This is a genomic window from Flavicella sp. IMCC45537, assembly GCF_057197705.1.
On the sequence record NZ_CM170067.1, the window covers coordinates 230,687 to 288,357 of the forward strand.

Sequence of the window (57,671 nt, forward strand, 5' to 3'; positions counted from 1 at the left end):
GAAACTGGGGGAATATCCTGACTGGAGACCGCGCCGCAGCATCAAGGTATATTGAGGCAAGATTATCGAAATTTGCTTTAGAAGTTCTCTTTAATCCAAAAACTACGCATTGGCAAGCTTCTTATGATGGTCGAAGAAAAGAACCCATCCATCTGCCTGTAAAGTTTCCGTTATTGTTGGCTCAAGGAGCAGAAGGAATTGCAGTAGGGTTGTCTACAAAGGTATTGCCTCATAACTTTCTAGAGTTGATAGATGCATCGATTAAATACTTGAAGGGTAGAAGTTTTAAAATTGTGCCCGATTTTTTAACGGGAGGTATCGCTGATTTCACAAACTATAATGATGGAAAAAGAGGAGGTAAGGTTAGGGTTAGAGCGAGGATTGCTCAGGTAGATAAAAAAACACTAGCTATAACAGAAATTCCATTTGCAACTACTACTTCGTCTTTGATCGATTCTATTTTGAAAGCGAATGACAAAGGAAAGATAAAAATTAAACGGATTGAGGATAATACAGCGGCTAAGGTTGAGATTTTAATTCACTTGCCGCCAAACGTTTCTCCGGATAAAACAATTGATGCTTTGTATGCTTTTACAAACTGTGAAACTTCGATTTCGCCTTTGAGTTGTATTATAGAAGATCATAAGCCTTTATTTATCGGAGTATCAGAGCAATTGAAGCGCTCAACGGATAGAACGGTTGCGTTGCTGAAAAAAGAGCTCGAAATTCAGTTAGGGGAATTGAATGAGCAATGGCATTTTGCTTCCTTAGAAAGAATATTTATTGAAAACAGAATATATCGTGATATTGAAGAAGTGGCTACCTGGGATGGAGTAATTGAGGCCATTGACTTAGGATTGAAACCTTATACAACTCATTTAAAACGTGCGGTTACTACTGAGGATATTCTTAGGCTTACAGAGATTCGAATTAAAAAGATATCTAAATTTGATATAGATAAGGCGAAACAGTTTATTGAAGCTTTGGAGGATAAAATAGCCGAAGTAAAAAATAAGCTTGAGAATTTGGTAGATTTTGCCATTGATTATTTTAAACATTTAAAAGATACATACGGAAAAGGTAAAGAACGTAAAACTGAGATTAGAATTTTTGATGATATTGTAGCATCTAAAGTTGCGTTGAGCAACACAAAGATATATGTAAATAAAGAAGAGGGGTTTATTGGGACTTCGTTGCGTAAAGATGAATTCGTAGCGGACTGTTCTGATATTGATGATATTATCGTTTTTCGAAATAACGGGACAATGATGATTACCAAAGTAGCCTCCAAAACTTTTGTGGGTAAAGGGATTATTCATTTAGCGGTATTTAAAAAAGGAGATAAAAGAACAGTTTATAACTTGATGTATAGGGATGGAAGGTCTGGTCCTAGCTATATGAAACGTTTTAACGTCACGAGTATTACTAGAGATAAGGAGTATGATTTAACAAACGGGAACAAAGGTTCTATGTTGCATTATTTTTCTGCAAATCCTAATGGTGAAGCTGAGGTGGTTTCGGTAAACCTCAGAGCTGTAGGAAGTGTTAAAAAATTGAAATGGGATATTGACTTTTCGGATTTGTTAATCAAAGGTCGTTCGTCAAAGGGTAATTTGATAACAAAATTACCTATCAGAAAAATTGAGTTTAAATCGGCGGGTAAATCTACTTTGAAACCTAGAAAAATATGGTTTGATGATACGGTACAAAGATTAAATGTTGATGATAGAGGAGAATTGTTGGGAGAATTTACAGCAGAGGATAAGTTGTTGATAGTGACACAATCAGGAATTGCTAAAACAATTGCTCCAGCTTTAAATTATCATTTTGAAGAGGATATGATTGTTCTGGAAAAATGGGAGCCGAACAAGCCGGTATCCGCTATTTATTTCGATGGGGAGAAGGAAAAGTACTTTGTGAAAAGGTTTATGATTGATCATCCTGAAAGAGAAGATAGGTTTATAACAGATCACCCTAAATCACAATTAGAAATCGTAGCAACAGATCATAGACCCAATGCAGAGGTTGTGTTTTCTAAACGAAGTCTAGATCCGATTATCGTAGATTTTGAGGAGTTTATTGCAGTTAAAGGAATCAAGGCTATTGGAAATCAATTATCAACGGATAAGATAAAAACGGTGAATTTATTGGAGCCAAAACCATATACGCCGCCTGTGTTGGATGATCTTGAGGTGACGGAAGATACGGATACAGATAAAGGAGATGCACAACCTACATTGTTTTGATATGAAATACATTTTTTTCTCAATCGTTATTTTGATTTTTTTGAACGCGTGTTCAGAAGGTTCAAAAAGTAAATCTGACCCTAATAAAGAAGAGTGGATTTCTTTATTTAATGGGGTTGATTTAGAGAATTGGGATGTGAAATTCACGAAAAGGAATTTGAATGAAAATTATAAAAACACCTTTGTTGTTGAAGATGGGATGATTCGGGTGAGTTATGATAATTACAAAGTTTTTGACAAAGACTTTGGTCATATGTATTACAAAACACCTTATTCTTATTATAGATTACGATTTGATTACCGCTTTGTTGGAGATCAAATAGAAGGAGGTTCTATTGGGAATGTAAGAAATAGTGGTGTGATGCTTCATTCTCAATCAGCAAAAAGTAATGAGAAAAATCAAACATTTCCTTTTTCAGTTGAATTTCAGTTATTGGGGGGCTTAGGGAATGAGGATAGAACAACAGGGAATGTTTGTACGCCAGGAACTGTTGTTATGATGCAAGATACTTTGAATTACGATCATTGTATTAAATCTGTTTCTAAAACGTATCACGGGGATCAATGGGTGCATGTTGAGGCTATTGTTTTAGGAGGAGAATCAATGATTTTTAAAATAAATGATGAAGTTGTTTTAGAGTTTGATTTGCCTCAGATAGAGGATTTTTCAAAAAGAAAACCAAATTACTGGGAGAAGTTCGGAATTGAAAACTCCATAAAGTACTGGACTAATAGAGAAGGAGAAGTTTTAAATTCTGGTTATATTGCCTTACAAGCGGAAAGTAGTCCTGTAGATTTTAAAAATATCGAGCTTCTTGATCTTTGTGGTTGTATGGATAGAAATGCTAAGAATTACAAAACTTATTATGTAAAAAATATCCCTTCTGGTTGTGAGTATTGATCTTACAATTTGCCATTTTTTTTATTTATTTTATAATTGATAAAATTTGTTTATTTTTGTTTAAATAAATCAATTTTTTGATGAACAAAATTAAAGATTCCTTTTTGATTCAAGACCTAGAAACCCTGAGTGGTATCAAGGCTCATACGATTCGTATTTGGGAAAAAAGGTATAACTTATTAAACCCAGAGAGACTTAATAGGAATATTAGAAAGTATAGTTTAACAGATTTACAAAAACTTTTAAACGTTAGTATTTTATATAGTAATGGGCATAAAATATCTAAATTGTCTGTTTTGTCTGAAACGGAGCTGCATGAGACTGCCAGAAAAATAAGTTTAGAATCGGTTAAGCCTGATTATAATGTTAATGAACTGATTCTTGCAATGTATGCTTTTGATAGTCTGAAATTTGATGAAGTTTATGATGAGTTGTCAAAGTCGATGGATTTTGAAGAGTTGTTTGTGAAAGTTTACATTCCTTTGTTAGATCATATTGGTGTTTTGTGGCAAACGGATGCTATCAAGCCAGCTCATGAGCATTTTATATCAAACCTAATTATTGGGAAGATTGTTTTAAATACTGCAAAAATAGATTTAAAAAGTTCTGATGATGATTTCACCTATGTTTTGTTTTTACCAGTAGGAGAGTTACATAGTTTAGGTTTGTTGTTTTTAAATTATTGTTTGAAAAAAAGAGGTAAAAAAACAGTTTACTTAGGAGGTGGAATTCCGTTTTCTAATCTAGAGACTCTAAACACAAAATTTTTGTCTATTAAATGGATATGTTCTTTTGTTGTTGAAAGAACGAGAGAAGAAAAAGAAGCTTTTTTGTTAGAGTATTCAGAATTTTTGAAATCCTCTAACAGCTCTAGTTTACTTGTTGGAAGGGTGATGGAAGAAGTTTCTGGAAAAGAGGATTTCAAGGAGAGAATTCATTTCTTTAATAGTTTTAAAGAATTACCATTTTTTGAATAAATATTTTTATTTGTTTAATTAATTTATATATTTGTTAAACATGAAGAAAAAAGTAAAAATATTAGGATCTGGTTTTTCATCATTGTCAGCAGCTTGTTATTTGGCTAAAGACGGATATGATGTTGAGGTTTACGAAAAAAACAGTCAAATAGGAGGTAGAGCTCGGCAGTATAAAAAAGATGGTTTTCTTTTTGATATGGGGCCTACTTGGTACTGGATGCCAGATGTTTTTGAGCGGTTTTTTAATGATTTTAACCGAGTTCCGGAGAAGTATTATACCCTAGAAAAACTAAACCCGGCCTATGAGGTGTATTTTGGAATTGGAGACAGTGTTAAAATTGGAGATGATTTAGAAAAGATATATTCATTATTTGAAAAGGAGGAGAAAGGAAGTTCTAAATATCTAAAAGAATTTTTAAAATTAGCTGAGAGTAATTACAATGTTGCAGTAAAAGATTTGGTATATCGTCCGGGAGTTTCGCCTTTGGAGTTGATAAGTCCGAAAACTGTAACGAAGTTAAATCAGTTGTTTTTTGATATTAGAAAATTAATTCAAAAAAGATTTAACAACCCTAGACTTATAAAGATCCTTGAATTTCCAGTATTATTTTTAGGAGCCAAGCCAGGTAATACGCCTGCTATGTATAATTTTATGAATTGGGCCGACTTTGGATTGGGAACTTGGCATCCTAAAGGAGGGATGTTTGAGGTTGCAGATGGGATGGCTCAACTGGCCATAGAGTTAGGGGTAAGTTTTAAATTAAATGCTGCGGTTGATAAGATAGCAGTAAATTCTGCGGGAATAGCTGAAGGTATTGTAGTGAATGATACTTTTGTTCAAGCGGATATTGTTTTGAGTGGTGCTGATTATCATCATACTGAAAAATTAGTAAGCAAAGAGTATAGACAGTACTCAGAAAAATACTGGGACAAAAAGACCTTTGCTCCATCTTCGTTGTTGTTTTATGTTGGTTTTGATAAAAAAATCGAAAATGTTTCACATCATACTTTGTTTTTTGATGAAGAGTTTGACTCACATGCAGAGTATATATATGATACACCAGCTTGGCCAAAGGATCCACTTTTTTACGCGAGTTTTCCTAGTATAAGTGACGATGCTTTTGCTCCAGAAGGAAAAGAGGCCGCAACTTTTTTAATACCAATAGCTGCGGGATTAGAGGATACTGAGGAACACAGAGAGGAGTATTTTGATATAATAATTGAAAGATTAGAGAAATTAACAGGTCAAAAAGTGAAAGATTCTGTATTGTTCAAGCAGTCGTATTGTGTAAAAGATTTTGTGAAAGATTATAATTCCTATAAAGGTAATGCCTACGGATTAGCAAATACTTTAACACAAACTGCATTTTTAAGACCAAAAATTAAAAGTAGTAAAGTAAAAAATTTGTATTTTACAGGACAGTTAACGGTTCCAGGACCAGGAGTACCACCGGCTTTAATATCTGGTAAAATAGCGGCAGAATTGATTTTTAAAAAGGAAGGTAAATGAAAGAATTATTCGATAAAGTATCCGATACTACAGCAGTAATGATTACGAAAAAGTACAGCACTTCTTTTTCAATAGCGGTTAGGTTACTTGCTCCAAGTATAAGGCAAGCTGTCTATAACGTCTATGGTTTTGTGCGGGTAGCAGATGAAATAGTAGATAGTTTTGATGGATATCAACAAAAACAGTTGTTAGATAGGTTTGAGGATGAGTATCACTATGCTAGAGTATATGGCATCAGTTCAAATCCGGTAATAAATGCTTTTCAAAGGACAGTTGAGGAATATGATATTGATCGTGATCTGGTAGACGCTTTTTTAAAAAGTATGAGAGCAGATCTATCCAAACAAGTGTATACAACAGATCAAGAGATAAAAGATTATATCTATGGCTCTGCGGATGTGGTTGGTTTGATGTGTTTGAAAATTTTTGTTCAAGGAAATCAAGAAAAATACTTGAAACTAGTTGAGCCAGCAATGAAACTTGGATCGGCATTTCAAAAAGTGAATTTTTTAAGAGATTTTAAGGCGGATTATGATGGATTAAGCAGGACTTATTTTCCTAATGTAGATCCAAATAAACTGACACAGCAAGATAAAGAAAATATAATTCGAGATATTGAAATTGAATTTGAAGAGGCTTTAAGTGGGATAAAGAAATTACCAAAGGAAGCAAGATTAGGGGTTTATGTTGCATATCGTTACTATCTAAGATTATTAAAAAAAATAGACAATACACCTGCCACGGCATTACTTGAAAGTAGAATTAGAGTTTCCAATGGTTTGAAAACTTATTTGTTATTTAAATCTTATGTAAGATATCAGTTTAATATTGTTTAAGAATGAAAGTTTTTTTTATGTGTTTGTTTTTTATGGCATTTTTTTCGGAAGATCAGGTTATTGTTAAAAACTTTCATGAACTAAGAACAAAACAAGAGGAACAATCTTTTTTAAAAAAGTTCTCTAATAATTCTAGTGTCATGGTTCAAGCTTATGTTTGTGCTGTTGAAATGAAGCAAGCTGAATATGCAATGAATCCAATTACAAAACTGAAAATTTTTAACAAAACGAAAAAGAAGTTAGCTTTGTTGATTAAAGATAATCCTGAAAATGTTCATTTAAGATACGTTCGTTTATTGTTGCAAGAAAAAACACCTTCTATTTTGGGGTATAAAGATGATATTGAACAGGATAAATTATATCTTCAGAAACAAATACAGAATAATAATATAACAAAAGAATTTCAAGCTTTTATTGAAAACAACACTTCCATATGATTTACATTTTTTATTTTTTGATTACCGTTTTTACATATCTAACAATGGAAGTTGTAACTTGGTTAACGCATAAGTATGTGATGCATGGTTTTTTATGGGTATTGCATGAAGATCATCATCAGCCAAGGTATCAACATGCTTTTGAGAAAAATGATGCGTTTTTTGTAATTGGTGCAATTCCAAGTATCACCTTATTTTATTTTGGAGTGCATCCAGAATTGAATTATAAGTTTTTTATTGGTCTGGGGGTTTTGTTCTATGGGATCACCTACTTTTTGGTGCATGATGTTTTGATTCATCAACGTTTTAAATGGTTTAAAAAAACTAAAAACAAATATCTGATTGGTTTAAGGAAAGCTCATAAAGTACATCATAAACACCTAGGGAAAGAAGATGGTGAGTGTTTCGGTATGCTCAATGTACCAAATAAATATTTCAAAATATAAGTGCCATGACTCCATTGTATTTTTATTTGTTGATGGGGTCTTTAAGTGTCCCTTTATTGTTTTCCGTTTTTGTAATTGACTTTATTAAAAGATGGAGGCATTTTGTAATATCGACTTCGATAATTGCCGTTGTTTTTTTAATTTGGGATGTCATATTTACAGAAAATGCTATATGGGGGTTTGAGGAAAATTATTGTTTAGGAATTAAATTTCTTAAAATGCCCATAGAGGAATGGTTGTTCTTTTTTGTAATTCCTTTTTGTAGTTTATTTACGCATTTTGCATTTTTTTATAAATTTCCAGAGGTTAAACTGTCATTAAAATTTACAAGGTGGTTCACTATATTTCTAAAATTGTTGTGTTTGTTTTTGGTGTACAGTTATCCTCATAAGGCTTACACATCTGTCAATTACTCATTTTTGTTTGTTGTGTTGGCTATTGGTTTGTTCTTTAATATCCAATTATTGCAAAAATTTTATATTTCGTTTTTGATAATTTTAGTTCCGTTTTTCCTAGTAAATGGAGCTCTTACAGGTATGTTTACGGAAATACCCGTGGTGTGGTATGACAATTCAGAAAATCTAGGTATAAGATTGATAAGTATTCCGGTAGAAGATATTGGTTATGCTTTTTCTATGCTGTTTGGAAATTTATTTTTATTTGAAAAATTAAACGCTTTTAATAAATGAGTATTACATTTAAAAAACATTCTGGGATTTTTACGTTAGAGTCAAGGCAAAAGGCACCAATTTCTGTTGATAAGGCATGGGAGTTTTTTAGTTCACCAGACAATTTAGAGAAGCTAACTCCTAAAGAAATGAATTTTCAAGTAACGTCAGGAAAACCTAAAAAGGCGTATCCAGGTCAGATTATTTCTTATAAAGTGAGTGTTTTACCAGGAGTTAGATTGAATTGGGTAACCGAGATTACACAGGTGAAAAAAGGGATGTTTTTCATAGATGAGCAAAGGTTTGGACCGTACAAAATGTGGCATCATGAACATTTTTTTGAGAAAATTGATGAAAATTCATGTTGGTTAGGAGATAAAGTCTCTTATAAATTGCCTTTAGGTTTTTTAGGAAACATTGCCCATGTACTATTTGTAAAGAAGCAATTGAAAGGGATTTTTGAATTTAGATCTAAGCAAATTATTGCACTTTTCAAGTAACCTATTCTTCATATCATACTTACAATTATTTAACTCTATTGATACTTTATTTTCGAGAGATTGAAATAGTTTCGCGTAGCACTTAAAATAAGTCAATATTATTTTGAGCTGTATCTTATGGCTAAAAAAGAATTAAATAAATCTGATTTCTCTGATGATTTTGTATGGGGTGTTGCTACGGCGGCTTATCAAACAGAAGGGGCTTATAATGTGGATGGAAAAGGAATTTCTATTTGGGATACCTTTACGGATGATAAAAAATTTAAAAATGGAAATGCCAATAAAGCTATTGATTTTTATAATAACTATGAGGCTGATATAAATAGGATTAAAGATTTAAATTTGGATTCTTTTCGATTCTCGTTATCTTGGTCAAGGTTGTTTCCAAAAGGAACTGGTGAGGTAAATTTGAAAGGTGTTGCTTTTTATCACAAAGTGATTGACACATGTCTAGACAATGGAATCACTCCTTGGGTTACTTTATATCATTGGGATTTACCTCAAACGCTAGAGGACAAAGGTGGCTGGACGAGTCGTTCTATTTTAGATTGGTTTTCGTATTATGTGGATTTTTGCACGAAAGAATATGGCGATAAGGTTACTAATTGGATGGTTGTGAATGAACCGATGAGTTTTATCGGTTTGGGCTATTTTACAGGAGAGCACGCTCCAGGCAAAAAAGGGTTGAAAAGCTTTTTGCCGGCGGCACATCATGTCACACTCTGTCAAGCTATTGGAGGTCGTATTGTTAGGGAAAATGTTGAAGGGGCTTATGTGGGGACTACTTTTTCTTGTTCTCATGTAACACCCAAAAATTATTTATGGAGTAATATAAAAGCTGCAAAAAGGGTAGATGCCTTGCTCAATAGGTTTTTTATTGAACCATTGCTGGGTTTGGGGTATCCATATAAGGAGTTCATTGGGTTGAAAAAAATCAAAAAGTATTTTAAGCCAGGAGACGAAAAATTAATGAAGTTTGATTTTGACTTTATCGGACTTCAGTATTATTTTAGAATTGTTGCTAAGTATAATTTATTACCTCCCATTTTATTTGCGAAAGAAGTGCCGGCAAGTAAAAGAAATGTGAAAATGAATTCCATGGGGATGGAAATTTATCATAAAGGATTGTACAAAACCATTAAAAAATTCAGCAAATATAAGGGAGTAGATGCTATATTTATAACTGAGGCTGGAGTCTGTTTGAATGATGAAAAAATTGATGGTAAAATTAAAGACCCAAAACGAATTAAGTACATGAAAAAAACATTCGCTAAAATTCATAAGGCGATTAAAAAGGGAATCAACGTGAAAGGCGTTTTTTTATGGACTTTAGTTGATAATTTTGAATGGGCTGAGGGATATAAGCCTCGGTTTGGTTTGATTTTTAATGATTTTGAAACACAAAAAAGAACCTATAAAAAATCTGCTTTTTGGTTGCAAAATTTTTTAAAGAGAAAAGAGAAGATATACCCTGATGCTTAAGTGATAATCCTCTTAAAATGCAATGATAAAATAAAAAAAATAATTACTTTCGAGTATGAAAAAATTGATCTTCATACTTTGGGTAATTTTACTTGGTTGCAATCCTATGGTTGGTCAAGAAGATTCTAAGTTTATTGATCTTTCTAAAACCACAAAATTCATAGATACCTTATTGATTGATAGGGATCTGAATAACTGGTCTGTACGTGCTCTGAGTAGTTTTAAGCAACAGCAATTTATTTTAAGACCTGCCGGGAACAGGTATACTTACCGTCCTAATAATCCTTATGGAGTTGGTTTGGGGGTTGGTACTAAAAAGTTGATTCTAGACTTCTCTTTTAATCTAAAGGCTTCTGAAGAAAATCCTACAGAGCGCTACGATATTTTATGGTCATTTTTTAAAAAGAATCATTTGGTTGATTTTTATTTTCAACACTATAGAGGTTTTGAAGTAAACGATGCATCAACGGGTGAAACTTTGTTTAGAGAGGATATCAGGTCTTTGTCAACTGCTATTAGATATATGTATATGTTTCATGAAGCGGAATATTCTATTGCATCTATGAAAACTGGATTAGTAACCGCGGAAAAATCTTCATTCTCATTAGGATTGGGTGGTTTTCTTTTATATAATAATCAAAGTGCTGATGAGTCAATTATTCCTATTCCAACTGATGGTGCTATTTTAACGGAGCCAGTGGAGAAGTTTCAAGGAACTGGATTGGGAGTAATGGTAGGATTTTCATCACTAATTGTTTTGCCTCATAATTTCTTTTTGTCCTTAAATGCAGCACCTGGTATTGGTTTGATGAGTAAATATGTGACTACCAATGATGCTGGGTATCAGCCAAAACAACCCGTTATTCATCAATTAGGTTTGTCTATGATGTTAGGTTATAATGCGGATCAATATTATGTTAACTTAGCCATTTCCAATGGTTATTATACTACTGACTATAATATTGGGGATGATGTAATCTTTGGGTATCTAAATGCTAAGTTGGCTTTTGGTTATAAGTTAAAGGGGAAAATTAAAAAGAATTGGAAAAAATAATATTTATGTTGAAGCTTAATAAGATTAGCTTGTTACTAGTGATGTGTATGATGCAAATAGGAAACTTATCAAGTCAAGAAAATATAATTGCATTATGGAATGACGGAATCCCTAATTCAAAAAAATCAGATGAGGTTGAAACCTATCCGACTGCTAAATCCGGTATTTTTAAGATTTCTCAAATTCAAAATCCGACCCTTGAGGTATTTGAACCTGCGAAACCAAATAAAAAAGGAAAAGCTGTTATTATTTGTCCTGGTGGGGGGTATCATAGTGTAGCTTATGATTGGGAAGGAACAGATGTTGCGAAATGGTTAAATTCTATTGGTATAACTGCCTTTGTTCTGAAATATAGAATGCCAAATTCTGCATCTGTAAAAGTATCGTATGAAGCTCCGTTGCAAGATGCTCAAAGAGCAATGCGATTGGTGCGTAGAAATGCTGAAAAATACGGTATACAGAAAGATCAAATTGGAATTATGGGATTTTCTGCTGGAGGACATTTAGCTTCTACTTTGGGAACTCAATTCAACGCACCCAATAATTTTAAGGAATCAGTTTTAGAGAGTGTTTCTGCAAGACCCGATTTTATGATTTTAGTGTATCCAGTAGTTACCATGCAGGATGATTATACTCATAAGGGATCAAGAAGTTCTTTGCTTGGTAAAATGCCAAGTAAAAAATTGATGACACAATTTTCAAACGAGCTGCAAGTAACCACCGAAACGCCTCAGACATTTATAGTGCACTCATCAGATGATAAGGCAGTTCCTGTTGAGAATAGTTTACAGTTGTATCAGAGTTTAAAGCAGCATCATGTCAAAACAGAGATGCATATTTACCCATATGGAGGACATGGTTTTGCTATGGCGATAGACAAAGGTAGGTTAGAAACTTGGAAAGATAGATTGGAAGACTGGTTGTCTGAATTAAATTAAGATTTTTTCTGTTTGTGATATGCTTCCAAAACAGTTTTTCTACCAATTGTTTTCGTAATAATATCGTTTTCAAGATTCCATCCACGAGCAGGAGAGTAGTCTCGTCCGTACCAAATGATTTGTAAATGTAAGTCGTTCCAAAGTTCTTTTGGAAATAATCTTTTTGCATCCTTTTCGGTTTGAACAACATTTTTTCCATTGCTTAGATTCCAGCGGTACATCAAGCGATGAATATGGGTGTCTACCGCAAAAGCTGGAATGTTAAAAGCTTGACTAAGTACCACACTTGCCGTTTTGTGGCCAACAGCAGGTAGTTCTTCCAAATCTTTAAAATTAGATGGAACTTCTCCGTTATGCTTTTCAATTAATATTTTCGAGAGGCCATGTATTCCTTTAGATTTCATTGGAGATAAGCCGCAAGGTCTGATAATCTCTTTAATTTCATCAACAGACATTTTAACCATGTCATACGGATTGTCTGCTTTTGCAAAAAGAAGCGGCGTGATTTTATTTACCCTTACATCCGTACATTGTGCCGAGAGTAAAACAGCAACTAGCAAAGTATAAGGGTCTTTATGATCTAATGGAATAGGAATTTCGGGATATAATTCTTCAAGTTTATCTATTACAAATTGAACTTTTTCTTGCTTTGTCATGTGATTGATTTGAGAGGATAAAAATACAAAACATACTTGTATGATGCATGTTTTAGCGCTTTAGAATTTAGAGTAAGTTTAGGGTTTTAAGTTTTGTATTTGTGCCTATTACTTTATAACTTCGGTACTTTAAAACAAAGACAAATAAGATTATGACAACATTAAAAATAGGGGATAAGGCCCCAAGTTTTGAGGCTTTAGATAATGCAGGAAACACTGTTAAATTAGAGGATTACTCTGGTAAAAAGTTAGTGTTGTTCTTTTATCCTAAAGCGAGTACTCCGGGATGCACTGCTGAAGCTTGTGATTTGAGAGATAACTATCAAACATTTTTAGCCAAAGGTTATGATGTGTTAGGTGTAAGCGCAGATTCGGCAAAAAGGCAGCAAAATTGGATCAATAAGCATGAATTGCCATTTCCTTTATTGGCTGATGAAGATAAATCAGTGATTGAGGCTTTTGGGGTTTGGGGACCTAAAAAGTTTATGGGGCGTGAATATGATGGGATTCACAGAACTACTTTTGTAATTGATGAAAATGGAATTATAGAAGATGTTATCTTAAAAGTAAAAACAAAAGCTCATGCAGAGCAAATTTTATCTGAATGATATTAAAACTTCATGGCCAGTCGAGCATTTATTACTCTGCTGGTCATGTAATTAGGGACACCATATGCTTGCTTAGTATAAGCGTCTCTAACCCAGGTGTTGGTATTGGAATTCTGAATATCAAAAATATTAAAGATTTCAATTCCTACGTTTAAATCTTCGAAACTACTTAGAAAACCAGTTTTATAAGTTTTCTTTTGGTCTACAATAATATAAGAGAAGCCAACATCAGCACGTTTGTACGAAGGCAATCTAGATTGATATTCATAAGGATCACTGTAAGAAGGTGATCCTCCAGGAAGACCTGAATTGTACACCATGTTTAGATATACTTTTAAATCTGGTACACTTGGTACATAGTCTTGAAATAAAATTCCGAGTTTGAATCGTTGATCTGTTGGTCTCGCAATTTCACCTCTACCATCAATATTTTCTTTGGTACTTAATATCCCCATGCTAATCCAACTTTCATTTCCTGGCACAAATTCACCATTTAATCTAAAGTCAATTCCAATAGCATTTGCTGTAGTTACGTTGTCTGCTCTATATCTAATTCTTACATTGTCAACAGAGTAGGCGTTAACATCACTTAGTCTTTTGGTGTATGCCTCTGTGGTAAATTTAAAGGGTCTGTTCCACATTAAAAAGCTGTATTCGTTTCCTACTACAAAATGAATAGATTGCTGTGCCTTTACATTTTTTACAATTTGTCCTTCATAGTTTTTAAGTTCCTTGTACATTGGGGGTTGATGATACCATCCTCCGGAAACTCTAAATAGCATATCTTTTTCCCAATTAGGTTTGATAGAAAATTGTCCTCTTGGACTAAAAGTAAATTGTGTTTCGGATGTGAAATTATCCGAGTTTACATTCCAAAATTGACTACGTACCCCAAAATTATACCATACTTGATTTTCTTTCCATTCAGATTGTTTACTCCATTGCGCGTATGCAAATAATCTATTAATAGTAACATTGTTTAAAGCTCTTATGGATCTATATGGTTCAATCGGACCTGTATAAGGTTCTGCAGGTTGATTGTTAGGTACCTGATTTTCTAGTGGTCTGATAGAGAAACCAGTAGAGTCAATAATTTCCCACTCGTTAATACTTTCTCTTATATTTTCCTTTTGAAGCTTCATTCCCAATTCATAGTAATTGTCATCTTCTCTGGTAGAAAGTTTTAATTGAATGTTCTGGATTAAGGCATCTAATTCATTTCTGGAGTGGTTTATTTGTCCACCAATTCCTTCACTGTATTCTGTTTCACCAAAATTAGGAGAATCTATATCTCCATTTGTTTGATTAAGAGAATAGGCTCCTATAATATCAAAATACTCTTCTTCTTGTGTATTGTATATAGATGAGGTAATTGTTAATTTTAGGTCGTCGGCATGTCTATAAGTAGCATTTAAAGCACCAAAATAGGTTCTGAAGGTATCGTTTTCATTACCTTGGTAAACGACTACTAATTCCAAAGGGTTGGTGATGGTACCAAAAGTTGTCCTTCTTGTCAACGGTTGGTAGTTGTATTTATTTACCGATATATTACCAAGAAAATCTAAGGTCCATTTTTTTGATAATTTATAAGATAAAAAGGTTTGCACATCAGCAAATTGTGGTTTGTAATTTGTTTCTGTGTCCTTTGTATTAACTAGAAGTGAATTATCTCTGTATCTAAAGCTTGTAATGGTTGAAAGTTTATTTTCAGCAAATCTACCTTCAAATGTAGCACTTCCGCCCATCATATCAAGTTCAATGGTGGTGGCTGTTTTAGTTGGTTTTCTGTAGGTAATATCTAAAACCGACGATAGTCTATCACCGTATTTAGCCTGAAATCCACCTGCAGAGAAATTAATGTTTTGGATCATTTCCGTATTTACAAAACTTAGACCTTCTTGTTGCCCGGATCGAACGAGAAAAGGTCTGTATATTTCAATTCCATTAACATAAACAAGATTTTCATCAAAGTTACCTCCTCGCACATTGTATTGTGTACTCAATTCGTTGTTATTACTAACACCAGCGAAGGTCATTAAAAGATTTTCCACACCTGGATTAGCACCAGGTAGTTTTTTTACTTTTTCTTTTTTGATCGTTGTAAAACCTTCAACGGCTTTTCTTTTGTCTTGAATAGTTACCTCGTTAATTTCTTCTGTTTTTAAGGTAAGGATAGGAGAAAAACGATATGTTTTGTTTTTAGGGATTTTTACACGTTTGTAGAAATCATTATAACTAATATGGCTAAATTCTAAAATTATTTCAGCTTTTGCAGGGATGGTAATTATGTATTCACCTTTGCTATTAGAAGTTGTTCCACTTGTGGAATTCGTAAAAGTAATATTTACGCCTTCAATAGGCTTTCTTTTAGTGTCACGTATATATCCCTTTACAGTTGCCGTTTGGGCAAACATTGGCATGCTACATAATAGAAATTTTATTAAATATGTAAATTTTGTATTCAAGTAAAGCGTCTCGTTATTTTATTTGAAATGTGGAGGTAAATGTACGGGTATTTCCAACGTTATCCATAGCGATTAAATTAAATGTATGGCTCCCATTTGTTAGATTTAAATCATTAAAGTCAAAAGTAAGTTTATTTGTCTTAACATTCAACTCCATGCGTATCCATTTACCATCTATTTCACCTCGATATTTTTTTAAGCCAGATTCTTTGTCATAAACCTTTATACTAAAATAATGATATTTTGATAAATTTTGGTTTTTGTAAAAACTACATTTTTCAATAGTTGGTGGTATTTTGTCGGAATGAAGCGTAAATGAACCAAGTGATCTAGTACTTGTGGAGAATACGCTGTCATTTTTTGTTGTATTACAATAATTATAGTATTTGTTTTTTACAACACTGGCAATATACATTTTGTCTTTTTCTTCTTTTGAAAAATTACGAACATCAAAAGAGATGTAATAATTTTTATGTAACGGAACAACAGGTTTATGGATAGAAATGACAGAGTCTTTTTCTTTGATATCTAAATACATGTTGTCATAGAAAACATTCTTAGGGAACTTAAGTTTTACGTCATTTATTTGAAATACATTCTCTTGATTTTTATGGATGTAATAATTTGTATTTGCCGTTTTATCTGTTAGGGTAGGAGCAGATTTGATACCTTTTATTGGAATCGTAAGTTCACTGATGTTACCAACAAAATCAGATACACGTATTTGAACCTGATAACTTTTACCATTTTCAATATTTATTTTTCCAGTACCTAGTTTTCTATTATAAGTGCTTAATTTGTTTTCATGATGAATGTGTGTACGCTGGTATTTTCTTTTGTGTTCACCGTAATATGGGTAGTCGATAAGAAGATTTATGTATTTAGACTCATCAAAGGAAAAAGTTTCAACTTTGTGTTCGAAATTTTTGATTCCGTTTACATACATTTCAAGTTTATAGATACCATTTTTATTAAGAGCACCATCTTGTTGGTCATAGGTGTTTAGAGAAAAGCCTATGGTACCATAAGCTTTGACTTCACTTGCTATGTATGTGCCGGATGCCATATGTTTAAAATTTATGGGGATGGCTAGGTTACTAGCGTTTACTGAGGAAGAATCTGTAAAGGAATAAGCTCTTAAATGGTTTATTCTTGGTCTTTTGGTGTCTTTCGGGACTAGCCCAAAATGCATTGGGTTGATTATTTTTTCAGTTTTAGTATTTCGAATTTCAAAATGTAAATGAGGAGCAATAAAACCGCCGGTACTTCCAGAATATGCTATGATTTCATCTTTTAGGATTGGTAATTTATCCTTTTTTGGGAATAATTGAATTTCTTCTTTTTCAAGACGGTATTGGTTTTTTCTCACATAATCTTCAATATTTTTATTGAATTTTTTTAGATGTGCATAGACCGTTGTATAGCCATTAGGATGTGTTATATAGAGTGCTTTTCCATAGCCCCAATTAGAAACTTTAATTCTTGAAACATAGCCAGGAGCAGAGGTGTGAATTTTTAATCCTTCTTTTTGTTGTGTTTTTAGGTCCATTCCAGAGTGGAAATGAGCCGTTCTTAATTCACCAAAGGTACCAGCTAATATAATTGGTATTTCTAAAGGGTTTCTGAAATAATCCTGTGGGTATTGCGTTTGAGCGATTGTCTTGTATATCGATAAAACTAAAATAAGAGTAAATAAAATGTTGTTTTTCAAGGGTGTTTTTTTTAGAGCTAAAATACCGTTTTACTAGAAAATATAAGAATGAAAAATTATAAAAAACACATGTAATGCAGTTCTGTTTACTCTCTGTATTTGAGTGTTTTATATGTGTAATCTAAAAATCTGTATGAAAATACGTAGAAATTGTTGCGTTTTAACTTTGGAATGTTAACTTTGTAGAGATAGTTTTCGTAATTCGCACTTATGAGTATAAATTTGGAATCTGTTGATTTATTGGAAAGTAAGTTAACTACATTAGTAGAAAGATATACTTTTTTAAAAGAAGAAAATGATATTCTAATTTCCAATATTAACAAATTACAAAATTTGGTTTCTCAATTAGAAGATAAGTATAATGAGGAGCAGGAAAAATATAGGTTGCTAAAAATTGCAAAAACTATTGAAGGTAGTAGAACCGATAGCAGAGAAACAAAAAACAAAATAAATACTTTGATTCGTGAAATTGACAAGTGTATTGTTAAATTGAATCAATGAGTTCATTAAAATGGCGGAAAAAGTTAAAATCAATGTTGTGATTGGCGGTAGAACTTATCCTTTGCATGTAAACACTGCAAAAGAGGAAGAGGGTACTAGAAAAGCTGCTGATAAAATAAACAACTTAATTTTAAAATTTGAAGAAAATTATGCCGTTAGTGATAAGCAAGACGTATTAGCCATGTGTGCTTTACAATTTGCTTCTCAACTTGAGATAACAAATATTGTAGATCAAGAAAATGAACAAAAAGCTAAAGAGAAAATTGAAAAAATGCATGATATTTTAGATGCAAATTTGAGATGATCTCTTGAATAAGAGAATACTACCTACATTAGTTAATGTTTGATAAACTCAACGCAATTCCATTAAAAAGGATGAGTCTTAGTTGTAAAAGCGTGTCGATTCGATCGAATACTTGAGCCTCTAGTTAGTCCTAAACTTGTTATTTGGGAGTTTATATAAACCAACTGATGTAGGTTTTTTTATATATATAATTAAATTAAATGGAAACAACAACGATAGTAGTAGTAGCGATAGGAGCTGGTGTTGGTCTGGTAATTGGGCTTTTGATAAGCAATATCTTGCAAAAGCGAAAAGGATCATCAATAATAAAATCGGCGAAAAGAACCGCTTCAAATAGAGTAAAATCAGCACATAAAGAGGCTGAGGCTATTAAAAAAGATAAAATTTTACAAGCGAAAGAACGATTTATTGAATTGAAGGCTGAACACGAGAAAGTGGTTCAGGCAAGAGAAAAGAAAGTTGTTGATGTAGAAAAAAGAATTAGAGATAAGGAATCTCAGTTGGCATCGGAAATTGATAAAAATCGAAGATCTAACAAAGAATTAGATGCCAAACAAAAAGATTATGATTACAAACTTGAGTTTTTAGACAAAAAACAGCTCGAGGTTGAAAAGATTCACAAGAGGCAGGTAGAACAATTAGAAGTAATGTCTGGTTTGTCTGCAGAGGATGCGAAGGCTGAGCTGATCAAATCGTTGAAAGATGAGGCTAAGTCTGATGCTATGTCTTACGTTCAAGATATTCTAGAGGAAGCAAAGCTTACTGCAGAGCAAGATGCTAGAAAAATTATTTTAAATACCATTCAACGAGTAGGGGTAGAGCAATCTATTGAAAATTGTGTGTCTGTTTTTAATTTAGAATCAGACGATGTTAAAGGTAGAATTATTGGTAGAGAAGGTAGAAATATTAGAGCTATTGAGGCAGCTACTGGAGTAGAGATTATTGTTGACGATACACCTGAGGCAATTATTTTATCTTGTTTCGATCCGGTAAGGAGAGAGGTAGCAAGATTGTCATTACATAATTTAGTGACGGATGGTAGAATTCATCCAGCTAGGATTGAAGAAGTTGTTAAGAAAACAGAGAAACAAATAAATCAAGAAATTGTTGAGGTTGGAAAACGTACGGTAATAGATTTAGGAATTCATGGTTTACATCCAGAATTGATAAAAACGGTGGGTAGAATGAAATTCCGTTCTTCTTATGGGCAGAACTTATTACAGCACTCTAGAGAGGTAGCAAACCTATGTGCCTTGATGGCAACAGAGTTGGGGTTAAATCCAAAGATAGCCAAGAGAGCAGGATTGTTGCATGATATAGGTAAAGTGCCTGATACGGAGACAGAATTGCCACATGCTTTGTTAGGTATGCAATGGGCTGAAAAATATGGAGAGAAACCGGACGTTTGTAATGCAATTGGAGCTCACCATGATGAGATTGAAATGAAAACATTATACGCACCAATTGTTCAGGTCTGTGATGCAATTTCTGGAGCAAGACCAGGAGCGAGAAGACAGGTGCTAGACTCGTATATTCAAAGGTTAAAGGATTTAGAAGATCTTGCCTTTGGTTTTTCAGGTGTTCAAAAAGCCTATGCCATTCAGGCTGGTAGAGAATTGCGTGTGTTGGTAGAAAGTTCAAAAGTGAATGACGAGAAAGCAGCGGAGCTTTCGTTTGGGATTTCACAGAAAATTCAGAATGATATGACTTATCCTGGACAAGTTAAAGTAACTGTAATTCGTGAAACAAGAGCAGTCAATGTAGCTAAATAATTAGGTTTACAAAAGCATAAAAAAACTCCTTAATTTAATTAAGGAGTTTTTTTATGCTTTATATATTATTTGTCTATTACTTTCGTATGTTTCTTACTCCATATACCAATGCAGATGCAGCTAAAAACAGAATACCACCATCTATAGGTAGACCTGGAGGAGGAGGAGGTGGTGGTGGCCCACCAGCAAACAACTCACCTGAATTTATAAGTACTAAACTTATAAATAATATGAATGGGGTATAGTTTTTCAAGTTATTTAATTTAAACAAAACGTATGCAATTTAGATTTATCTCTTTTCCTTAGTACAAAATTATCGTATTTCCTTACGAAATACTATTATTAAGTCTCAAATTACGAGGGAATGTCTAAATACTTAACATTTGTATACTGTAAATAACGTAATTTTATTTGAAATATTATAATGTTCGTAAAAAAATCATTTCATTATTTCAATAAAATCAGCTAACGTTTCGAAATTATTTCAGCAAGTAATTTTTTTGCTCTTAATAATTTCACTTTAATGTTGTTTAAAGGTTCATCTAATTCTTGAGAAATTTCTTTATATGATAACTCTTGGAAATATCTCAAATTTATGATTTGCTGATAATGTGGTTTTAGTTGTTTGATATATCTTAAAAGTTGTGCCAGATTTTGTTCAATAATTAATTGATCTTCAGGAGAGGGAGCTTCATCAGTGATATCATAAGAATCCTTTAAACCTGTATTGAGTGAGATTGTAGGAGTTTTAGATTTTCGATATTCGTCTATTTGAATATTTCTAGAAATGGTTATAATCCATGATTTAAAGCTATATTTTTCGTCAAACAGCTCTAGCTTGTCAAAGGCTTTGGAAAAGGTTTGAATGGTGATATCTTCAGCTTCATTTTCATTGCTCGTTTTGGCAAGTTGAAATCTATAGATATCATTCCAATAATGATTTAAAAGTGCTTTGTAGGAAGATTGTTCTCCATTTTTAGCTCTTTTAATATGAGTTAAAATATCGTTTTCCATATAACCTAGTTCATTTCCAGTTCTTTGGAGTAGAGATTGTGTTTTTTAAATATATGTATAATTGGGTGAAAATTAATGAGATTTCTAAAAAAGGAATCCAAAGAATGATATCGTGTTGTTTTAGTTTTTTTGAAAAGTAACCGAAAGAGACATATAAAATAATATATCGAAAAAGTAGAGGAATTAAGAGTAGTCTTATATCGGATACAAACGGAATTAGAATAAATGGTGATACTATTGTAAGGATTTGGGTAAGATAAAAGATACCTAATAACATTTTGTTCGAAGTTTTATAGAAACTTGCTGTTGAGATATGCCTTCTTTTTTGCAAAATCCAATCTTTAAAATTAGTTTTTGGTATGGAGACTGTGCTGCTGTCTATGGATAAAGAAATTCCAGTGTTTATATGATTAGCAACTTCATTAATAAATAAATCATCATCTCCTGATTTGATTTTAATATGTTTTATAAAACCGTTGACTTTGAAAAATTCTTTTTTGGTATAAGCTAGATTTCTGCCTACTCCCATGTATGGAATTCCTAGTTTAGCATAAGAGAAGTATTGTAAAGCGGTAAGTAGGGTTTCATATCTAATGATTTTGTTTAAAAAAGATGAATTAGTTTTTTCATATCCTCCATAGCCAAGAACAATAGATTTTTTTTCGGAAAATTTAGAAGCCATCTGTTCAATCCAATTTTCACTAGCAGGATAACAGTCGGCATCAGTAAATAATAAATGTTCGTATTTGGCAGCCTTAATACCTAATGTTAATGCGTATTTTTTATTTCCCCAAAAATTTTCACATTCTTCAACGTTTACAATTTTAATATTTAAATTTTCTTGTGAAAGTTCATGAATGACTTCGCCTGTGTTATCTGTAGAACGGTCATTTATAAGAACTAATTCAAACGATGCATTATATTTTTGATTAAGTATAAGCGGAACAAATTTCTTTAAATTGTCGGCTTCGTTTTTTGCACAAACAACAACAGAAATAGGAGGACTATTTCTGTTGTTATTCTGCTTAGCCTCCGATAGAGGAGTTAAAAATATAAGGTAATACAAACACTGTAAAACGATGACCACATAAAAAGCAATCAATAAATAATCAAGCATATTTATTTGTTTTCACAATCCTCTGGCATTTTACCACAAAATCCACAAGGTTCTCCTTTTTCATTAAAATTGGAGTTTTGACTAGCACAAGTTCCAGCAAATTTACCATCCTTTTTAGCCCATATTTTAATTGCAATTCCAGCAAAGGCAAGTGCAAGTAAAATAAATGTTATTATTGCTAATTTCATATAAAAAATATTTGTTGCAAAGATAATTAAATCTTCTTTAAGCAACTATTTTAGGGTTAAAAAGAGTACTGGTTTTCTTCAATCATTTTTTTTGCGATTCGCCTTCTTAGTTCAACAATATTTGGAAAATTACTGTATTTGGTAAAACGTTTTAATCCCATTAATAACATTTTTTGTTCATCTCCAGATGTAAACGAAATAATAGCTTCTTTTCCCTGCTTATTTATTTTTTCAACTGCATTATATAAGTTTAATTGAGCCATTGCTATTTGGGATTCGCATTCAGATTCTGATGTTTTTGATACTAGTTTTTCTGCTTTGAGAATTGTTGATTCTGCCATATATATATCAATCATAATATCTGAAGCAGCAGAAATAATTTGTTGTTGTGACTCTAGTTCCATACCAAATGTTTCAACTGCCTTACCTGCAATCATCAAAAAGGTTTTCTTTAACTTTTCAATAATTTCTTTTTCTTCTGAGAAAAGTATTGAATAATCAGGAGTATCAAAAGAAGGTATAGCCATTAAATCATTGGCAACAGCCATGGCAGGAGTAATTAAATCTAATTCTCCTTTGAACGCTTTTTTTAAGAGCATCCCTACACTTAATAGACGGTTAATTTCATTTGTTCCTTCGTATATTCTTCCAATTCTAGCATCCCTCCAGGCAGATTCCATAGGAGTGTCTTGTGAGAATCCCATACCTCCAAATACCTGTATTCCTTCATCCGTTACATATTGTGCAGTTTCGGAAGCATATACTTTTAGTAAGGCACATTCTATTGCATATTCTTCTACACCCTTAAGTTCTGCTTCTTGGTGCGTACTTCCTGATGCGATATATTCATCTATTTTATTTTGAATGTCCTTTGCAGCACGATAACTTCCAGATTCAGTGACAAAAGTTTTAGTAGCCATTTCAGCTAATTTATACTGGATGGCACCAAAACTAGAGATTGGGGTTTTAAATTGTTGTCTTTCATTTGCGTATTTAACAGCTTCGGTAGTTACCCTTCTACAAGCATCTAAGCAGGCTGCAGCTAATTTTATTCTTCCAACATTTAATGAGTTTAAGGCAATCTTAAAACCTTTGCCTCTTTCTGAAAGCATATTTTCTACTGGTACCATAGTATCATTGTAAAATACCTGACGGGTAGAGGAGGCCTTGATTCCTAATTTGTGTTCTTCTTCACCTAAGGTGATACCATTAGGGTTTTCTGAATCATATTCAACAATAAAAGCGGTAATGTTTTTGTCGTCTTCAATTCGAGCGAAAACAATCATTAAGCTACAGAAACCGGCATTGGAAATCCACATTTTTTGCCCATTTATTTTATAGTGCTTACCATCTTCGGATAAAACAGCCTTCGTTTTTCCGGAGTTTGCATCACTACCAGCACCAGGTTCTGTTAAACAATAGGATCCAAACCATTCTCCACTAGCCAGCTTGGGTACATATTTTTGTTTTTGTTCTTCAGTTCCATAAAGTAATATGGGCATTGTCCCAATCCCAGTATGTGCGCCATAAGCAGTTGCTAATGAACCACTAGATCCAGAAATATAATCACAAACTAACATAGTAGAAATAAAGCCCATTCCCATTCCTCCATATTGCTCAGGCACTGAAATACTTAAAAGGCCCATTTCAGCAGCTTTTTTCATTATTTCTTCCGTAAAAGCATAGTCGGATTTTTCAAACCTTTCTTTATGTGGCCAAACTTCCTTGTCAATAAATTCTTTGACAGATTCTTTCATCATTTGTTGTTCCTCAGAAAAATCCTCAGTGATAAATATATCTGCTGCTTTTGTTGTTTTTAATAAAAACTCTCCTCCTTTTATTGTACCCATGGTTTATGTTTTGTTTAGTTTGTAATTCAGTTTATTTTAAGAACTCATATACTCCAGCAGCTCCTTGTCCTGTTCCAACACACATGGTAACCATACCATATTTGTTTTTCCTTCTTCTCATTTCATTAAAAAGCTGCACAGATAATTTGGCTCCTGTACATCCTAATGGATGTCCAAGTGAAATGGCACCTCCATTTACATTCACGATATCCTGGTTTAGTCCAAGTTCTCTAATAACTGCCAATGACTGTGAAGCAAAAGCTTCATTTAATTCAATAAGGTCAATATCATTCAAATTTAAACCAGCTCTATCCAAAGCCTTAGGAATAGCCTTAACAGGACCAATTCCCATTATTTTCGGAGGAACTCCAGCTACTGCAAAAGAAACCATTCTTGCAATAGGTTCTAAATTCAGTTCTTTAACCATTGCTTCACTCATTACTAAAACAAAGGCTGCTCCATCACTCATTTGTGAGGAGTTTCCTGCGGTAACACTTCCATCCGCAGCAAAAACAGGTCTTAATTTAGAGAGGGCTTCCTTTGAGGTACCTCGTCTAGGGCCTTCATCTGTTTTGACTTCATAACTCTTGGTTTGTTTTTTTCCGGATTCATCAATGAATATTTCTTCTATATTTATAGGAACAATATCATCCTCAAAGATGTTGTTATCCAAGGCATTTAATGCTTTTTGATGAGAATTGAATGCAAATTCATCTTGATCTTCACGTGAGACTTTAAATTGATGAGCGACAGCTTCTGCTGTTAAACCCATTCCCCAATAATAATCTTCATGCCCTTCTGCCGCTGCTTTGTAGTTGGGTACCGGTCTATATCCTCCCATCGGTATGTAACTCATACTTTCTACACCTCCAGCTATTATGCAGTCTGCCATTCCAGATTGGATTTTTGCAGCAGCAATACTAATAGTTTCTAAACCAGAGGCACAGTATCTATTTACTGTCATTCCTGCAACGGTATCAATTTTTAAACCCATTAAGGAAACTAAACGTCCCATATTAAGGCCTTGTTCTGCTTCTGGCATTGCATTTCCTACAATTACATCATCAATTCTAGATTTATCGAGTTCCGGTGTGTTTTTTAATAGATGTTCTATGGTTTCAGCAGCCAATTCATCTGGTCTTTTAAAACGGAAAAGTCCTTTTGGTGCTTTTCCCACGGCCGTTCTGTATCCTTGTACTATATATGCTGTTTTCATTTTTTTTAGTTTTTTAATGATTGGAAGGTTCCGTGAATTAGTTTCTTAATGGTTTTCCTGTTTTTAAAGTATGTTGGATTCTTTCTAAAGTTTTTCTTTCGCCTAGAAGGGACAGAATTGCTTCTCGTTCTAAATCCAATAAATATTGTTCACTTACGTAATTCGGTTCAGATAAATCTCCACCTGCCATGATGTACCCAAGTTTATTTGCGATTTTTTTATCATGCTCTGAGGCATAATGCCCTTTTTCTAAACTATCGGTTCCAACTCTGAACATTCCCAAAACTTGTTGTCCTAAAACTTTCACCTTTTTAGGAGTCGGTTGCGTATAACCATCTTCTAACATTTGAAGAGCATATCTTTTTGCTGTTGCGATTTGTCTTTGTTCATTCACTACCACCATATCTTTGCCTTTTTGATAAAATCCGAGATCAAAAGCTTCATGTGCAGAAGTAGCCACTTTAGCCATTGCTATATTTATGAAACTATCTCTGAGGCGGTTTAACTTCACATCATCTTTTAAAAACTCTTCAGATGCTCTTAAAGTCATTTCTTTGGTACCGGCTCCTGCCGGAATAATTCCTACACCAAACTCGACAAGTCCAGTATATGTTTCCGCAGCTGCAATTACCTTGTCTACATGCATGCTCATTTCACAGGCTCCTCCAAAGGTCATCCCTCTCGGCGTTAATAAGGTAGGAACGGAAGAGTATCTTAGTCTCATTACAGTATCTTGGAATAGTTTAGTTGCCATGTTTAATTCATCATACTCTTGTTCTATGGCTAATAAAAATGCCATTGCTAGATTTGCTCCAACAGAAAAATTGGCAGCTTGATTTCCTAAAATAACAGCTTCATACTCTTGTTCAGCAAGATCAATTCCTTTGTTGATGGCTTGTAAAACACCACCTCCGATCGTGTTCATTTTAGATTGGAATTCTACATTCAGAATTCCATCGCCTAAATGCTGGATGGAAGCTTCTTTATTAGACCATATAGTACTGTTTTCTCTAATATGATTTAAAATGATAAATGAATCTTGTCCGGGTTTCTTTTTGTTTTGTTGGGATGGAATATCATAATAATTCTCGATTCCATTAGTCACAGAATAGAAAGATTTTTGTCCTCCTTTGAGCATTTCTGCTACCCAATTATTTAATTGTAGTCCTTCCTTTTCAATTAATTCGATCCCTTTTTCGACACCGATAGCATCCCAAATTTGAAAAGGACCATGTTCCCAACCGAATCCAGCTTTCATGGCATCGTCAATTCTAAATAGCTCATCTGAAATTTCAGGAATTCTATTAGCACTGTAAGCAAACAAAGCGGCAAATGTTTTTCTATAAAACTCAGCAGCCTTATCCTTTCCTTTTATCAATACAGCAAAACGATCAATCACATTGGAAATAGATTTTGTAGAATCTAAAGTGTTGAATTTAATTTTCTGTGCAAGCGAATATTCAAAGGTATCTAAGTTTAATGCATGAATTTCTTTTTTGCCTTTTTCAGAAATCACTTTTTTGTAAAAACCTTGTTTGCTTTTATTTCCTAGCCATTGGTTTTCCATTAATTTCTTTACAAAATCAGGTAATTCAAATAGATCATGAGCTTCATCTGTTGGGCAATTTTTATGTAGACCTTCTGCTACATGAACAAGGGTGTCTAAACCGACTACATCCACAGTTCTAAAGGTAGCAGACTTTGGACGTCCAATAACGGGACCAGTTAATTTGTCTACTTCTTCTACAGTCAATCCAAGTTCTTTTACAATGTGAAAAAGACTCATAATTCCAAATATTCCTATTCGGTTTCCAATGAAGGCTGGAGTATCTTTGGCTAAAACAGAGGTTTTCCCTAAAAATTGTTCTCCATATCCCATTAAAAAATCAATAATTTCTGGTTTGCAGGATGGCCCTGGTACCACTTCAAACAATTTTAAATATCTAGGTGGATTGAAGAAATGAGTGACCGCAAAATGATTCTGAAAATCTTCGCTACGACCCTCATTCATAAAACTGATGGGAATCCCAGACGTGTTTGAACTTATAATTGTACCAGGTGTCCTGTGCTTTTCAATTAATTCAAATACCTTTTGCTTGATATCCAAACGCTCAACAACAACTTCTATGATCCAATCCACAGAGGCTATTTTTGAAATATCATCTTGCAAGTTTCCTGTTTTTATTCTTGAGGCGAACTCTTTTTTATAAATAGGAGAGGGTTTTGATTTTAATGAGGTTGATAGGCTATGATTAACAATTCGGTTTCTAACAACTTTAGACTCAAGCGTAAGCCCTTGCGACTTTTCTTTTTCGTTCAATTCTTTTGGAACAATGTCTAATAAAAGTACTTCTACCCCTATATTGGCAAAGTGGCATGCGATTCCAGACCCCATGATTCCTGAGCCAATAACGGCAATCTTTTTAATGTGCTTTTTCATTTGATTGAGTTTACTTGCTTATTGTTTAGTATTGAATATTAATTTTTTGGAAACTAATTCTTGAATTGTTTCAGTGACTTCAAAAAAGTGCTTTAGTTTGAAATCTGAAATATTGTCTTTAATCATATCATTAAATTGTAGAACACTTTGCTTAGAGGTTTCCCTTTTTTCTATGCCAAATTCAGTGAGTTTAATCAAAACACCTCGTCCGTCTTCTGGATTTTTTTCTCGGTAGATCAATCCTTTTTCTTCCATTTTTTTTATGAGTCGGGAAAGGCTCGTGGGTTCCATGCCCATTTTTGGACCAAGAGATGTAGAGGGGGTTCCTTTGTCAAAATCAATATTTAGTAATAGAAATCCAGTAGCCATAGTGCTTCCATAAGTGGCTGCTTCTTCGTTATACATCTTAGCTACGGTTTGCCAAGTTGCTCTTAATTGATGATCTATGGATTTATTTTTTGTTGGCATTTAAAAATATTTAATAAATTATATTATGCATGCACAGTAAATATATGAATTTATTTCGATAGAAAACAAAATTATCTGTTAAATAAAAAGGGCTTTTAATTTTTGATATATTTGAATCCTATCTTTAAAATACAAAAAATTGCTACAAATAAATAATGTGAGTAAATTTTATGGTAGTTATACTGCCTTAGATGATATTTCTTTTTCTATACCGAAAGGTTCGGTTTTTGGTCTATTGGGGCCAAACGGAGCAGGAAAAACTTCTTTGATTAGAATATTGAATCAAATTGTTCTTGCAGATAAAGGAACCGTATTATTGGATGGTGAAGAGTTAAATCAAAGCCATATTTCGCAAATAGGTTATTTGCCGGAAGAAAGAGGTTTGTATAAATCGATGAAGGTAGGTGAGCAAGCCATGTACTTGGCGCGATTGAAAGGGATGTCTAAGCAAGATGCTAAAGAAAAGCTTTTGATTTGGTTTGAAAAATTTGGAATTACTGATTGGTGGGATAAAAAAATTCAAGAATTATCAAAAGGTATGGCCCAAAAGGTACAGTTTATTGTTACTGTTTTACATGAACCTAAACTTTTGATATTTGACGAACCCTTTAGTGGATTTGACCCTGTAAATGCAGAATTGATTGCGAATGAGATTTTAGAACTAAAAGAGAAAGGAACGACCATTATTTTTTCGACGCACAGAATGGAGTCTGTAGAGAAAATGTGTGATTATATTGTATTGATTCATAAATCGAAGAAAATTTTGGAAGGAAAACTGCTCGATTTACAGAAGAAATATAGATCCAATCTTTTTGAAATTGCTGTAAAAACCGATCATGAGGAAGATATAATGTTTGCTATGTCTAAAGAATATAATGTTCAACCTGCAAATTTTCAAACGTTGTATGAGGATACCAGGTTGATAGTGAAATTGGAGGAGGGACAATCAAGGGATGTCCTATTTGATAAAATTAAGACGTATGGAACAGTGACACATTTTTTAGAACAAATCCCCACAATGAATTCAATTTTTATGAAGGCTGTGTCAAATAAAAAGATAAATGTATAGTGGTATGGAAAAACTGAAACTGATCATTTATCGAGAGTTTCTGACTAAAGTGAGAAATAAGTCTTTTATCATTCTTACTTTTTTGAGTCCTTTTTTAGTTATTGGTATGGGATTGTTGATTGCTTATTTGACAAAAGTAAACGAATCTAATATTAAGGAGATTGTTATTGTTGATAATTCGGAGCTTGGAATAAGTAAAGATTTCAATAATACTGAAACAGTGTATTATATAGATCTTACCAAAGTAGGAATAGAGAAATGTAAGACATTGGTTGAAGAAGCTAAATATGATGGATTGTTATTTTTACCATCAGACTACACTAATTTAAAAGATTTATCTGAAAGTATTGAGTTTTATTCAATAGATGCTCCCAATTTGATGTTCATAAAAGGCATTGAAGAAAAGATAGCGAATAGATTAAAATTTTCTCACTTGAAAGCTATTGGTATTCAACCAAAGACTATAAAAAATGCGAGTTATCAGGTGAGTATGCATCAAATAAACTTTTCAGGTGGTGAGTCTTCAAAATTGGGAAGTGGCATAAAAATCGGACTCGGAATGGCTGCAGGTTATTTAATAATGATGTTTATAGTGGTCTACGGGAACTCAGTGATGAGATCTGTAATTGAAGAGAAAACAAGTAGAATTATTGAAGTAATAATTTCTTCGGTACAACCGTTTCAACTTTTAATGGGAAAAATAATAGGGAATGCTTCGGCAGGTTTATTACAGTTTCTTATCTGGGGAGTATTGCTGATAACCTTTAGTTTCGGCGCTTCGTTTTTTATTGGAATTGATTTAATGGCAGTGCAATCAAATGAAATAATGAATTCTAATATTTCTATGCCATCTGGTCAAATAAATGATATTGTTAAAGTGGTCCGTGAAGTGTTGGATTTACCGTTGATTAGCATGTTTTTTCTGTTTATATTTTATTTTATTGCAGGTTTCTTTTTATACAGTTCAATCTATGCGGCAATAGGAGCGGCTGTAGATAGTGAAACAGATACACAACAATTTATGTTACCCGTTATTATTCCATTGATTTTAGGAGTCTATGTTGGTTTTGCAGCCGTTATTAGTGACCCACACGGACCTGTTGCGACAACATTTTCAATGATACCATTTACCTCTCCTATAGTAATGATGATGCGTATTCCTTTTGAAGTGGCATGGTACGAGATAATCCTATCAATGTTTATTTTAGTAATTACATTTGTTGGGATAGTATATGTGGCCGCAAAAATTTACAAAATAGGAATATTGATGTATGGTAAAAAACCTAGCTATAAAGATTTATACAAATGGCTTAAATATTAATAATAATTGAGAAAGTTTTGTTAGGTTTGAGTTTGAAAACTATTAAAAGAAATCCATTTAAATGAGTAATATATTAATAATTGAAGATGAAGCAGCAATACGTAGAGTATTGACTAAGATTATCAGTGAAGAAAATGATGCTTACCATGTTGAAGAGGCTGAGAATGGATTGATAGGACTTGAAAAAGTAATGGAAAAAGAGTATGATTTGATTCTTTGTGATATTAAAATGCCTAAAATGGATGGTGTTGAGGTGTTAGAGAAATTAAAGAAAATTAAATCTCAAGTTCCGGTTATTATGATTTCTGGGCATGGAGATTTGGATACTGCTGTGGAAACGATGAGACTAGGTGCATTTGATTATATCTCAAAACCGCCAGATTTAAATCGTTTGTTAACAACGGTTAGAAATGCATTAATGAGTAATAATCTTATAGTTGAAAATACTCGTCTTAAGAAAAAGGTTAGTAAAAAGTACGAAATGATTGGTGAAAGCGAGGCTATTTCACATATCAAAACAATGATAGAAAAAGTAGCCGCCACGGATGCAAGAGTCTTGGTTACTGGTCCTAATGGAACAGGAAAAGAATTAGTGGCTCATTGGTTGCATGAGAAAAGTGATCGATCTAAGGCTCCAATGGTTGAGGTAAATTGCGCCGCTATTCCTTCTGAATTAATAGAAAGTGAATTGTTTGGTCATGTAAAAGGATCTTTTACAGGAGCAAATAAAGATAGAGCAGGGAAATTTGAAGCAGCGAATAATGGAACAATTTTTCTAGATGAGATAGGGGATATGAGTTTGTCTGCTCAAGCAAAAGTTCTTAGAGCTTTACAAGAAAGTAGAATTAGTAGAGTTGGAAGCGACAAGGATATAAAAGTTAATGTGAGAGTGGTAGCGGCAACAAATAAAGATTTAAAAAAAGAGATTGCTGAAGGAAGGTTTAGAGAGGATCTTTACCATAGGTTAGCTGTTATTTTAATAAAAGTTCCTGCATTAAATGATAGGAGGGATGATATCCCTCTTTTGGTTAATTATTTTGCCAAAATATTGGCAGGGGAACAAGGCTTACCCGTAAAGAGTTTTTCAGCGAAGGCAATAGATTTGCTCAAGGCTTATGATTGGACTGGAAATATACGTGAATTACGTAATGTTGTGGAACGTTTGATGATTCTTGGAGCTTCTGAGGTTTCTGAAGAAGATGTAAAATTGTTTGCAAGTAAATAAAATTAAAAACCCCATTTCTAAATAGAAATGGGGTTTTTAATTTAAGAAGCTTCTTCTGTTTTACTAGAATTCCCAACCAATTTATTGATGGTTAAAAGTTCATCTCTAGTAAAAGCTCTGTATTTACCAGGTTTGATATTATTCAAACGGATATTCATGATTCTTACCCGTTTCAGTTTCTTGACTTCATATCCAAGGTACTCGCACATACGTCTAATTTGACGATTCAAACCTTGTGTTAGAATAATTTTGAAGGTATAATCATTGATTTTCTCAACGAAACATTTATCGGTAATCGTATCTAAAACAGGTATTCCGTTTCCCATTTTTTTTATAAAGCTTTCTGTGATTTTTTTGTCTACAGTCACAATATATTCTTTTTCATGGTTGTTTTTAGAACGTAAAATTTTATTTACGATATCACCATCATTGGTCATGAAAATTAAACCTTCACTAGGTTTGTCGAGTCTACCCACAGGGAATATCCTTTCAGGATAATTCATGTAGGTAATAATATTTCCTCTAATTTTTGTGTCTGTTGTGCAAGTAATCCCAACAGGTTTATTAAATGCTAAATAAATATTTTCTACTTCTTTGGTGATCATTTGGCCGTGAACCATAATAGTATCCTTTGAAGTTACCTTTACACCAAGACCAACAGTTTCACCATTCACTTTAACGTGTCCGTCTTCAATTAATTTATCAGCGGCACGTCTTGAACAATATCCAGTTTCAGAAATAGCTTTGTTAAGTCTTTTGGTTTCCATGGGCTCTAGATCTTGAATTTATCGAAAATGGCACCTTTAATTTTTTCACCAATTCTTGCTTTTATATCCGTTGGATATGATCTTTCTCCCATAAAAACATCCGTCATAGCTTCACAAAAACGAGGTCCATACATCTTCATTAAAAAGTGACGTGCTTTTTCATTTTCATAGAATAATTTAGCTAAGTATACTCCTGTTTTCAGTTCAGGAAGTAATACTTTACTAAGTTTTGCCTCGAACAATTCTTCCGTTTTACTGCTGTCTAATTTTGCTTCAATAATAGATTCAGCAGCCATTACACCTGTCAAAATTGCATTAGAGATACCTTCTGCAGTTACTGGATCTGCAAAACCGGCAGCATCACCTACAAGTAATACGTTTTTTCTAAAATACCCATCCTCTCTCGGGGTAACAGGGATTTGGAAACCATGAAATTGTTCGTTTACAATTTTTTCGATTCCCAGTGTTTTTAAATATTCTTGGTAGTGCTTTTTTAGATCTATTTTTGTTCTACGTGCTGAAGCCACTCCAATAGATAAATGGTTTTTCTTAGGGAAAGACCATCCGTATCCTAAGGGAACAGCATCAAAATCAAAACGAACTTCTTTAGAGAGTCTTTCGAAGTCTTCAGGAGAAACTTCCACCTCGTATTCTAAGGCGGGAATAAGATATCTTGTTTCTTCCCAACCTGTTAATTTTGCTGTCGGACTCAATGCTCCGTCTGCTGCGATTACAAATTTAGATTGAAGGTCACCTTTGGATGTGTGCAATGTAATAACATCTCCAAAAGTCATGTCTTTTAATTTATGGTCTTCCAAAAGAGTGATCCCTGCTTTTTTAGCCTTTTCAACAATTAAATTATCAAAATCATCACGCATGATCATGCTAATTATTGGCTCTTCTCTTTCTGAGGTTAAATGAATTCCAGCTTTGTCAAAATAAATATCAATTTTATTGAACTCTCTTTCAACTACAGAACTTACGTCAAACGGCATGTTTCTTCTACCTCTATAGACAAAACCACCTCCACAGGTTTTATACCTAGGGAGTGTTTCTTTTTCAATAAGTACCACAGAAATTCCGTTTTCTGCCAGTTTTAATGCAGCTGAAGCACCTGAAGGTCCACTTCCTATAACTGCAACATCAAATGTTTTCATAATTCGGTTTTTTGCAAATGTATTAATTTCAAAGAGTTATTCTAGTCATTATTGGGTAATGATCAGAATAATTTACTTTGTATGTGTTAAAATCATGTATGTCTATGCTGGGATCTGTTAAGATAAAGTCGATACGAAATGGAAATATATAATCAAATGATTTTCCAAAGCCATTACCAGCTTCAATAAATGCATCTTTTTTGTTTTTACTAAGTTCTTTATAGATCCATGAAAAAGCGGTATTGTTAAAATCTCCCATAAAAATATTTTTATGAGGAGAATTTTTTGCATGGTTTAGTATTTTTTCAACTTGCGTTTGTTGTTTGACAAATCTAGTCGTAAATTTTTTCAATAATTTTTCAGAGTCCTTTTCACCGAAATTCTCTTTGTTTTTATCGATGCTAAATGATTGTAAGTGTATGTTGTAAATTCTAAGGGTATCATGTTTTACAATGATATCAGCAAAAATAGCATTGTTGCCAGAGCGTGCAAACTCTAAGGAGCCTTTCTTGATTATTCTGTATTTGGAATAAATAGCTTGACTTGCTTTCGAGCCTTTGTTGTTAAGAATGTATTTATATGGAAAATCAAGTTGAATGTCCTTCTTTTGAAAATATTCTTGAAAGGAAATAATATCAGGAGATTTGATATTGATGAACTCATAGATGTTTTTGTCAAGGTCATTCTTCTTAGACCATTTGTAAGCATTAAAAAGCCGAACATTATAAGACATTATTTTGATATTCTCCTTATCGGTAGCTGGCTTAGAATTTCCAAACTGTACAAAAGCATTGATATGCTGAAAACCGATACCTAAAATTAACAGAGACAAGAAAAATTGCTTTTTCATTGTTACCATCCAGTAAATAAAATATGCAGCATTAATTATGATAAGCACAGGCATTCCTAAGCTAAATACAGAGATTGTGGCTGTTACTTTTGGAGGGACATAGGGGATTATATAGGAAGCAAGTAAAAAAAATGCTGCTAGAGAATTTAAAAAAAACAGTATTTTATCTAAGAAGGAAAGGTTTTTCATGAATTCTTTTTTCCTTGTTTGAACAACAAATTTTTTTCTTCCTGATTTAAAGAATCATAACCAGATTTACTAATCTTGTCTAAAATGGCATCGATTTGCTGTTGATTCGTTTTAACAGGTTTTGCAGAAGGTTTCGCCTTCGCTTTTTTTCGTTTCGCTTTGTAAACAGTTCTTAAAGTACTTTTTCTTGTAAATAAAGAACTAAAAGGATTGTTGATTTTGAAAGATAAAGCACCTTTTCTAATCTGGCTCATATAAATTAAACCAAATAAAGCTCCACCTAAATGTGCTAAATGACCACCTGCATTGCCGCTTGGAATTTGAATTAAATCCAGTCCGACAAAAAAGGCTGCGAGCTTCCATAGTTTGACAAAACCAATAAATCTAATGTTGATTTCATAATTGGGAATGTAAGTAGCAATTCCGATAAATATCGCCATTACTGCGGCACTGGCTCCAACTAGGGTGGCATTTGTGTTTTGTAATGCAGGGAAAATAGTATAACTAACTAAATAAAGCAATCCACCAAAAACGGTTCCAAATAAATAAAAACTCAATAGTTGTTTTTGAGTAAAATAATCAATAAACAGATTTCCTATGTAATATAAAACCAATAAATTGGAAAGGATGTGAAAGAACCCTGCATGAAGAAATCCATAAGAAACAATACTCCAAGGTCTCAATAAAAAGGAATCGATATCTGAAGGCATGGAAAACCAATCCATCACAATATTCGAGTTGGATTGAAACAAAAAGCCAAAGGAATTTAATAGAAATGTCAATAGAAATACTACAACATTTATATAGATGAGTTTTTCTACAATAGTTCCTTGATTGTATTTGTTTAGATACTTATTCATATGATTAATCCCAGCGTTTGAATTGATTGTTTTTCCAGTACCAAGCAATAATAAAACCGATTAAGGCACCTCCAATATGAGCAAAATGCGCTACGTTTCCAATAGAATATTTGGTAACCCCAAAGAATAAATCTCCAAGGATCATCACGGGTATAAAATATTTTGCAGCGATGGGTACGGGAAAGAATATCAAAGCTAATTTAGATTCAGGGAAAGATAATCCAAATGCAACTAACACTCCATAAATGGCTCCAGAAGCCCCAACGGCAGGTGTGTGATATAAACTGAAAAATTCACTTAAAGCTTCATTTGATAAACTAACCATATTGGCATTATATTTACCAGTGTCTAAAAGATTCTGGATATCACCACTACTTAAGCCATCAGAAATTAATTGTTCGTAGAATCCATTGAATTGATAATAATTGACAGCTGTATAAATCAATCCAGCTCCAATTCCTGCTGAGAAATAGAAAAATAAAAATTTATTTCTACCCCACATTTGTTCCAAAGGTGTCCCAAATGCCCAAAGTCCATACATATTAAACAAGATATGTGAAAAACTTCCGTGCATAAATATATGCGTAAGATATTGCCAAACCCCAAACTCAGGATTTCCTGGAAAGTGCAGTGCGAAAAGAGTTTGCAAATCAATTCCTTTGAAAAATTGAGGTGCTATGAATAAAATGACATTGATAATAATCAAATGCTTTATGCTTTCTGTAATTCTACCCATGTTAATTATAGTTTTGAATTAAAAATTTTATCTAATTCTCCAATGGTTAAGGTTTCAAAAACTTTTTTTCCGTAAGGAGAAATAGAGGGTTCTTTGCAAGCGAATAGATTAAAAACCAAACTCTCTTGTTCTTTTTCAGTCAGTTTACTTCCTGTTTTGATAGCAAGTGATTTAGCTAAAGATTTAGAAATAATATCCAATTGACTAAAACTGCTTTCAGGAACTTCTTCTTTTATATCATCTAGCAACTGTTCTATGATAATTGTAATCTGACTTTCTGTGATAGAGGTCGGAATACCTTTTACAATGATGCTTTCGTTGGTGATTTTATCAAAAAGAAAGCCAGTGTTTTCTAGGTCTAATTTTAATTCTCTTAAAATTTCAATTTCTTCTTTTGTGAATGAAATTTCTACAGGGAATAATAATTGTTGACTAGCAGCTTCTTTTACTGTAATGTTTTCTAAAAATTCTTCATACAAAATTCTCTGATGAGCTAAGTTTTGATGAATTAAAACGACACCTGACTTAATTGTGCTCAACAGGTATTTATTGTGAATTTGAAATGTTTTACCAGTTGCTTTTTCTTCCTCTTGTAAATCCAAACCTAATTCCGTTTGAACAGGTTCTGATTGGATTTCAAAAGTTTCATTTTCAGCACTATCTGTATACAAGGATTCCCAAGCCGGAAGTTCTGATTTTGATGCAAAACTTGGCGCTGTGTAAGTATTTGTGTTCGATTGTGTAGAAGTGCTATAAGAATTTGAAGCCGCCTCCGTTTTAAAAGGGTTGAAATTAGGATCAATTTCTATTTTCGGTTCAGAAGAATATTCTTTTCCTTCTAATGCATACGGTGTATCCATAGAAGAGTCTCTATTAAAATCTAAAACAGGTGATACGTTGTATTGACCTAAACCATGTTTTACCGTTGCTCGGATAATAGCATACAGAATCTTTTCGTTATCAAATTTAATCTCAGTTTTAGTTGGATGTATGTTAATATCGATACTTTCTGGTGGTACGTTTAAATAGAGAAAATACGATGGATGGTACCCATTTCCTAACAAACCATCAAAGGCGCTAGAAACTGCATGGTGTAAATAGGAACTTTTGATATATCTATCGTTGACAAAAAAGAATTGCTCTCCGCGTTTTTTCTTAGCAAACTCTGGTTTAGCAACAAAACCATCCACTCTAATAACATCGGTATCCTCTGTGATCGGAACTAATTTTTCATTCGTTTTACCACCAAAAACCCCAACGATTCGTTGTTTTAAGTTTCCTGCTTTTAAATTATAAACTTCAGAGTTATTGTGGTTTAATGAAAACCCAATATCATTGTGCGCCAAGGCAACTCGTTGAAACTCATTTACGATGTGTCGAGTTTCAATGGTATCAGATTTTAAAAAATTTCTTCGAGCAGGAATATTGTAGAATAAATTTTTTACAGCTACGCTAGTTCCTTTGGCAGGGCAATCTGGTTCTTGTGACGTTATTTTGCTGCCTTCTATTTTTAAACAGGTTCCAATGTCTTGTCCTTCTTGTTTGGTTTTTAATTCAACATGGGCAATAGCAGCTATAGAGGCCATTGCTTCTCCTCTAAAACCTTTAGTGTTTAAGTTGAATAAATCTTGCGCTTCCTTAATTTTAGAAGTCGCATGTCTTTCAAAGCACAATCTAGCATCAGTCATGGTCATTCCACTTCCGTTGTCAATAACTTGAATTAATGTTTTTCCAGCATCTTTTATGATCAGCTTGATGTTGGTAGCTCCTGCATCAATGGCATTTTCTAATAATTCTTTTACAACAGAAGCAGGACGTTGTACAACTTCCCCTGCAGCAATTTGATTTGCTACGTGATCTGGTAACAATTGTATAATGTCTGTCATTAAATAAGTGTGTGTAATTCAAAAAGATAGGCGCAGATTCCTACTAAAAGAGCAATGATTATTGCCAAGCGTTTGCTCGAACCACCGTCATTGGGACCTTTTTTTGATTTTGCCCAATCATTTTTTAAGTTGTTTTTTACTAAGGAAACTCTGTAATCTTTGTTTTCTGAGTTTTCAGAATCTTCCGCATATTTTCCTTTTAAATTTTCCAAACGTTCTTTACGCTCACTATAATAGCGAGGCTTGTAGTTAAAAACGTAATGAGCTCTTTGTTTAAAAGGAGTTCCGAACATATAATTTCATTTTGATTGTATCCTCAAAATTAAAGAAATTAATGAAGGAATAAAAGTCAATTCCTTGAAAACTTTGTTAAAGAAATTAACAAAGTATTTCAAGGAAATAAGAGTTTGTAATAAGGATTAAATATTTTTAATCACAGCCATCTTAATCGCTGCGATAGCACATTCTACTCCTTTGTTTCCGTGCTTACCTCCAGATCTTTCAATAGATTGTTGCATGGTATCGTCGGTTAAAACGCAAAAGATAACAGGAATGTCTTGTATTATGTTTAAGTCTTTGATTCCTTGTGTTACTCCATCGCAAACAAAATCAAAGTGTTTGGTTTCTCCTTTGATCACGTTTCCTATTGCGATTACCGCATCGAGATCTTGAGAATTAACCATTTTTTTTGCTCCATAAATCAATTCATAACTCCCGGGAACGTCCCATTTTATTATGTTTTCTTCAAGAGCTCCGTTTTCTAAAAGAGCCTTTACAGCTCCTTTGTATAAGCCATCTGTAATAGATTCATTCCATTCAGAAACAACAATTCCAAACCGAAAATTTTTCGCGTTTGGAACTGTATTTTTGTCATATGCTGATAAGTCAGTAGTAGCCATGAATGCTAATTTTATATTGAGTAGGTAACTACTAATTAATTTTGTGCGTACTTAGCTTTATTGATGTGCATTTCAATATTGTTAGCTAAAGCAGATTCAGGGTATTTGTTTTTGATTTCAGAAAAGAAACCTTCTGCTTTCTTTGCATCACCTAAATCTAAAGCAGTATTACCAGCTTTTAATAAGTACAATGGAGTAGTAGATGCATTCGGTTTGGTATTTGCTGCTTTTTCGTAGTAAGATAAAGCATCGTTGTTTTGATCTAAATCAGCAAAAGCATCACCAATAGCACCTAAGGCTGCAGGACTTAACAAAGCATCGCTTGAAGAAAATTTCTCTAAGTAAGCAATAGCGTTTTTGTAGTCATTTGTTTTTAAGTAAGAAAGACCTGCGTAGTAATTGGCAAGGTTTCCTGCTTTAGTTCCGCTGTATTTGTCTGCGATATCGATAAAACCGTATTTACCGTTAGCACCTTCTAAAGCCAAATTGAATAAAGATTGAGCGTCATCGGTAGCATTGATAGCTTCTTCAAAGTTTTCTTTAGGGAAAGATAATTCGTTTGCCGCTTCTTGCTCTTTTGGTTCTATAACATAAGAGTTATAAGCAATGTATCCCAAGATTAGAACAACAACAAGTACCAATCCAGAAAATAATGGTTTTTGATATTTTTCAATCCATTGTTCAGACTTTGAAGCACTTTCCTCTAAATTTTTGAATACTTCAGCAGTTGTGCTTTCTTCTTCAACGTGATCTACAGGTGCACTTTTAACTTTTTTCTGTCCTTTTTTCTTGTATGTTGCCATCTATTTTTGTTTTTCTTTTTTTTGGTTTATTTCGATCGAAAAAATAAGTTTTTTAATTTATTTTCGATTTATAAGCAAGCAAAAATAGTTTTTTTAATTGAATTTAAAAAGTCTCTTTTTCGCAAAACTTTTAATAATTTGCGGCCTCTTATTTATATGACAACTGAACTATGTATTTGCGTAAATTATCTTTAGTAAATTATAAAAACCTAACACAGCAAGTGTTTGATTTTAAGGAGAAGATAAATTGTTTTGTTGGAAATAATGGCGTTGGAAAAACAAATGTGTTAGATTCTATTTATTATTTGTCATTTGCGAAAAGTTATTTTAATTCTGTCGCTGTTCAGAATATTCGACATGGTGAGGAGTTTTTTATGCTAGAAGGAACTTATGAAGTTGATGATCGTGAGGAGGTGATTCTTTGCAGTTTAAAAAAAGGGCAAAAAAAAATAATTAAAAGAAATGGTAAGGCTTATGAAAAATTTTCTGAACATATAGGTAAGTTCCCTTTAGTGATTATTTCTCCAGCGGATAGAGATTTGATTATAGAGGGGAGTGAAACACGTAGGAAATTTATTGATAGTGTGATTTCTCAGCAGAATCAGTCCTATTTAAAAACTCTAATTGCATATAACAAAACATTGGTGCAAAGAAATGCCTTACTGAAATTTTTTGCAGCCAATAGAACGTTTGATGCGGTTAATTTAGAAGTGTATAACCAGCAGTTGATTTCATACGGTGAAATTATTCATAAAGAAAGAAGAGAGTTTTTAAAGATATTTATACCTATCTTTAATGAGAGGTATCGTACGATATCCGAAGGAAAAGAGGAGGTGAATTTAGTATATAAGTCTCAGTTATTAGAAGTGGATTTTGAAACACTTTTAGCGGAAAGCTTGCAAAAAGATAAAATGCTTCAGTACACTAGTTCTGGTGTGCATAAGGATGATTTAGTTTTTGAAATCGGAGGGTATCCCATAAAAAAGTTTGGTTCTCAAGGACAACAAAAATCATATTTGATAGCCTTAAAGTTAGCTCAGTTTGATTTTATAAAGAAAGAATCTAAGGTAGTACCGATTCTTTTGTTGGATGATATATTTGATAAGCTTGATGAAAATAGGGTTTCTAAACTTATTTCACTGGTTAATAATGATCAGTTTGGTCAATTGTTTATTACGGATACTCATGCGGAAAGAACAGAAGAAGTAGTGCAAAGAATTAATAAATCGTATAAAATGTTTGAACTTTCTTAAAGTTCGCAATAAATAGATATGGCAAAACGTCAAGAGGAGTATCTCTCGCTTAAAGATTTAATGGGGAGCTTTATAAAAGAAAATAATCTTTCTAAAGGGATGCAGAAAATTTCTGTGAAAGAAAACTGGGATTCTCTTATGGGAAATGGTGTTGCAAGTTATACAGAGAAAGTAGAGCTGCGAAATGGTACTTTATTTGTAAAGCTAACTTCTTCTGTACTTAGGGAGGAACTAGGGTATGGTAAAGAGAAAATTCTAGCCATGATGAATGAGGCGCTGGGAGGTAATGAAATAAAAAAAGTAATGTTACTATAATAAAAAAGCCAACTCTTACAAGTTGGCTTTTTTTATGTTTTGTAAAGGAAAGTTTTAAGCTAATAAAATTTTAGCATCCGTTGTTTCGTGGATATTTAAAATTTTCAACGATTTAGTAACTTCAACTTTTGAATCTTGCTTTTTAGAGCTAGAAGCTAATGTGAATAATGCCAGTGCTGATAAAACGATAAATACTTTCATTTCTGATTTTAATTTTTACACTGCAAAAATAGATACGATATCAGAATTTAAAGTTATGTCAATGTTAAGAAAAGGTTAGTTATGTCAATGTTAAGAAAAGGTTGTTAAAAATAAAAGCGCTGTCTTTTTCAAGAAGCGCTTTTAAAAATACTTTTTATAAATTAGTTTTTCCAGTTATTAATCCAGTCAACCATAACGTCAACCCAATCATCATTGTCATTTAAACAAGGGATATGTTTGTAGGATTCTCCTCCTCCTTCTTTAAATTGTTCTTCACCTTCCATTGCTATTTCCTCTAGTGTTTCTAGACAGTCAGAAACAAAAGCAGGCGTAATTACAGCTAATTTCTTTTTTCCTTCTTCTTGAGGAAGTCTTTCAAATTCAAAATCTGTATATGGTTTTAACCAAGGATCTCTACCTAGTCTAGATTGAAAAGAGTTACTGTAAGTCCCTTCTTTAAGTCCCAGTTCTTTTACGATCTCTTTAGTGGTTTCAAAACATTGATGTCTGTAACAAGTAGCGTGTGCTTTTGAGGGTTTGTTACAGCAAGATCCATCTAATTTACAATGAGAACCTGTAGTATCGGATTTTAGAATATGACGCTCTGGTATTCCGTGGTAAGAAAATAAGATATGGTCATGTTCAAACCCCTCAATGTTTTTCTTGATATTTTCCGCCATTACTTTAATGTAATCTGGCTTATTGTAAAATGCAGGAAGTACCTCAGTAGTCATTTCAGGGAAAAACTTTTGCTGTACTTCTTTTGCTTTTACTTCTACCGTTTCAAAAGAGGACATTGCGTAATGCGGGTATAAAGGAACCAGTAAAACTTCTGTAACACCTTGTTCGGCCAGTTTTTGATATCCTTCTTTAATACTCATAGAACCATAACGCATTCCTAATGCAACTGGAATGTCAGTTTTTGCAACTACTTTTTTATGGAACCTTTCAGAAAGTACGATTAATGGAGAGCCTTCGTCCCACCAAATTTTTTGGTAAGCTTCTGCAGATTTCTTAGGTCTCGTGTTTAGTATGATACCTCTAACTAGTATGTTTCTTAAAATAACGTTTGTGTCAATCACACGTTCGTCCATTAAAAATTCATCCAAATACCTTCTTACGTCTTTAGGATTTGGTGTGTCCGGAGATCCTAAATTTACTAATAATACACCTTTCATTATTTTATTCTTGTTTTGTAAATTGTTTGGGAGTAATTTCAAAACGTTTTTTGAATGCAGCGATAAAGTGACTAGAGTTGCTGTAGCCAATTTGAGTTGCTATTTCAGAAACGTTTAATTTGTTTTCTTCTAAAAGTTTTTTTGAATAATCCAGTTTGTAATTCAAAAGGAAAGTAAAAACAGGGGTTCCATAAAACTCTTTGAAACCCATTTTTAATTTTTTGATATTAAGTCCTACCTGTTTAGAAAGTTCTTCTAAACTTGGTGGATTGGCCATATTCTCAATCATAATATCTTTGGCCTTTTTAATTTGAGCAACCGTTTCTTCGTTAGCCATAAATGGGCAGTGGTCTGATTCGGTTTCTTCGGAGATGTTAAAATACAGACTTAAGAGTTCGTATATTTTTCCCTTCATATATATGTTCTGAAGTGCTCCGTGTAGTTTTTTATCAACTAATTGGTTTAGAACTAGTTTTGTTGAGTTGCTTACAACTTTTTCTTCAATAATCGGTCTTCCACCTTTGATGCTTGCGAAATTGAAAAAAGAGTCTCCTTCGTGTGCAAATAATGAGTGAAAATAAGGAACAGGTATAAGAAGTCCAAGTAACTCTCCATGAGGAGGTAATGTTGTCAAAACTTTGGTGTTGTCCTCTTTAAAATACACCAAGCCAGAGTCTTCTGGAGTGAGGTGTATGGCACAATGTTCCATATTAAAGGCAACGGATATTTTTTTATTTAAACTAAAGTAAATCTGTATATAGTTGTCTTCTAGTTCAAATTGTTGAAATAAAGTCTCGTCTGTGTCATTTCGGTAATTCACTAACGTAAAAGTTCCTTTTTCTCTGTAAAGACGAATAGTACTTTTGTCGATGTTTTTAAATTTTGAGGTATCGAAATTCATACGTGATAAATTATTTACACAGCAAAAATACGATAAAAAAACCGATAAATATCAAAGTTTTTTGACTGTTGTTTTTATGTTTTAAGCGCAATAAAAATTATGTAATTTACCATATGATTATTGTAAATGGTTGTTTTTTAAAGGGTTTTGTTTTGTTTGTAATGATTCTAAATTAAGGCTTCGTTCCTTTCAACGATATTTAAAGTCCTTTTAGCGATGTTTTTATCGGAAGTAAGGTGGTACTTTTGGCGTGGTTTATTTATCCTAATCAATGAATAGACTGTAATCAGAACGAAATATAGTATTGATGAGTATCGAATCTAAAGGAAGAAAATTATATAATGTAGGTTTAAGTTATAAAAAAGCCGACGTGAAAACGAGAGGGGCTTTTAGTATAACTAAAGAAAACCAAGTTTTACTTCTTAGAGAAGCAAAGAAGTTTGGAGTAGATGGAGTGTTTATTTTATCTACTTGTAATCGAACTGAAATAATGGGATTTGCAAATCATCCATTTGAGTTGATTTCTTTGCTATGTAAATACTCACAAGGTTCTGTTGAAGAATTTGTAAACGTTTCGAATGTTTATAAAGGAAAAGATGCGATTCGTCATTTGTTTAAAATAGCTACAGGTTTAGATAGTCAGATATTAGGAGATTATGAAATTGTTGGGCAATTAAAAGAGTCTTTTCAAATAGCAAAAGATCAAAACACCCTAAATGCTTATTTAGAGAGATTGATCAATTTGGTGTTGCAGGCTAGTAAAAAAGTAAAAAATTCAACAAAATTAAGTTCAGGTACCACATCAGTTTCTTATGCCGCGGTTCAGTATATTATTGAAAAAGTGGAAGATTTTGAATCGAAAAACATTTTGGTTTATGGTTTGGGTGATATAGGTAAAAACACTTGTAAAAATCTAATTCAGTATACTGAAAATGATAATGTTGTATTGATAAATAGAACAGAAAGTAAAGCAAGGGCGTTTCATGAACAACATAAAGAAGTTAGAATAGAAACGTTGTCAGCATTGAACGCTGAAATTGAAAAAGCTGATATTTTAATTGTATCCACTGGAGCAAACGTACCAACAATAACTACAGAAAATGTTGCTGAGAATAAAAAGTTGCTGATCCTTGATTTATCCATGCCAGAGAATGTTGACTTGGCTGTAGGTGAATTGGAATCAGTTAATTTGGTAAATATTGACGAGTTATCAAAAATTACCAATAAAACAATTGCTGAACGAGAAAAAGAAATCCCTAAAGCGGAAGCAATCATTGATGAACATAAATCTGAGTTTATGGAATGGTTGGATCACAGAAAGTTTACCCCTGCGGTGAATGCATTGAAATCTTCATTGATGTCAATTCAAAATGATGCAATCGATTTTCAGAGTAAAAAAACAGATGGATTTAATGTTGAACATGCTGAAGTTATCGCTTCAAGAATGATTCAAAAAATCACAACCCAATTTGTCAAACATTTAAAAGCTGAAGATACTTCTGTAGATCAAAGTATTGATGTGATTTCAAAAATGTTTGATATGCAGATAAATAAATAATTTTCCCAATCAATTATATGACCAAAGCAATTAGAATTGGAACTAGAAATAGTGAGTTGGCCTTGTGGCAAGCCCATTTAGTTCAGGACTCCTTAAATGAATTAGGGTATACCACGGAAATAATTGAATTGTCTTCGGTAGGAGATGAAATTTTAGATATACCCTTGCATCAAATTGGTAGTATGGGAGTGTTTACAAAAACACTTGATGTTGCTATGCTACGTGGTCAGATTGACATTGCGGTACATTCTTTAAAAGATGTACCTACTCAATTACCAGATACAATAGTACAAGCTGCTGTTTTGGAAAGGGCTGATGTAAATGATGTAATTGTTTATAAAGGAACAGAGGAAGAGTTGGTTGCCGAAGGAGCAACAATTGCAACAGGTAGTTTAAGAAGAACTGCGCAATGGTTACATAAATATCCAACACATAAGCTTACGGATTTGCGTGGAAATGTGAATACTCGTTTGAAAAAATTAGAAGATAATAATTGGAATGGGGCTATTTTTGCAAAAGCAGGACTAGAACGTATAAAGTTGTTGCCAAAAGAACACCTGGTGTTGGATTGGATGATACCGGCTCCGGCGCAAGGGGCAATCATGATTACGGCACTAGAATCAGATGCTTTTGTTTTGGATGCTTGTAAAAAATTACATCATGATGATACTGCTTTATGTGTAGGGATTGAAAGAGATTTTATGAGAACCTTAGAAGGAGGTTGTACTGCACCAATAGGTGGTTATGCAGAAATAGATGGAGAAAATGTATCCTTCAAAGGACTGTTGAGTTCAATTGACGGTAAGGAGCAAAAAGGTGTTTTTAGAATGGCTTCGCTTCATAATGCTAAGCAATTAGGAGTTCATAGCGCAAAGGAGATTCTTGAAGATGGTGGTGCTGAGTTGATGAAGGAAATAAAAAAAGTGATTAAAAAATAATTCAATAACTAACGAACGTGAGAGTTTTATCAACTAAAATTTTATCCAATCCTCAAAAATCAGTAATTGAAGGAATTACGCTGGATGAAATTTCGATGATAGAAATTTCTTATGGAAGTGACTTTGAAATAAAAGAGAATATTTTAAATGCAGTTTTTACCAGCGCTAATAGTGTTCGGTCTGTGTTTGAAAAACATCAAATTTCAACTTCTTTTTTTGATGTTGTGTTTTGTGTGGGAACTAAAACAAAAGAATTATTAGAATGTTTTGGTATACAGGTTGCCTTGGTAGCAAATAATGCTTTAGAGTTAGCGGAGCTTTTGGCTGAACGATTTTCAAATGAAGCGCTTAACATCAAAGAAATAAGTTGGTTCTGTGGCAATCTAAGAAATAATGATTTACCACAAGTAATGGCCGCAAATGGGGTTTTGGTTACTGAATATTTGGTGTATCAAACTAAATTAATTCCTGTGAAAGTTGCGGAGAATTATGATGCTATCTTATTTTATAGTCCCTCTGGAGTTGAGAGCTATATTAAAAAGAATAGAGTGAATTCAACTCCCGTGTTTTGTATAGGGACTACCACAGCAACAAAAGCAATTGAATATTTTGATAATGTGTATATATCAGATACTACTACGGTGGAGTCTGTGTTAGATAAAGTAAATGAAATACTAGTAAAATAAGTATGAATAGAACAAGACGTCTTAGGAAAACGGAAGGAATTAGAAGGTTGGTTCGTGAGAATAAATTGACAACTGATGATTTGATTTATCCTTTGTTTATTGAAGAGGGTGAAAATATTGAAAAAGAAATTGTTTCTATGCCAGGCATCAAACGTTTTTCTTTAGATTGTTTGCATACTGAGTTAGACGAGGTTGTGGAACTTGATATTCCAGCAGTTTTATTATTTGGTATCCCTTCTGAAAAAGATGATTCTGGAACAGAAACTTGGAATGATCAAGGAATTATGCAACAAGCAATTCGCTATATTAAAAAAAACTATCCAAGTTTGTATGTAATTACTGATGTGTGTTTTTGCGAATACACAAGCCACGGTCATTGTGGTGTAATTCACGACAATGATGTAGATAATGATGCTACATTAGTGAATTTAGCAAAACAGGTTATTTCGCATGCAAAAGCAGGTGTTGATATGGTTGCACCGTCAGGTATGATGGATGGAACAATTGCCACAATTCGTGAAGCTCTTGACAATACTGGTTTTTATAATTTGCCTATTATGGGGTATTCTGTTAAATATGCCTCAGCATTTTATGGGCCGTTTAGAGATGCTGCAGATTCTGCACCAACATTTGGGGATAGAAGAACGTATCAAATGGATCCATCAAATAGAGATGAAGGTTTAAGAGAAGCAACTTTTGATGATCAAGAAGGTGCAGATATTCTAATGGTGAAGCCAGCGTTGTCTTATTTAGATATTATCAGAGACTTAAAAAATACGTATGATCGTCCGATTGCATGTTATAATGTAAGCGGAGAATATGCCATGGTGAAGGCCGCCGCAGAAAAAGGATGGATAGATGGTGAGCGAGTGATGATGGAGTCCTTGTTGTCTATGAAACGGGCTGGAGCAGATATCATTATTACTTATTTCGCAAAGGAAGTGGCAAAATTATTAAAAGACAAATAGTAGTTAGATAAAGTATTAGCATTGGACTATTAATAATAGTCGAATAGGAAAGACCAAATACAAAAAATATGAAATTCAAACAATCAGAAAAACTATACAATAAAGGTTTAGAAAATCTTGTAGGGGCTGTAAATTCACCTGTTAGAGCATTTGCATCAGTAGGCGGAAATCCTTTGTTTATCGATAAAGCTAAAGGAAGTAAGATTAAAGATGTAGATGGCAATAGATATATTGATATGGTTTTGTCTTATGGACCAATGATTTTAGGGCATCGTCATAAAAAAGTAGAAAAAGCAATTTCTAAGGCCTTGAAAAATGGTTATTCTTTTGGTGCTTCTACGAATGCAGAAATAAAATTAGCCAAAATTGTATGTGATGCTTTTCCGGGCATGGATAAAGTACGTTTTGTGAATTCAGGTACTGAAGCTGTTTTGAGCGCTATTCGTTTGGCAAGAGCGCATACAGGAAACGATAAAATAGTAAAGTTTTCTGGTTGCTATCACGGACATATGGATGCTATGTTGGTGGCTGCAGGTTCTGGTTTGGCTACTTTAAGTTTACCAGGATCAAAAGGAGTGCCTTCGCAAGCGGTAGAAAATACGTTGATTGCAGAGTATAATAATTTAGAAAGTGTAGAAAAACATTTTCAAGAGCACAAAGATATTGCTGCGGTAATTTTAGAGCCAGTTACGGGTAATATGGGAGTTGTACAACCATCTCAAGAATTTATCCACGGATTGAGAAAGTTAACAAAAGAGAACGGTGTACTTTTGATTTGTGATGAGGTAATGACTGGTTTTCGTTCTAAATTTGGTGGAGCGCAAGAACTTTTAGGTATTGAAGCAGATATTACTTGTTTGGGTAAAGTTATTGGAGGAGGATTTCCGGTAGGAGCTTATGGTGCTAGGAATGAAATTATGGAAAATGTAGCGCCTTTAGGAGGGATGTATCAAGCAGGAACCTTGTCAGGAAACCCAATTGCAATGGCTGCTGGAATTTCTACATTGTCTGAATTAAAGCGTCAAAATCCATACGAGAAATTCGAAAAAACTGCAGAAAAAATTGCTTCAATATTATCAAGTGCAGCTTCTCAATATGGGGTTGACATTACTGTGAATAAATTTGGATCGATGATCAATCCATTTTTTGCAAAAGAAGAAATTACAAATTTTACAGAGGCTCAAAAGTGCGATACAGAAAAGTTTGCAGTTTTCTTTTGGGAGATGATCAAACATGGAGTGTTTTTGCCACCATCTCAATTTGAGTCATGGTTTTTGTGTTCTGCATTGTCAAGTAAAGATTTAGAAAATTTTGAAGTAGCGGTGGATGCAGCTATGAAAAAAGTGTCAGAAATAAAATAAGATACGGGAATAAGGATTCAAGAATCAGGAATTGCTACGATGTACAATTTTAAAGAATTACATGTTTGGAAGTTGTCTAAGGATCTTTGTAAAGAGATTTACTTGGTGACGAATACTTTTCCAGATTCTGAAAAGTTTGAATTAACTTTTAAAAAGGTTGAAAATTCAATTCAGTAAGTACAAAAGATGTTATATAAATTTAACCAACAATTAAAATAAAGCTTGAATCTTGTTTCTTGATTCGAGATACTATTATATTATGATAAAAAACGATTTATACTTAAGAGCATTAAAAGGAGAGGTAGTTGAAAGACCACCTGTTTGGATGATGCGTCAAGCAGGAAGGTATTTACCAGAATTTCAAGAAATCAAGAAAAAATATGATTTCTTTACGAGATGTCAGACTCCAGAATTGGCTGCAGAAATTACCGTACAACCGATCAGAAGATATGGTATGGATGCTGCGATTTTATTTTCTGATATTTTGGTAATTCCTCAAGCGATGAATATTGAAGTAGAAATGAAAAATGGAATCGGACCATGGTTGCCTAATCCGATTCGTACTATGGAAGATGTTAACAAAGCGATTGTTCCTGATATTGATGAGACCTTGGGGTATGTAATGGATGCTATCAAGCTAACCAAACAAATGTTAGAGGATGAAATTCCTTTGATTGGTTTCGCTGGGTCTCCTTGGACAATTTTGTGTTACTGTATACAAGGGCAAGGTTCCAAAAACTTTGATAAAGCTAAGGAGTTCTGTTTTACACAGCCGGTTGCTGCACATACTTTATTGCAGAAAATTACAGATACTACAATTGCCTACTTAAAGAAAAAAGTAGAAGCAGGTGTAAATGCCGTTCAAGTTTTTGATTCTTGGGGAGGTATGTTATCTCCAGTAGATTATCAAGAGTTTTCTTGGAAATATATCAATCAAATTATTGAAGCGTTGAAAGATGATGCTCCAGTTGTTGCTTTTGGAAAAGGATGTTGGTTTGCATTGGAAGAAATGTCAAAATCAAATGCTTCTGCTTTGGGAGTTGATTGGACGATTACTCCAGAATGGGCTAGAAAATTAACAGGTGGAAATATCACTTTACAAGGGAATTTTGATCCAACTCGTTTGTTTTCTCCTCCTGCAGAAATCAAGAAACAAGTTAAAACAATGATTGATGCTTTTGGAAAAGATAAATATATTGTGAATTTAGGTCATGGAATATTACCAAATATTGGACTTGAAAACGCAGGTGCTTTTATAGAAGCAGTGAAAGAATATCGTAGTTAGAATCGAGATTCAGGAGTCAAGTGGTTTATTTTGAGTATCATGAGTCTTGAGTCCTATGTCCAGAATCCCAATAAATATGAAAGAACAATTTTATAAGTACATACAAGATCTTCAAGATACCATTACTTCTAAGTTAGAAGCAGTTGATGGAAAAGCAAAATTTGTAGAAGATTTATGGAAACGACCAGAAGGAGGTGGGGGTAGAACTCGTGTAATTGAAAACGGAGCTATTTTTGAAAAGGGTGGTGTAAATATTTCTGCGGTTGAAGGGGAGCTGCCACAAGCGTTGCGTGACAATTTTGGTGTCAAAGAAGGAAACTTTTTTGCCTGTGGCCTGTCTTTGGTATTACATCCAAAAAATCCAATGGTACCAACAGTGCATGCAAATTGGCGTTATTTTGAAATGTATGATGATACAGGTGAGATAGTAACGCAATGGTTTGGAGGTGGACAAGATTTAACTCCTTATTATTTATTTGATGAGGATGCGGTTCATTTTCATTCTGTATGCAAAAAAGCATGTGATAAGCATCATAAAGAATTTTATCCGATGTATAAAAAACGTTGTGATGAATATTTTTGGAATGCACACAGAAATGAAGCAAGAGGAATAGGTGGTTTATTTTTTGATTATTTGAAAAAGAATGATGAATTTAGTTTACAAGATCGATATGACTTTGTAACTGAGGTAGGAAATAGCTTTTTAGAAAGTTACGTTCCAATTGTTGAAAAGCGAAAAGAATTAAAATATACAGAGTCACAACGTGACTGGCAAGAGGTTAGAAGGGGACGTTATGTAGAATTTAATTTAGTTCATGATAAAGGAACTTTATTCGGCTTGAAAACAAATGGAAGGATAGAATCTATTTTAATGAGTTTACCTCCAAAGGTACAATGGCATTACAATCATAAGCCTATAGAGGGTAGTGATGAGGCATATTTAGTTTCAATATTGGAGCAGCCGAAAGAATGGATATAAAAAAATAGAGGATACTAATTTAGTATCCTTTTTTTTCTCCAACGAATGAATACAACTTCAGATTCATTTTTAGGTAGAAGAGATGGTGTGTTGTATATTTATGTAATGATACAGAAAAATTAAAAATTATGATAAAGAAAATTATAAGTCTTTTGTTGGTTGGTTTGGTTTTTATTGCTTGTAAGGAAGGTGGTAAAAAAATAAATAAAGAAAGTGCCTTTGCTCATGAAGTTGTAGCGAAAGAAGTTATTCAGGTTAGTGGTTATACATATGTGCGTTCAGATGAAAATGGAAAAGAAGTTTGGTTAGCAGCTCCTTCTTTTGAAGGTAAAGTAGGGGAAACCTATTACTTTAATGATGGATTAGAAATGTTTAAGTTTAAAAGCAAAGAGTTGAATAGAACGTTCAATTCTATTTTGTTTTTACAAAGAATTCATAAGGATACTAATGGAGATGATAATGATCAACCAATAATGAAAAAATCAAAATTACCTAAGGGAGAAGCTATTGTTATAGAGAAGATAGAAGGAGTAACTACAGTAGTGGAATTAAATAAGGACTACAAAAAGTATAATGGAAAGAAAATTGTAGTGAAAGGAAAAGTAACCAAATTCAATCCTATGATTATGAATAAAAATTGGATTCATTTAGAGGATGGAACCAAGTATGGTGACGATTTTGATTTGATTATTACTTCAAAAGAGGTTTTTGAAGTAGGGGATATCGTAACCTTAGAAGGAATTATTGCTACAGATATTGATTTAGGATATGGTTATAAGTATAAGGTTCTTTTAGAGCAAGCAGTTCCTCTGATTAGTTTATAAATTTTTGAATATAGAGATAAAAAAAAGGATGTTATTTTATAACATCCTTTTTTTATTTTTTTGTAAAAACTTATTGTTTTATATAAACCGTAGGCCCATTTTCATTGGCCATAGTTAAAATAAGCTCTAAATCGGTAGAGGTGTATTTGCCTGTGTCGGTAGAACCATTTGAATAAGTGAATGATAAGTTTGTACCGTCAGATTCGTAGGTTCCTGTTAGCGTAACATTTAATTCAGGACTCGTGTTGTTTACACCTTGGTATATATAGGATTGATCTGCTTTAAAAGTCCTAGTGATAGATATACTTCCTCCATCAGAAGTGTATTTCCATTTTCCGATAATAGGATACTCCCCTGGTGTAACCGTTGCTCTGTCACAAGAAGAAATAGAAACAGATAGAATCGTAATAAATGCGATAAAAATATTTTTCAAAATAGTTAGTTTTAGCAGTCAAAATTAAAACAATTAAACATGAATTCCTTTTATTCCACAATTTTTTTTAACATTCCTTGAAATATAACTCCATGAAATGGAAGCACAGTGTACCAATAAAGACGCCCCATTATTCCCTTAGGTCTAAAAACAGCACGTTGGTAAAGCTGATCTTTAATCATTTTAAATTCGAGCCATGCCTCTCCAGGAAGTTTCATTTCTGCGTATAGCAATAATCTACCTTCTTTTTTATTCGCGTATATCACTCTCCAAAAATCTAATGCATCTCCAGTTTGCAATTTGGTAGGGTGGGTTCTTCCTCTTCTAAGTCCAATGCCGCCAACTAGTTTATCCATATATCCTCTTACGCGCCATAAAAAATCGGCAATATACCAACCGGTATCTCCGCCAATAGCCCAAATTTTATCTAAAGATTTTTCTCTGTTTTTAACCGTTTTATGTCTTATATCTCTAAAACATCCGAAGTGAGGAATGTTAATATGTTTAGAAAGTTTATCCTCATTAGTTCCATTAACCATTGCATCTTTCCAACTAGAAATTAAAATGTTTTGCTCTATAGTGTCAAAGGCTCTTTCAACAGCAGTTTTATAAGAAATTGGTTTAATGTTTAAAATGCTTGCTAGGTTGTTTTTTTTGGCGATAATTTCTACCTTCATACTATCTACAAGAGAAGATGCTAAAGAGTAGGATGTTGAGGTTACAAAGTACAACCAGTAAGATGATAGTTTAGGGGTCATTACAGGTACTGTAATGATAGTTCTTTTTAATTTTCTTACATCAGCAAATTCTAACAGCATTTTTTTATAGGTAAGAATTTCAGGACCATAAATATCAAAAGATTGGTTGAATAATTCTTTTTTAAGTAATACTCGGTTTAGAAATAAAATAACGTCTGATATTCCAATTGGTTGTGTTTTGGTTTGTAGCCATTTGGGAGCAATCATTATGGGAAGTTTTTCGACTAAATCTCTTATGATTTCAAAAGAGGCACTACCACTTCCTACAATGATTCCTGCTTTTAAAGTGGTAAGGGCGTATTTAGGAGAGGCCAAATTTAGCTCAACATTTTTTCTAGACATCAGGTGGTCTGATAGTTCTTCATCGTTGGTGATACCGCTTAGATAAATTACCTGTTGTAAATTAGATTCGGAGACATATTTTTTAAAATTTTTCGCACAGGTTTCTTCTAGCGAACTGAAATCAGTTGAAGAGGTTGACATGGAGTGTATTAAATAATAGGCAGCATCAATGTCTATGGGGAATTTTAGGTTTTTGTCAAATTTTAAAAAATCTACCTCAATAAAGGTGATGAGATCGTTGTTTTTGAAATTTTCAGGGATTCTCATAAGGTCTCTGATACAACAAACAAGCTCATGTTTTTGATCTAAGAGTAATGGGATGAGTCTTTTTGCAATGTATCCAGTTGTACCAGTTATAAGAATTTTCATAGTTTATTTAGGTCTTTGGTAAGCTTGTCTTTTTGGATTAGAAGGTATCGTGTATCCATCAAGACCGTTAATGGTTGCAATGTTAGCTTTGCTTAAATTAATAAAAAAATCATTTTCTATCAAGGATTCTTTTACATATAATTTCACAATTTCTCCCAAAACTAGAATTGTACCATTTGCTTTTATAGGGTGTTCTTCAATGAGTTTTAATCCGATTTGTATTGGGGAATCTTTTACAAAAGGAGCTAGGAAGTCGTCTTTATATTCTTCTTCTAAGTTGGTTTTATCAAACTCACTAATCCCTTCTGGATATTTAGCGGACGTATGATGAGCATCTTCTATAATAGAAGCATGAACGGGGTTTATTGTAAAATAACCTGTGTTTTTTATGTTGGTATATGTATTTCTAGCAACGGTTGTGGGTCTCAACACAAAACCAAATATAGCAGGTGCAGAACCGTAATGAGTAACGGAGCTAAAGATTGCTAAATTGGTGATACCATCATTCGATATAGTTCCTATTAAATTTGCTGATTTATAACCGGTTGCTGAGTTTATTAAGTTTATTTTTTCTAAATGTGGTAATCCGTCAATTTTATTTTTTGAAAATTCAATCATCCTATGGTGTAATATGTTTTTATATTGATGTCTTTGGCTTTTAAATCGTGCATCAAATTATAGAGTCCGAAAAAAGTTCTGTTGATGTAAATGAAATGTTTTGAACCCCTGTTTCCGTTCATGTCTTTGAGTTCTGTAGATTTTGCATATTTAGCTCCTAACTCGGCTATTTTATTAAAGAAAATTCCATCAGAAAAATCAAAAGTGTCTACCTGAAATGGTTGCGTGAATAAACTGAGCATTTCATGAAATAATTCTTTGAAAAAAGCTTTTTCCCTGTCTGTATCATCTTCTCGTAAGATTTCTAATTCAAATAAGGTTTTCTCAAAAATTTCAGGATTGTCAATATTTTCTTTTTTCGCAAGTTCAAAATATGGAACATAAAATTCATCAGGAATGGATTTCATGCAGCCAAAATCAATCACGATCAATTCGCCTTGTTTGTTAACCAAAAAATTTCCTGGATGAGGGTCTGCATGAACTTTTTTCAATTTATGGATTTGAAACATATAAAAATCCCACAAAGCTTGTCCTAGTTTTTTCGAGACCTCAGAATCCATCGGCTGATTGGTGTACTCTGATAAATGAATACCGTCCATCCAGCTCATCGTTAATATTCGCTCAGATGAATATTCTTTATAGTAGTTTGGAAATTTTAAATTAGGGATGTGTACACAAGCATTGGCAATTTCCTCACTTTGTGCAAACTCTAAATTATAGTTGGTTTCTTCGGTAAGTTTATCTTCAACTTCTTTGAAGTATCTATCTGAATTTTCTCCTTTGATATTGAACATTTTCATGGCGATCGGTTTCACCAAAGCAAGATCGGTTGAGATGCTTTCTGCTACTCCCGGATATTGGATTTTTACAGCCAGTTTTTCTCCATCTTTTTCGGCTTTGTGCACCTGACCAATACTGGCGGCATTTACAGAGTTTAAATTGAAAGAGTCAAATAAATCAGAAGGGTGTTTGCCAAAATAATTTTTGAATGATTTGATAACTAGTGGAGGTGATAATGGAGGGACAGAAAATTGGGCTAAAGAAAACTTTTCAACATAAGCTCTTGGTAAAATATTCTTTTCCATGCTTAACATCTGAGCTACCTTTAGGGCGCTCCCTTTCATGGTTTTTAGACCATCATAAATATCTTCAGCATTTGCTTTGTTTAATTTTTCTTTAGCTTCTTCTTCGGTACTTAATATTTTATCACCATAGTATTTCATATAGTTAACTCCAACTTTGGCACCTGTAGTTACTAGCTTAGTAGCTCTTTGTATTTTGGAAGTGGGGATATTGTCTATTGTTTTCATACTGGATATTTTAAAGTTTAAAATCCATTTTTTCTTTTAGGATGAATTTACCTAAGTCAATAAAACTTTTGATGGGTTGTGTGTTGATCATGTCAAAAGATGCATGAACACTTTTCTCAATAAAAACATCTGTCTTTTCAAAAGATTGAGAAGTGTCATTCATCCAGAATTTTAAGATTAATAAAAATTGCATCCAAAATGCTTCTTCAAAACCTTTGTTCTGTATTTTCTGCAGCTTTTCTTGTTTTAGGTCTATTTTGTCAATACCTATACTGTTTACAAACCTTGTGAAATCTTGCTTTAGATCAGTTAGCTTTTTTAATGATTTCAATTTAGATGATTCACCTTGCAAGTCCATTAATAGGTAAGAGCGGTTTGCAGTAAAGTTTTCAAAAAGTGTAAAATAAAGACTCAGTAACTTGTTCTTTGGGTCATATTGATGAAATTCTTCGTTTTTTTCAAGTAATGAAACAGAATTCTCTAGAAAAAGCGCGTAGATTTTCTTTTCTATTTGTTCGAAAGAACTAAAGAAATTGTAGAACTCTGATTCTTCAATTTCTAATTCCTTCGTAAATTTATATATGGAGTGTGGTTTGTTCCCTTCTGTAAGGGTAACATCCATATATTTTGAAATGATTTCTTGTGATGTGATTTTTTTTTGTGTTGCCATGATATTCGTTTCTGTTTATCAAAGATACATAATGTTTAATAAATAATATTGTTTATTAAACAAAAAAATGTAGTTTTGTATAATGTTATGTTTTATAAAGTTAATCTATTTATTATGAAAACAATAGGAATAATTGGAGGAAGTAGTGGTATTGGTAGAGCTCTTATAGAGTCCGAAATTGAGCACTCAAAAATAATTAGCATCCAACGTAATTCTGTGGGTATAGAGCATGAGAATTTAAAAGAGTATCATTTAGATGTTCTTTCAGATGAATTGCCAGAATTAGAGAATTTAGATGCTCTTATTTACTGTCCGGGAAGTATAAATTTAAAGCCTTTTTCTAGGCTGAAAGAAGAAGATTTTTATGCAGACTATCAGATAAATGTGATGGGAGCAATAAAAGTACTTCAGAAATACTTGCCTGTATTAAAGAAAGGAATGTCACCTTCGGTAGTTATGTTTAGTACAGTTGCGGTAAAAATAGGGATGCCATTTCATACAAGTATCGCCTCGGCTAAAGGGGCTGTGGAGGGCTTGGTAAAATCTTTAGCAGCAGAGTATGCACCTACGGTTAGAGTTAATGGGATTGCTCCAACGTTAACGAATACTAGATTGGCAGAAAAAATTTTAAGGAATGATAAATCAAAAGAGTTAAGT

The 57,671-nt window shown here is 33.2% G+C and carries 58 protein-coding genes and 1 other RNA gene (2 of these 59 running past the window's edge); 31 read left to right on the forward strand and 28 right to left on the reverse strand.

What is annotated here, in order from left to right:
• From AC2DGP_RS01040 to AC2DGP_RS01095, 12 genes are all read left to right on the forward strand, one after another.
• A protein-coding gene (locus tag AC2DGP_RS01040; RefSeq protein WP_484491176.1) for a DNA gyrase/topoisomerase IV subunit A crosses the window boundary here: on the forward strand, positions 1 to 2,246 show its 3' portion. Its footprint begins 328 nt before the window's first position; only the last 2,246 of its 2,574 coding nucleotides appear in the window; its start codon lies beyond the left edge, outside the window; it ends in the stop codon at positions 2,244 to 2,246.
• A 1-nt stretch (position 2,247) separates the two neighbouring features.
• Positions 2,248 to 3,147: a 3-keto-disaccharide hydrolase gene (locus tag AC2DGP_RS01045; RefSeq protein ID WP_484491177.1), complete on the forward strand. Its 900-nt coding sequence runs from the start codon at positions 2,248 to 2,250 to the stop codon at positions 3,145 to 3,147.
• Between the two features lie 80 nt (positions 3,148 to 3,227).
• Entirely contained in the window at positions 3,228 to 4,124 is an 897-nt protein-coding gene (locus AC2DGP_RS01050) for a MerR family transcriptional regulator (protein WP_484491178.1), read from the forward strand.
• Between the two features lie 40 nt (positions 4,125 to 4,164).
• The gene (locus AC2DGP_RS01055; protein ID WP_484491179.1) at positions 4,165 to 5,634 is read left to right on the forward strand and encodes a phytoene desaturase family protein; all 1,470 of its coding nucleotides are present in this window, start codon (positions 4,165 to 4,167) and stop codon (positions 5,632 to 5,634) included.
• Positions 5,631 to 6,470 carry a phytoene/squalene synthase family protein gene (locus AC2DGP_RS01060; RefSeq protein WP_484491180.1) on the forward strand — a complete coding sequence of 280 codons (840 nt, stop codon included), beginning with the start codon at positions 5,631 to 5,633 and terminating at the stop codon, positions 6,468 to 6,470. The genes AC2DGP_RS01055 and AC2DGP_RS01060 overlap by 4 nt, the downstream gene beginning before the upstream one ends.
• A 2-nt stretch (positions 6,471 to 6,472) precedes the next feature.
• Complete coding sequence (locus AC2DGP_RS01065; RefSeq protein ID WP_484491181.1) at positions 6,473 to 6,907, forward strand: hypothetical protein; 435 nt, start codon at positions 6,473 to 6,475, stop codon at positions 6,905 to 6,907.
• A gap of 44 nt (positions 6,908 to 6,951) precedes the next feature.
• A complete protein-coding gene (locus tag AC2DGP_RS01070; RefSeq protein WP_484491182.1) occupies positions 6,952 to 7,353 on the forward strand; it encodes a sterol desaturase family protein in 402 nt (133 codons plus the stop codon).
• Between the two features lie 5 nt (positions 7,354 to 7,358).
• A complete protein-coding gene (locus AC2DGP_RS01075; protein ID WP_484491183.1) occupies positions 7,359 to 8,042 on the forward strand; it encodes a lycopene cyclase domain-containing protein in 684 nt (227 codons plus the stop codon).
• A complete protein-coding gene (locus AC2DGP_RS01080; RefSeq protein WP_484491184.1) occupies positions 8,039 to 8,521 on the forward strand; it encodes an SRPBCC family protein in 483 nt (160 codons plus the stop codon). Before AC2DGP_RS01075 ends, AC2DGP_RS01080 begins: the two co-directional genes overlap by 4 nt.
• A gap of 117 nt (positions 8,522 to 8,638) precedes the next feature.
• Entirely contained in the window at positions 8,639 to 10,003 is a 1,365-nt protein-coding gene (locus tag AC2DGP_RS01085; RefSeq protein WP_484491185.1) for a GH1 family beta-glucosidase, read from the forward strand.
• A gap of 55 nt (positions 10,004 to 10,058) precedes the next feature.
• Positions 10,059 to 11,057, forward strand: coding sequence for a DUF4421 family protein (locus AC2DGP_RS01090; RefSeq protein WP_484491186.1), 999 nt, complete (start codon positions 10,059 to 10,061; stop codon positions 11,055 to 11,057).
• 5 nt (positions 11,058 to 11,062) lie between these two features.
• Positions 11,063 to 11,995 carry an alpha/beta hydrolase gene (locus AC2DGP_RS01095; protein ID WP_484491187.1) on the forward strand — a complete coding sequence of 311 codons (933 nt, stop codon included), beginning with the start codon at positions 11,063 to 11,065 and terminating at the stop codon, positions 11,993 to 11,995.
• On the opposite strand, the gene nth is transcribed toward AC2DGP_RS01095, so the two are convergent.
• Complete coding sequence (gene nth, locus AC2DGP_RS01100) at positions 11,992 to 12,651, reverse strand: endonuclease III (RefSeq protein ID WP_484491188.1); 660 nt, start codon at positions 12,649 to 12,651, stop codon at positions 11,992 to 11,994. The genes AC2DGP_RS01095 and nth overlap by 4 nt on opposite strands.
• A gap of 152 nt (positions 12,652 to 12,803) precedes the next feature.
• Between nth and bcp the strand changes: the two genes are divergently transcribed.
• Positions 12,804 to 13,259 carry a thioredoxin-dependent thiol peroxidase gene (gene bcp / locus AC2DGP_RS01105; protein WP_484491189.1) on the forward strand — a complete coding sequence of 152 codons (456 nt, stop codon included), beginning with the start codon at positions 12,804 to 12,806 and terminating at the stop codon, positions 13,257 to 13,259.
• A 2-nt stretch (positions 13,260 to 13,261) separates the two neighbouring features.
• Here the strand turns inward: bcp and AC2DGP_RS01110 are convergent, their stop codons facing one another.
• Together AC2DGP_RS01110 and AC2DGP_RS01115 are read right to left on the reverse strand one after the other, a co-directional pair.
• Positions 13,262 to 15,679 (reverse strand): TonB-dependent receptor, encoded by a 2,418-nt coding sequence (locus AC2DGP_RS01110; RefSeq protein WP_484491190.1) that lies wholly within the window; start codon positions 15,677 to 15,679, stop codon positions 13,262 to 13,264.
• Between the two features lie 58 nt (positions 15,680 to 15,737).
• Entirely contained in the window at positions 15,738 to 17,435 is a 1,698-nt protein-coding gene (locus AC2DGP_RS01115) for a M23 family metallopeptidase (protein ID WP_484491191.1), read from the reverse strand.
• Between the two features lie 210 nt (positions 17,436 to 17,645).
• Between AC2DGP_RS01115 and AC2DGP_RS01120 the strand changes: the two genes are divergently transcribed.
• The 4 genes from AC2DGP_RS01120 to rny all read left to right on the forward strand — a co-directional run bounded on the left by AC2DGP_RS01120 (position 17,646) and on the right by rny (position 20,012).
• On the forward strand, positions 17,646 to 17,936 hold the full coding sequence (locus AC2DGP_RS01120; protein WP_484491192.1) for a hypothetical protein: 291 nt from the start codon (positions 17,646 to 17,648) through the stop codon (positions 17,934 to 17,936).
• Positions 17,937 to 17,946: 10 nt separating this feature from the next.
• The gene (locus tag AC2DGP_RS01125; RefSeq protein ID WP_484491193.1) at positions 17,947 to 18,240 is read left to right on the forward strand and encodes a cell division protein ZapA; all 294 of its coding nucleotides are present in this window, start codon (positions 17,947 to 17,949) and stop codon (positions 18,238 to 18,240) included.
• Between the two features lie 46 nt (positions 18,241 to 18,286).
• A non-coding RNA gene (gene ssrS / locus AC2DGP_RS01130) (6S RNA) lies at positions 18,287 to 18,393 on the forward strand.
• A 47-nt stretch (positions 18,394 to 18,440) separates the two neighbouring features.
• On the forward strand, positions 18,441 to 20,012 hold the full coding sequence (gene rny, locus AC2DGP_RS01135) for a ribonuclease Y (protein ID WP_484491194.1): 1,572 nt from the start codon (positions 18,441 to 18,443) through the stop codon (positions 20,010 to 20,012).
• 76 nt (positions 20,013 to 20,088) lie between these two features.
• On the opposite strand, the gene AC2DGP_RS01140 is transcribed toward rny, so the two are convergent.
• The 8 genes from AC2DGP_RS01140 to AC2DGP_RS01175 all read right to left on the reverse strand — a co-directional run bounded on the left by AC2DGP_RS01140 (position 20,089) and on the right by AC2DGP_RS01175 (position 28,305).
• Positions 20,089 to 20,283 carry a PID-CTERM protein-sorting domain-containing protein gene (locus tag AC2DGP_RS01140; RefSeq protein ID WP_484491195.1) on the reverse strand — a complete coding sequence of 65 codons (195 nt, stop codon included), beginning with the start codon at positions 20,281 to 20,283 and terminating at the stop codon, positions 20,089 to 20,091.
• Between the two features lie 194 nt (positions 20,284 to 20,477).
• Entirely contained in the window at positions 20,478 to 21,026 is a 549-nt protein-coding gene (locus AC2DGP_RS01145) for an RNA polymerase sigma factor (RefSeq protein ID WP_484491196.1), read from the reverse strand.
• A 10-nt stretch (positions 21,027 to 21,036) separates the two neighbouring features.
• A complete protein-coding gene (locus AC2DGP_RS01150) occupies positions 21,037 to 22,143 on the reverse strand; it encodes a glycosyltransferase (RefSeq protein WP_484491197.1) in 1,107 nt (368 codons plus the stop codon).
• 2 nt (positions 22,144 to 22,145) lie between these two features.
• On the reverse strand, positions 22,146 to 22,331 hold the full coding sequence (locus AC2DGP_RS01155) for a membrane or secreted protein (RefSeq protein WP_300324913.1): 186 nt from the start codon (positions 22,329 to 22,331) through the stop codon (positions 22,146 to 22,148).
• Positions 22,332 to 22,387: 56 nt separating this feature from the next.
• Positions 22,388 to 24,181 (reverse strand): acyl-CoA dehydrogenase family protein, encoded by a 1,794-nt coding sequence (locus AC2DGP_RS01160; protein WP_484491198.1) that lies wholly within the window; start codon positions 24,179 to 24,181, stop codon positions 22,388 to 22,390.
• A 31-nt stretch (positions 24,182 to 24,212) separates the two neighbouring features.
• Positions 24,213 to 25,397: an acetyl-CoA C-acyltransferase gene (locus AC2DGP_RS01165; protein WP_484491199.1), complete on the reverse strand. Its 1,185-nt coding sequence runs from the start codon at positions 25,395 to 25,397 to the stop codon at positions 24,213 to 24,215.
• A 37-nt stretch (positions 25,398 to 25,434) separates the two neighbouring features.
• Positions 25,435 to 27,837, reverse strand: a complete 2,403-nt coding sequence (locus AC2DGP_RS01170) for a 3-hydroxyacyl-CoA dehydrogenase/enoyl-CoA hydratase family protein (RefSeq protein ID WP_484491200.1) — start codon at positions 27,835 to 27,837, stop codon at positions 25,435 to 25,437.
• Positions 27,838 to 27,855: 18 nt separating this feature from the next.
• Positions 27,856 to 28,305: a MarR family winged helix-turn-helix transcriptional regulator gene (locus tag AC2DGP_RS01175; RefSeq protein ID WP_484491201.1), complete on the reverse strand. Its 450-nt coding sequence runs from the start codon at positions 28,303 to 28,305 to the stop codon at positions 27,856 to 27,858.
• A gap of 139 nt (positions 28,306 to 28,444) precedes the next feature.
• Here AC2DGP_RS01175 and AC2DGP_RS01180 point away from each other — a divergent pair, with 139 nt between their 5' ends.
• The 3 genes from AC2DGP_RS01180 to AC2DGP_RS01190 all read left to right on the forward strand — a co-directional run bounded on the left by AC2DGP_RS01180 (position 28,445) and on the right by AC2DGP_RS01190 (position 31,920).
• The gene (locus tag AC2DGP_RS01180; RefSeq protein ID WP_484491202.1) at positions 28,445 to 29,374 is read left to right on the forward strand and encodes an ABC transporter ATP-binding protein; all 930 of its coding nucleotides are present in this window, start codon (positions 28,445 to 28,447) and stop codon (positions 29,372 to 29,374) included.
• A gap of 4 nt (positions 29,375 to 29,378) precedes the next feature.
• Positions 29,379 to 30,695, forward strand: a complete 1,317-nt coding sequence (locus AC2DGP_RS01185) for an ABC transporter permease (protein WP_484491203.1) — start codon at positions 29,379 to 29,381, stop codon at positions 30,693 to 30,695.
• Positions 30,696 to 30,756: 61 nt separating this feature from the next.
• The gene (locus AC2DGP_RS01190) at positions 30,757 to 31,920 is read left to right on the forward strand and encodes a sigma-54-dependent transcriptional regulator (RefSeq protein ID WP_484491204.1); all 1,164 of its coding nucleotides are present in this window, start codon (positions 30,757 to 30,759) and stop codon (positions 31,918 to 31,920) included.
• Between the two features lie 41 nt (positions 31,921 to 31,961).
• Here AC2DGP_RS01190 and AC2DGP_RS01195 read toward each other — a convergent pair whose 3' ends face one another.
• The 9 genes from AC2DGP_RS01195 to AC2DGP_RS01235 form a co-directional block, all read right to left on the reverse strand.
• A complete protein-coding gene (locus AC2DGP_RS01195; protein WP_484491205.1) occupies positions 31,962 to 32,687 on the reverse strand; it encodes a pseudouridine synthase in 726 nt (241 codons plus the stop codon).
• A 5-nt stretch (positions 32,688 to 32,692) separates the two neighbouring features.
• Positions 32,693 to 33,844 carry a geranylgeranyl reductase family protein gene (locus AC2DGP_RS01200; RefSeq protein WP_484491206.1) on the reverse strand — a complete coding sequence of 384 codons (1,152 nt, stop codon included), beginning with the start codon at positions 33,842 to 33,844 and terminating at the stop codon, positions 32,693 to 32,695.
• Positions 33,845 to 33,872: 28 nt separating this feature from the next.
• The gene (locus AC2DGP_RS01205; protein WP_484491207.1) at positions 33,873 to 34,883 is read right to left on the reverse strand and encodes an endonuclease/exonuclease/phosphatase family protein; all 1,011 of its coding nucleotides are present in this window, start codon (positions 34,881 to 34,883) and stop codon (positions 33,873 to 33,875) included.
• Complete coding sequence (locus AC2DGP_RS01210) at positions 34,880 to 35,743, reverse strand: rhomboid family intramembrane serine protease (protein ID WP_484491208.1); 864 nt, start codon at positions 35,741 to 35,743, stop codon at positions 34,880 to 34,882. The genes AC2DGP_RS01205 and AC2DGP_RS01210 overlap by 4 nt, the downstream gene beginning before the upstream one ends.
• Positions 35,744 to 35,747: 4 nt before the next feature.
• Positions 35,748 to 36,479: a rhomboid family intramembrane serine protease gene (locus AC2DGP_RS01215; RefSeq protein ID WP_484491209.1), complete on the reverse strand. Its 732-nt coding sequence runs from the start codon at positions 36,477 to 36,479 to the stop codon at positions 35,748 to 35,750.
• 5 nt (positions 36,480 to 36,484) lie between these two features.
• Positions 36,485 to 38,365, reverse strand: coding sequence for a DNA mismatch repair endonuclease MutL (mutL, locus tag AC2DGP_RS01220; protein ID WP_484491210.1), 1,881 nt, complete (start codon positions 38,363 to 38,365; stop codon positions 36,485 to 36,487).
• Positions 38,365 to 38,658: a hypothetical protein gene (locus tag AC2DGP_RS01225; RefSeq protein WP_484491211.1), complete on the reverse strand. Its 294-nt coding sequence runs from the start codon at positions 38,656 to 38,658 to the stop codon at positions 38,365 to 38,367. The genes mutL and AC2DGP_RS01225 overlap by 1 nt, the downstream gene beginning before the upstream one ends.
• A gap of 126 nt (positions 38,659 to 38,784) precedes the next feature.
• Positions 38,785 to 39,264, reverse strand: a complete 480-nt coding sequence (gene ribH, locus AC2DGP_RS01230) for a 6,7-dimethyl-8-ribityllumazine synthase (protein ID WP_484491212.1) — start codon at positions 39,262 to 39,264, stop codon at positions 38,785 to 38,787.
• A gap of 35 nt (positions 39,265 to 39,299) precedes the next feature.
• Positions 39,300 to 40,067, reverse strand: coding sequence for a tetratricopeptide repeat protein (locus AC2DGP_RS01235; protein WP_484491213.1), 768 nt, complete (start codon positions 40,065 to 40,067; stop codon positions 39,300 to 39,302).
• A gap of 170 nt (positions 40,068 to 40,237) precedes the next feature.
• On the opposite strand from AC2DGP_RS01235, the gene recF reads away from it, so the two are divergent.
• Together recF and AC2DGP_RS01245 are read left to right on the forward strand one after the other, a co-directional pair.
• Positions 40,238 to 41,320, forward strand: coding sequence for a DNA replication/repair protein RecF (recF, locus tag AC2DGP_RS01240; RefSeq protein WP_484491214.1), 1,083 nt, complete (start codon positions 40,238 to 40,240; stop codon positions 41,318 to 41,320).
• Positions 41,321 to 41,338: 18 nt separating this feature from the next.
• Positions 41,339 to 41,635, forward strand: coding sequence for a DciA family protein (locus AC2DGP_RS01245; protein WP_484491215.1), 297 nt, complete (start codon positions 41,339 to 41,341; stop codon positions 41,633 to 41,635).
• Positions 41,636 to 41,689: 54 nt separating this feature from the next.
• Here AC2DGP_RS01245 and AC2DGP_RS01250 read toward each other — a convergent pair whose 3' ends face one another.
• The 3 genes from AC2DGP_RS01250 to AC2DGP_RS01260 all read right to left on the reverse strand — a co-directional run bounded on the left by AC2DGP_RS01250 (position 41,690) and on the right by AC2DGP_RS01260 (position 43,915).
• Entirely contained in the window at positions 41,690 to 41,836 is a 147-nt protein-coding gene (locus AC2DGP_RS01250) for a hypothetical protein (protein WP_484491216.1), read from the reverse strand.
• Between the two features lie 161 nt (positions 41,837 to 41,997).
• On the reverse strand, positions 41,998 to 43,014 hold the full coding sequence (gene hemH, locus AC2DGP_RS01255) for a ferrochelatase (RefSeq protein ID WP_484491217.1): 1,017 nt from the start codon (positions 43,012 to 43,014) through the stop codon (positions 41,998 to 42,000).
• Between the two features lie 4 nt (positions 43,015 to 43,018).
• Entirely contained in the window at positions 43,019 to 43,915 is an 897-nt protein-coding gene (locus tag AC2DGP_RS01260; protein WP_484491218.1) for a helix-turn-helix domain-containing protein, read from the reverse strand.
• Between the two features lie 307 nt (positions 43,916 to 44,222).
• Between AC2DGP_RS01260 and hemA the strand changes: the two genes are divergently transcribed.
• The 8 genes from hemA to AC2DGP_RS01300 all read left to right on the forward strand — a co-directional run bounded on the left by hemA (position 44,223) and on the right by AC2DGP_RS01300 (position 52,514).
• Positions 44,223 to 45,473 carry a glutamyl-tRNA reductase gene (gene hemA / locus AC2DGP_RS01265; RefSeq protein ID WP_484491219.1) on the forward strand — a complete coding sequence of 417 codons (1,251 nt, stop codon included), beginning with the start codon at positions 44,223 to 44,225 and terminating at the stop codon, positions 45,471 to 45,473.
• 17 nt (positions 45,474 to 45,490) lie between these two features.
• A complete protein-coding gene (gene hemC / locus AC2DGP_RS01270; protein WP_484491220.1) occupies positions 45,491 to 46,411 on the forward strand; it encodes a hydroxymethylbilane synthase in 921 nt (306 codons plus the stop codon).
• A 17-nt stretch (positions 46,412 to 46,428) separates the two neighbouring features.
• A complete protein-coding gene (locus AC2DGP_RS01275) occupies positions 46,429 to 47,097 on the forward strand; it encodes a uroporphyrinogen-III synthase (RefSeq protein WP_484491221.1) in 669 nt (222 codons plus the stop codon).
• Positions 47,098 to 47,099: 2 nt separating this feature from the next.
• On the forward strand, positions 47,100 to 48,065 hold the full coding sequence (hemB, locus tag AC2DGP_RS01280) for a porphobilinogen synthase (protein ID WP_484491222.1): 966 nt from the start codon (positions 47,100 to 47,102) through the stop codon (positions 48,063 to 48,065).
• 68 nt (positions 48,066 to 48,133) lie between these two features.
• Entirely contained in the window at positions 48,134 to 49,426 is a 1,293-nt protein-coding gene (gene hemL / locus AC2DGP_RS01285) for a glutamate-1-semialdehyde 2,1-aminomutase (RefSeq protein WP_484491223.1), read from the forward strand.
• A gap of 259 nt (positions 49,427 to 49,685) precedes the next feature.
• Positions 49,686 to 50,711: a uroporphyrinogen decarboxylase gene (gene hemE, locus AC2DGP_RS01290; RefSeq protein WP_484491224.1), complete on the forward strand. Its 1,026-nt coding sequence runs from the start codon at positions 49,686 to 49,688 to the stop codon at positions 50,709 to 50,711.
• A gap of 76 nt (positions 50,712 to 50,787) precedes the next feature.
• Positions 50,788 to 51,690: an oxygen-dependent coproporphyrinogen oxidase gene (hemF, locus tag AC2DGP_RS01295; RefSeq protein WP_484491225.1), complete on the forward strand. Its 903-nt coding sequence runs from the start codon at positions 50,788 to 50,790 to the stop codon at positions 51,688 to 51,690.
• A gap of 128 nt (positions 51,691 to 51,818) precedes the next feature.
• On the forward strand, positions 51,819 to 52,514 hold the full coding sequence (locus AC2DGP_RS01300) for a hypothetical protein (protein ID WP_484491226.1): 696 nt from the start codon (positions 51,819 to 51,821) through the stop codon (positions 52,512 to 52,514).
• Positions 52,515 to 52,584: 70 nt separating this feature from the next.
• Here AC2DGP_RS01300 and AC2DGP_RS01305 read toward each other — a convergent pair whose 3' ends face one another.
• The 5 genes from AC2DGP_RS01305 to AC2DGP_RS01325 are packed head-to-tail and all read right to left on the reverse strand — an operon-like array spanning position 52,585 to position 57,014.
• Entirely contained in the window at positions 52,585 to 52,947 is a 363-nt protein-coding gene (locus tag AC2DGP_RS01305; protein ID WP_484491227.1) for a hypothetical protein, read from the reverse strand.
• Between the two features lie 50 nt (positions 52,948 to 52,997).
• Entirely contained in the window at positions 52,998 to 54,416 is a 1,419-nt protein-coding gene (locus AC2DGP_RS01310) for an SDR family oxidoreductase (protein ID WP_484491228.1), read from the reverse strand.
• Between the two features lie 3 nt (positions 54,417 to 54,419).
• Positions 54,420 to 55,034 carry a flavin reductase family protein gene (locus tag AC2DGP_RS01315; RefSeq protein WP_484491229.1) on the reverse strand — a complete coding sequence of 205 codons (615 nt, stop codon included), beginning with the start codon at positions 55,032 to 55,034 and terminating at the stop codon, positions 54,420 to 54,422.
• Positions 55,031 to 56,344, reverse strand: coding sequence for an ABC1 kinase family protein (locus AC2DGP_RS01320; protein WP_484491230.1), 1,314 nt, complete (start codon positions 56,342 to 56,344; stop codon positions 55,031 to 55,033). Before AC2DGP_RS01320 ends, AC2DGP_RS01315 begins: the two co-directional genes overlap by 4 nt.
• Positions 56,345 to 56,354: 10 nt before the next feature.
• Entirely contained in the window at positions 56,355 to 57,014 is a 660-nt protein-coding gene (locus AC2DGP_RS01325) for a TetR family transcriptional regulator C-terminal domain-containing protein (RefSeq protein WP_484491231.1), read from the reverse strand.
• Positions 57,015 to 57,128: 114 nt separating this feature from the next.
• Here AC2DGP_RS01325 and AC2DGP_RS01330 point away from each other — a divergent pair, with 114 nt between their 5' ends.
• A protein-coding gene (locus AC2DGP_RS01330) for an SDR family NAD(P)-dependent oxidoreductase (RefSeq protein ID WP_484491232.1) crosses the window boundary here: on the forward strand, positions 57,129 to 57,671 show its 5' portion. Its footprint extends 141 nt past the window's final position; the window shows 543 of its 684 coding nt (coding positions 1-543); the start codon lies at positions 57,129 to 57,131; the stop codon falls past the right edge of the window.

Coding starts and splice junctions, on each gene's coding strand:
- AC2DGP_RS01045 (WP_484491177.1), top strand. CDS start 2,248: ATGAAATACATTTTTTTCTCAATCGTTATTTTGATTTTTTTGAACGCG.
- AC2DGP_RS01050 (WP_484491178.1), top strand. CDS start 3,228: ATGAACAAAATTAAAGATTCCTTTTTGATTCAAGACCTAGAAACCCTG.
- AC2DGP_RS01055 (WP_484491179.1), top strand. CDS start 4,165: ATGAAGAAAAAAGTAAAAATATTAGGATCTGGTTTTTCATCATTGTCA.
- AC2DGP_RS01060 (WP_484491180.1), top strand. CDS start 5,631: ATGAAAGAATTATTCGATAAAGTATCCGATACTACAGCAGTAATGATT.
- AC2DGP_RS01065 (WP_484491181.1), top strand. CDS start 6,473: ATGAAAGTTTTTTTTATGTGTTTGTTTTTTATGGCATTTTTTTCGGAA.
- AC2DGP_RS01070 (WP_484491182.1), top strand. CDS start 6,952: ATGGAAGTTGTAACTTGGTTAACGCATAAGTATGTGATGCATGGTTTT.
- AC2DGP_RS01075 (WP_484491183.1), top strand. CDS start 7,359: ATGACTCCATTGTATTTTTATTTGTTGATGGGGTCTTTAAGTGTCCCT.
- AC2DGP_RS01080 (WP_484491184.1), top strand. CDS start 8,039: ATGAGTATTACATTTAAAAAACATTCTGGGATTTTTACGTTAGAGTCA.
- AC2DGP_RS01085 (WP_484491185.1), top strand. CDS start 8,639: ATGGCTAAAAAAGAATTAAATAAATCTGATTTCTCTGATGATTTTGTA.
- AC2DGP_RS01090 (WP_484491186.1), top strand. CDS start 10,059: ATGAAAAAATTGATCTTCATACTTTGGGTAATTTTACTTGGTTGCAAT.
- AC2DGP_RS01095 (WP_484491187.1), top strand. CDS start 11,063: ATGTTGAAGCTTAATAAGATTAGCTTGTTACTAGTGATGTGTATGATG.
- nth (WP_484491188.1), bottom strand. CDS start 12,651: ATGACAAAGCAAGAAAAAGTTCAATTTGTAATAGATAAACTTGAAGAA.
- bcp (WP_484491189.1), top strand. CDS start 12,804: ATGACAACATTAAAAATAGGGGATAAGGCCCCAAGTTTTGAGGCTTTA.
- AC2DGP_RS01110 (WP_484491190.1), bottom strand. CDS start 15,679: ATGCCAATGTTTGCCCAAACGGCAACTGTAAAGGGATATATACGTGAC.
- AC2DGP_RS01120 (WP_484491192.1), top strand. CDS start 17,646: ATGAGTATAAATTTGGAATCTGTTGATTTATTGGAAAGTAAGTTAACT.
- AC2DGP_RS01125 (WP_484491193.1), top strand. CDS start 17,947: ATGGCGGAAAAAGTTAAAATCAATGTTGTGATTGGCGGTAGAACTTAT.
- rny (WP_484491194.1), top strand. CDS start 18,441: ATGGAAACAACAACGATAGTAGTAGTAGCGATAGGAGCTGGTGTTGGT.
- AC2DGP_RS01145 (WP_484491196.1), bottom strand. CDS start 21,026: ATGGAAAACGATATTTTAACTCATATTAAAAGAGCTAAAAATGGAGAA.
- AC2DGP_RS01150 (WP_484491197.1), bottom strand. CDS start 22,143: ATGCTTGATTATTTATTGATTGCTTTTTATGTGGTCATCGTTTTACAG.
- AC2DGP_RS01155 (WP_300324913.1), bottom strand. CDS start 22,331: ATGAAATTAGCAATAATAACATTTATTTTACTTGCACTTGCCTTTGCT.
- AC2DGP_RS01160 (WP_484491198.1), bottom strand. CDS start 24,181: ATGGGTACAATAAAAGGAGGAGAGTTTTTATTAAAAACAACAAAAGCA.
- AC2DGP_RS01165 (WP_484491199.1), bottom strand. CDS start 25,397: ATGAAAACAGCATATATAGTACAAGGATACAGAACGGCCGTGGGAAAA.
- AC2DGP_RS01170 (WP_484491200.1), bottom strand. CDS start 27,837: ATGAAAAAGCACATTAAAAAGATTGCCGTTATTGGCTCAGGAATCATG.
- AC2DGP_RS01175 (WP_484491201.1), bottom strand. CDS start 28,305: ATGCCAACAAAAAATAAATCCATAGATCATCAATTAAGAGCAACTTGG.
- AC2DGP_RS01185 (WP_484491203.1), top strand. CDS start 29,379: ATGGAAAAACTGAAACTGATCATTTATCGAGAGTTTCTGACTAAAGTG.
- AC2DGP_RS01190 (WP_484491204.1), top strand. CDS start 30,757: ATGAGTAATATATTAATAATTGAAGATGAAGCAGCAATACGTAGAGTA.
- AC2DGP_RS01195 (WP_484491205.1), bottom strand. CDS start 32,687: ATGGAAACCAAAAGACTTAACAAAGCTATTTCTGAAACTGGATATTGT.
- AC2DGP_RS01200 (WP_484491206.1), bottom strand. CDS start 33,844: ATGAAAACATTTGATGTTGCAGTTATAGGAAGTGGACCTTCAGGTGCT.
- AC2DGP_RS01205 (WP_484491207.1), bottom strand. CDS start 34,883: ATGAAAAACCTTTCCTTCTTAGATAAAATACTGTTTTTTTTAAATTCT.
- AC2DGP_RS01210 (WP_484491208.1), bottom strand. CDS start 35,743: ATGAATAAGTATCTAAACAAATACAATCAAGGAACTATTGTAGAAAAA.
- AC2DGP_RS01215 (WP_484491209.1), bottom strand. CDS start 36,479: ATGGGTAGAATTACAGAAAGCATAAAGCATTTGATTATTATCAATGTC.
- mutL (WP_484491210.1), bottom strand. CDS start 38,365: ATGACAGACATTATACAATTGTTACCAGATCACGTAGCAAATCAAATT.
- AC2DGP_RS01225 (WP_484491211.1), bottom strand. CDS start 38,658: ATGTTCGGAACTCCTTTTAAACAAAGAGCTCATTACGTTTTTAACTAC.
- ribH (WP_484491212.1), bottom strand. CDS start 39,264: ATGGCTACTACTGACTTATCAGCATATGACAAAAATACAGTTCCAAAC.
- AC2DGP_RS01235 (WP_484491213.1), bottom strand. CDS start 40,067: ATGGCAACATACAAGAAAAAAGGACAGAAAAAAGTTAAAAGTGCACCT.
- recF (WP_484491214.1), top strand. CDS start 40,238: ATGTATTTGCGTAAATTATCTTTAGTAAATTATAAAAACCTAACACAG.
- AC2DGP_RS01245 (WP_484491215.1), top strand. CDS start 41,339: ATGGCAAAACGTCAAGAGGAGTATCTCTCGCTTAAAGATTTAATGGGG.
- AC2DGP_RS01250 (WP_484491216.1), bottom strand. CDS start 41,836: ATGAAAGTATTTATCGTTTTATCAGCACTGGCATTATTCACATTAGCT.
- hemH (WP_484491217.1), bottom strand. CDS start 43,014: ATGAAAGGTGTATTATTAGTAAATTTAGGATCTCCGGACACACCAAAT.
- AC2DGP_RS01260 (WP_484491218.1), bottom strand. CDS start 43,915: ATGAATTTCGATACCTCAAAATTTAAAAACATCGACAAAAGTACTATT.
- hemA (WP_484491219.1), top strand. CDS start 44,223: ATGAGTATCGAATCTAAAGGAAGAAAATTATATAATGTAGGTTTAAGT.
- hemC (WP_484491220.1), top strand. CDS start 45,491: ATGACCAAAGCAATTAGAATTGGAACTAGAAATAGTGAGTTGGCCTTG.
- hemB (WP_484491222.1), top strand. CDS start 47,100: ATGAATAGAACAAGACGTCTTAGGAAAACGGAAGGAATTAGAAGGTTG.
- hemL (WP_484491223.1), top strand. CDS start 48,134: ATGAAATTCAAACAATCAGAAAAACTATACAATAAAGGTTTAGAAAAT.
- hemE (WP_484491224.1), top strand. CDS start 49,686: ATGATAAAAAACGATTTATACTTAAGAGCATTAAAAGGAGAGGTAGTT.
- hemF (WP_484491225.1), top strand. CDS start 50,788: ATGAAAGAACAATTTTATAAGTACATACAAGATCTTCAAGATACCATT.
- AC2DGP_RS01300 (WP_484491226.1), top strand. CDS start 51,819: ATGATAAAGAAAATTATAAGTCTTTTGTTGGTTGGTTTGGTTTTTATT.
- AC2DGP_RS01310 (WP_484491228.1), bottom strand. CDS start 54,416: ATGAAAATTCTTATAACTGGTACAACTGGATACATTGCAAAAAGACTC.
- AC2DGP_RS01315 (WP_484491229.1), bottom strand. CDS start 55,034: ATGATTGAATTTTCAAAAAATAAAATTGACGGATTACCACATTTAGAA.
- AC2DGP_RS01320 (WP_484491230.1), bottom strand. CDS start 56,344: ATGAAAACAATAGACAATATCCCCACTTCCAAAATACAAAGAGCTACT.
- AC2DGP_RS01325 (WP_484491231.1), bottom strand. CDS start 57,014: ATGGCAACACAAAAAAAAATCACATCACAAGAAATCATTTCAAAATAT.